Annotated in this window: 52 protein-coding genes, 1 pseudogene and 2 riboswitches (1 of these 55 only partly in view); of the genes and pseudogenes, 10 read left to right on the top strand and 43 right to left on the bottom strand. The window is 55.2% G+C overall.

Translation table 11 applies throughout. The features are described 5' to 3' along the window. Positions 1-249 precede the first annotated feature (249 nt). On the top strand, positions 250-2,010 hold the full coding sequence (locus E0E37_RS09965) for an amidohydrolase (RefSeq protein ID WP_130862909.1): 1,761 nt from the start codon (positions 250-252) through the stop codon (positions 2,008-2,010). Here E0E37_RS09965 and E0E37_RS09970 read toward each other — a convergent pair. The 19 genes from E0E37_RS09970 to E0E37_RS10055 all read right to left on the bottom strand — a co-directional run bounded on the left by E0E37_RS09970 (position 2,007) and on the right by E0E37_RS10055 (position 23,353). Then, positions 2,007-3,245 (bottom strand): patatin-like phospholipase family protein, encoded by a 1,239-nt coding sequence (locus E0E37_RS09970; RefSeq protein ID WP_165445314.1) that lies wholly within the window; start codon positions 3,243-3,245, stop codon positions 2,007-2,009. The genes E0E37_RS09965 and E0E37_RS09970 overlap by 4 nt on opposite strands. A gap of 99 nt (positions 3,246-3,344) precedes the next feature. After that, on the bottom strand, positions 3,345-3,914 hold the full coding sequence (locus tag E0E37_RS09975; protein ID WP_130862911.1) for a DUF2284 domain-containing protein: 570 nt from the start codon (positions 3,912-3,914) through the stop codon (positions 3,345-3,347). A gap of 223 nt (positions 3,915-4,137) precedes the next feature. Next, a complete protein-coding gene (locus E0E37_RS18550; protein ID WP_165445315.1) occupies positions 4,138-4,278 on the bottom strand; it encodes a hypothetical protein in 141 nt (46 codons plus the stop codon). Between the two features lie 359 nt (positions 4,279-4,637). Further along, entirely contained in the window at positions 4,638-5,297 is a 660-nt protein-coding gene (locus E0E37_RS09980) for an enhanced serine sensitivity protein SseB C-terminal domain-containing protein (protein ID WP_165445316.1), read from the bottom strand. Between the two features lie 105 nt (positions 5,298-5,402). After that, positions 5,403-6,575: a homing endonuclease associated repeat-containing protein gene (locus E0E37_RS09985; RefSeq protein WP_130862913.1), complete on the bottom strand. Its 1,173-nt coding sequence runs from the start codon at positions 6,573-6,575 to the stop codon at positions 5,403-5,405. 63 nt (positions 6,576-6,638) lie between these two features. Beyond that, positions 6,639-6,956 (bottom strand): cysteine-rich small domain-containing protein, encoded by a 318-nt coding sequence (locus E0E37_RS09990; RefSeq protein WP_130862914.1) that lies wholly within the window; start codon positions 6,954-6,956, stop codon positions 6,639-6,641. A 183-nt stretch (positions 6,957-7,139) separates the two neighbouring features. Further along, complete coding sequence (locus E0E37_RS09995; protein WP_130862915.1) at positions 7,140-7,364, bottom strand: hypothetical protein; 225 nt, start codon at positions 7,362-7,364, stop codon at positions 7,140-7,142. 125 nt (positions 7,365-7,489) lie between these two features. Further along, positions 7,490-7,734: riboswitch (cobalamin riboswitch) on the bottom strand. A 41-nt stretch (positions 7,735-7,775) separates the two neighbouring features. Beyond that, entirely contained in the window at positions 7,776-8,591 is an 816-nt protein-coding gene (locus tag E0E37_RS10000) for a MerR family transcriptional regulator (RefSeq protein ID WP_130862916.1), read from the bottom strand. Positions 8,592-8,691: 100 nt separating this feature from the next. Continuing rightward, positions 8,692-11,466 (bottom strand): energy-coupling factor transporter ATPase, encoded by a 2,775-nt coding sequence (locus E0E37_RS10005; RefSeq protein ID WP_130862917.1) that lies wholly within the window; start codon positions 11,464-11,466, stop codon positions 8,692-8,694. Continuing rightward, the gene (locus E0E37_RS10010; protein ID WP_130862918.1) at positions 11,439-12,374 is read right to left on the bottom strand and encodes an energy-coupling factor transporter transmembrane component T; all 936 of its coding nucleotides are present in this window, start codon (positions 12,372-12,374) and stop codon (positions 11,439-11,441) included. Before E0E37_RS10010 ends, E0E37_RS10005 begins: the two co-directional genes overlap by 28 nt. Next, entirely contained in the window at positions 12,355-13,173 is an 819-nt protein-coding gene (locus E0E37_RS10015; protein ID WP_330548570.1) for a DUF4430 domain-containing protein, read from the bottom strand. Before E0E37_RS10015 ends, E0E37_RS10010 begins: the two co-directional genes overlap by 20 nt. A 415-nt stretch (positions 13,174-13,588) precedes the next feature. Further along, positions 13,589-15,283: an S-layer homology domain-containing protein gene (locus tag E0E37_RS10020; RefSeq protein ID WP_246019689.1), complete on the bottom strand. Its 1,695-nt coding sequence runs from the start codon at positions 15,281-15,283 to the stop codon at positions 13,589-13,591. Between the two features lie 81 nt (positions 15,284-15,364). Then, positions 15,365-15,658, bottom strand: coding sequence for a hypothetical protein (locus E0E37_RS10025; RefSeq protein WP_130862920.1), 294 nt, complete (start codon positions 15,656-15,658; stop codon positions 15,365-15,367). 37 nt (positions 15,659-15,695) lie between these two features. After that, the gene (locus E0E37_RS10030; protein WP_130862921.1) at positions 15,696-15,869 is read right to left on the bottom strand and encodes a DUF2292 domain-containing protein; all 174 of its coding nucleotides are present in this window, start codon (positions 15,867-15,869) and stop codon (positions 15,696-15,698) included. Positions 15,870-15,899: 30 nt separating this feature from the next. Then, the gene (locus E0E37_RS10035; protein ID WP_130862922.1) at positions 15,900-16,634 is read right to left on the bottom strand and encodes a hypothetical protein; all 735 of its coding nucleotides are present in this window, start codon (positions 16,632-16,634) and stop codon (positions 15,900-15,902) included. Positions 16,635-17,192: 558 nt separating this feature from the next. Beyond that, a complete protein-coding gene (locus E0E37_RS10040) occupies positions 17,193-18,506 on the bottom strand; it encodes a hypothetical protein (protein ID WP_130862923.1) in 1,314 nt (437 codons plus the stop codon). Positions 18,507-18,555: 49 nt separating this feature from the next. Next, positions 18,556-21,285 carry a peptidoglycan DD-metalloendopeptidase family protein gene (locus E0E37_RS10045; RefSeq protein WP_130862924.1) on the bottom strand — a complete coding sequence of 910 codons (2,730 nt, stop codon included), beginning with the start codon at positions 21,283-21,285 and terminating at the stop codon, positions 18,556-18,558. A gap of 635 nt (positions 21,286-21,920) precedes the next feature. Continuing rightward, positions 21,921-22,127, bottom strand: a riboswitch (cobalamin riboswitch). 94 nt (positions 22,128-22,221) lie between these two features. Next, entirely contained in the window at positions 22,222-22,944 is a 723-nt protein-coding gene (locus E0E37_RS10050) for a hypothetical protein (RefSeq protein ID WP_130862925.1), read from the bottom strand. Further along, positions 22,937-23,353 (bottom strand): PadR family transcriptional regulator, encoded by a 417-nt coding sequence (locus tag E0E37_RS10055; RefSeq protein ID WP_330548571.1) that lies wholly within the window; start codon positions 23,351-23,353, stop codon positions 22,937-22,939. The genes E0E37_RS10050 and E0E37_RS10055 overlap by 8 nt, the downstream gene beginning before the upstream one ends. Before the next feature lie 247 nt (positions 23,354-23,600). Here E0E37_RS10055 and E0E37_RS10060 point away from each other — a divergent pair, with 247 nt between their 5' ends. From E0E37_RS10060 to E0E37_RS10100, 9 genes are all read left to right on the top strand, one after another. Continuing rightward, positions 23,601-24,116, top strand: a complete 516-nt coding sequence (locus E0E37_RS10060; protein ID WP_130862926.1) for an RNA polymerase sigma factor — start codon at positions 23,601-23,603, stop codon at positions 24,114-24,116. A 2-nt stretch (positions 24,117-24,118) separates the two neighbouring features. Next, a complete protein-coding gene (locus E0E37_RS10065; protein ID WP_130862927.1) occupies positions 24,119-25,555 on the top strand; it encodes a DUF4179 domain-containing protein in 1,437 nt (478 codons plus the stop codon). 199 nt (positions 25,556-25,754) lie between these two features. Next, positions 25,755-26,099, top strand: coding sequence for a PadR family transcriptional regulator (locus E0E37_RS10070; protein WP_130862928.1), 345 nt, complete (start codon positions 25,755-25,757; stop codon positions 26,097-26,099). Between the two features lie 62 nt (positions 26,100-26,161). After that, positions 26,162-26,965 carry a permease prefix domain 1-containing protein gene (locus E0E37_RS10075; protein ID WP_130862929.1) on the top strand — a complete coding sequence of 268 codons (804 nt, stop codon included), beginning with the start codon at positions 26,162-26,164 and terminating at the stop codon, positions 26,963-26,965. Further along, positions 26,962-27,663, top strand: a complete 702-nt coding sequence (locus E0E37_RS10080) for a hypothetical protein (protein WP_130862930.1) — start codon at positions 26,962-26,964, stop codon at positions 27,661-27,663. The genes E0E37_RS10075 and E0E37_RS10080 overlap by 4 nt, the downstream gene beginning before the upstream one ends. Positions 27,664-27,960: 297 nt before the next feature. After that, on the top strand, positions 27,961-28,515 hold the full coding sequence (locus E0E37_RS10085) for an RNA polymerase sigma factor (RefSeq protein ID WP_130862931.1): 555 nt from the start codon (positions 27,961-27,963) through the stop codon (positions 28,513-28,515). After that, a complete protein-coding gene (locus E0E37_RS10090; RefSeq protein WP_130862932.1) occupies positions 28,512-29,813 on the top strand; it encodes a DUF4179 domain-containing protein in 1,302 nt (433 codons plus the stop codon). Before E0E37_RS10085 ends, E0E37_RS10090 begins: the two co-directional genes overlap by 4 nt. A 379-nt stretch (positions 29,814-30,192) precedes the next feature. Further along, positions 30,193-30,765, top strand: a complete 573-nt coding sequence (locus E0E37_RS10095; protein WP_130862933.1) for an ECF transporter S component — start codon at positions 30,193-30,195, stop codon at positions 30,763-30,765. 21 nt (positions 30,766-30,786) lie between these two features. Further along, complete coding sequence (locus tag E0E37_RS10100; RefSeq protein WP_246019690.1) at positions 30,787-31,539, top strand: amidohydrolase family protein; 753 nt, start codon at positions 30,787-30,789, stop codon at positions 31,537-31,539. 69 nt (positions 31,540-31,608) lie between these two features. Here E0E37_RS10100 and E0E37_RS10105 read toward each other — a convergent pair whose 3' ends face one another. From E0E37_RS10105 to E0E37_RS10225, 24 genes and pseudogenes are all read right to left on the bottom strand, one after another. Then, complete coding sequence (locus E0E37_RS10105) at positions 31,609-32,859, bottom strand: carbohydrate-binding domain-containing protein (protein WP_130862934.1); 1,251 nt, start codon at positions 32,857-32,859, stop codon at positions 31,609-31,611. A gap of 12 nt (positions 32,860-32,871) precedes the next feature. Beyond that, a complete protein-coding gene (locus E0E37_RS10110) occupies positions 32,872-33,732 on the bottom strand; it encodes a carbohydrate-binding domain-containing protein (RefSeq protein WP_130862935.1) in 861 nt (286 codons plus the stop codon). A 2-nt stretch (positions 33,733-33,734) separates the two neighbouring features. Beyond that, positions 33,735-34,379, bottom strand: a complete 645-nt coding sequence (locus tag E0E37_RS10115) for a DUF4956 domain-containing protein (protein ID WP_246019691.1) — start codon at positions 34,377-34,379, stop codon at positions 33,735-33,737. Further along, the gene (locus tag E0E37_RS10125) at positions 34,372-35,286 is read right to left on the bottom strand and encodes a polyphosphate polymerase domain-containing protein (RefSeq protein ID WP_246019692.1); all 915 of its coding nucleotides are present in this window, start codon (positions 35,284-35,286) and stop codon (positions 34,372-34,374) included. The genes E0E37_RS10115 and E0E37_RS10125 overlap by 8 nt, the downstream gene beginning before the upstream one ends. Before the next feature lie 304 nt (positions 35,287-35,590). Next, complete coding sequence (locus E0E37_RS10130) at positions 35,591-37,012, bottom strand: sensor histidine kinase (protein ID WP_130862937.1); 1,422 nt, start codon at positions 37,010-37,012, stop codon at positions 35,591-35,593. Continuing rightward, entirely contained in the window at positions 37,005-37,712 is a 708-nt protein-coding gene (locus tag E0E37_RS10135; RefSeq protein WP_130862938.1) for a response regulator transcription factor, read from the bottom strand. The genes E0E37_RS10130 and E0E37_RS10135 overlap by 8 nt, the downstream gene beginning before the upstream one ends. A 268-nt stretch (positions 37,713-37,980) precedes the next feature. Then, positions 37,981-39,093: a copper amine oxidase N-terminal domain-containing protein gene (locus E0E37_RS10140; protein WP_130862939.1), complete on the bottom strand. Its 1,113-nt coding sequence runs from the start codon at positions 39,091-39,093 to the stop codon at positions 37,981-37,983. 338 nt (positions 39,094-39,431) lie between these two features. Further along, positions 39,432-40,313 carry an S-layer homology domain-containing protein gene (locus tag E0E37_RS10145; RefSeq protein ID WP_130862940.1) on the bottom strand — a complete coding sequence of 294 codons (882 nt, stop codon included), beginning with the start codon at positions 40,311-40,313 and terminating at the stop codon, positions 39,432-39,434. Positions 40,314-40,623: 310 nt separating this feature from the next. Next, positions 40,624-41,328: a V-type ATP synthase subunit D gene (locus E0E37_RS10150; protein WP_130862941.1), complete on the bottom strand. Its 705-nt coding sequence runs from the start codon at positions 41,326-41,328 to the stop codon at positions 40,624-40,626. Between the two features lie 108 nt (positions 41,329-41,436). Further along, positions 41,437-42,801 (bottom strand): annotated as a pseudogene (locus tag E0E37_RS10155) (V-type ATP synthase subunit B); the annotation flags it as partial. Further along, complete coding sequence (locus tag E0E37_RS10160; protein WP_130862943.1) at positions 42,794-44,572, bottom strand: V-type ATP synthase subunit A; 1,779 nt, start codon at positions 44,570-44,572, stop codon at positions 42,794-42,796. The pseudogene E0E37_RS10155 and the gene E0E37_RS10160, both read right to left, overlap by 8 nt. 23 nt (positions 44,573-44,595) lie before the next feature. Next, the gene (locus E0E37_RS10165) at positions 44,596-44,919 is read right to left on the bottom strand and encodes a V-type ATP synthase subunit F (RefSeq protein ID WP_130862944.1); all 324 of its coding nucleotides are present in this window, start codon (positions 44,917-44,919) and stop codon (positions 44,596-44,598) included. After that, positions 44,912-45,922, bottom strand: coding sequence for a V-type ATP synthase subunit C (locus E0E37_RS10170; protein WP_165445317.1), 1,011 nt, complete (start codon positions 45,920-45,922; stop codon positions 44,912-44,914). Before E0E37_RS10170 ends, E0E37_RS10165 begins: the two co-directional genes overlap by 8 nt. Before the next feature lie 15 nt (positions 45,923-45,937). Further along, the gene (locus E0E37_RS10175; RefSeq protein WP_130862946.1) at positions 45,938-46,528 is read right to left on the bottom strand and encodes a V-type ATP synthase subunit E; all 591 of its coding nucleotides are present in this window, start codon (positions 46,526-46,528) and stop codon (positions 45,938-45,940) included. Between the two features lie 44 nt (positions 46,529-46,572). Then, positions 46,573-47,067, bottom strand: a complete 495-nt coding sequence (locus E0E37_RS10180; protein ID WP_130862947.1) for a V-type ATP synthase subunit K — start codon at positions 47,065-47,067, stop codon at positions 46,573-46,575. Between the two features lies 1 nt (position 47,068). Then, on the bottom strand, positions 47,069-49,057 hold the full coding sequence (locus tag E0E37_RS10185) for a V-type ATP synthase subunit I (protein ID WP_130862948.1): 1,989 nt from the start codon (positions 49,055-49,057) through the stop codon (positions 47,069-47,071). Continuing rightward, positions 49,058-49,369, bottom strand: coding sequence for a hypothetical protein (locus tag E0E37_RS10190; RefSeq protein WP_130862949.1), 312 nt, complete (start codon positions 49,367-49,369; stop codon positions 49,058-49,060). An 89-nt stretch (positions 49,370-49,458) separates the two neighbouring features. Beyond that, positions 49,459-49,731: an ATP synthase subunit I gene (locus E0E37_RS10195; RefSeq protein WP_130862950.1), complete on the bottom strand. Its 273-nt coding sequence runs from the start codon at positions 49,729-49,731 to the stop codon at positions 49,459-49,461. A gap of 1,143 nt (positions 49,732-50,874) precedes the next feature. Then, positions 50,875-52,242 (bottom strand): MATE family efflux transporter, encoded by a 1,368-nt coding sequence (locus E0E37_RS10200; RefSeq protein WP_130862951.1) that lies wholly within the window; start codon positions 52,240-52,242, stop codon positions 50,875-50,877. Then, positions 52,239-53,351 carry a non-hydrolyzing UDP-N-acetylglucosamine 2-epimerase gene (gene wecB, locus E0E37_RS10205; RefSeq protein WP_130862952.1) on the bottom strand — a complete coding sequence of 371 codons (1,113 nt, stop codon included), beginning with the start codon at positions 53,349-53,351 and terminating at the stop codon, positions 52,239-52,241. The genes E0E37_RS10200 and wecB overlap by 4 nt, the downstream gene beginning before the upstream one ends. Next, positions 53,348-54,514 (bottom strand): glycosyltransferase family 4 protein, encoded by a 1,167-nt coding sequence (locus E0E37_RS10210; protein WP_130862953.1) that lies wholly within the window; start codon positions 54,512-54,514, stop codon positions 53,348-53,350. Before E0E37_RS10210 ends, wecB begins: the two co-directional genes overlap by 4 nt. 28 nt (positions 54,515-54,542) lie before the next feature. Further along, a complete protein-coding gene (locus E0E37_RS10215; protein ID WP_130862954.1) occupies positions 54,543-54,995 on the bottom strand; it encodes a deoxycytidylate deaminase in 453 nt (150 codons plus the stop codon). Positions 54,996-55,062: 67 nt separating this feature from the next. Beyond that, on the bottom strand, positions 55,063-57,591 hold the full coding sequence (locus tag E0E37_RS10220; RefSeq protein ID WP_130862955.1) for a homocysteine S-methyltransferase family protein: 2,529 nt from the start codon (positions 57,589-57,591) through the stop codon (positions 55,063-55,065). 60 nt (positions 57,592-57,651) lie between these two features. Continuing rightward, positions 57,652-57,671: the final stretch of a putative NPN-dependent ornithine cyclodeaminase gene (locus tag E0E37_RS10225; protein WP_130862956.1), read on the bottom strand. 1,075 nt of this gene lie beyond the right edge of the window; only the last 20 of its 1,095 coding nucleotides appear in the window; its start codon lies off the right edge, out of view — the gene reads right to left on this strand; it ends in the stop codon at positions 57,652-57,654.

Raw genomic sequence — 57,671 nt, forward strand, 5'->3', positions numbered from 1 at the left:
TAAGTGTCAATTATTTTTTACATACGTAAAAATCAGTTCACATCCGGCGGAGACCAAAAGGGGCCGTCAGGAGTCGAAAGCGTCAATTTGGGCGCAAAATCACCTGATTTTCCTGCTTATTTGTCAGTTCTTGTAATGGCATAAATTTTGCTATATATTATAAATTAGCTGTGTGGTCCCCTGGGGCCCGCAGGATCATTAAAGTATAGATAGCCGGCGGCTGTCCCTGCCGCCAGGAGGAGGTTTATCATGAGCACGAAATACGACAGGATCTTTATAAATGGCAAAATCTTTACGGCGGACGAACAGCGCCCCTCCGCCGACGCCTTTGCGGTAAAGGATGGACGCGTAGCCTGGATCGGAGATGCGCGGGATCTGGATACCGCCGGTGAGACCACGGTGGATCTTGAAGGGCGCCGCGTGCTCCCCGGTTTTGTCGACAGTCATATGCACCCCATCATGCTCGCCGACACATACAAGCAGATCTCCTGCCTGCCTCCGGTGATCCACTCCATCGCAGAGCTCACAGACGAGATCGCCAAAGTGCGGGCGTCCCAGGGGCCGGACCGCTGGATCGAAGGCTGGGGCTACGACGAGGGAAAGCTGGCGGAGCACAGGGCCCCCAACCGCTACGATCTTGACAAGGGCGCCGCGGACGTTCCCGTATCCATCATCCGCACCTGCGGCCACGTTCGCTGTGTCAACAGCAAGGCCCTCGAACTGGCGGGCATCGACAGAAACACACCGGATCCCGCAGGCGGAAAGATCGACCGGGACGAGTCCGGCGAGCCCACAGGCGTTCTGCGGGAAAATGCCAGAAATCTGGTCACCGCCGTCATGCCTGAGATCACCATCGAGCAGACAGTCCGCAACCTGGCGGACATGAACGAGATGCTTTTATCTCAGGGCGTGACCACCATCGCCGACATGGGAAATCTCACCATGGACGGCACCGATTATTATGCGGTGTACGAGGCGGCAAGAGAGAAGGGCTTCCTTCCCCGGGTAGGAATGTACTATATGTGGGACGCATACAAAAACATAGACGGATTTTCGATCCCTGCCGAAAAAGCCGATCCGCAGAACCGCACCCGCGCCGCGGGGATCAAGCTCATCGGCGACGGCAGCGTGTCGGGCCGCACAGCCTGGTGCGACCGCCCCTATCTGGGAAGCGACAGCGACTGCGGAATGCCTGTATGTACGCCGGAGGATATTCAGGAAGCCATCGCCTTCTGCAAGAAAAACAAGTGTCAGCTTTCCATTCACGCCATGGGCGCCAGGACCATCGACCGCGCGGTGGACGCCGCATGGCAGGAAGAGAGCTGGACGAGGGAGGGCACGCCCTATGTGCGGATCGAACACGTAGCCATGCCCACGGCTCAGGCCATTGAACGGGCCGCTTCCTCCGGCATCGCTTTCGTGACCCAGCCCATTTTCCTCTACGCCGAGATCGAGAGCTACCTGACCAATCTGGGACCGCAGTGGACGAAGGAAAACTACCCCATCCGGGACATGATCAAAGCCGGGATCAATCTCAGCTTTTCCACCGACGCTCCGGCCACAGCCTGGGCTACGCCCTCCGATCCCTTCCCCTGCCTGAAAGGCGCTGTGACGCGCGTCGCATACGACGGAACGGACTGCGGCCAGGAGCACAGAGTGGACATAGAGACCGCCCTCCGTCTCTATACCGCCAAGGCCGCTCCCATGCTGGGCTTTGAAGACGTGGGCATGCTGAAGGAAGGCTACCGGGCTGATTTTATCATCCTCGACAGAGACATACTGGCCATCCCCGCGGAGGAGATCGACCAGGTGAAGGTCAACAAAACTTTTATCGACGGCTTTCCCGTCTCCCGCCGGGCAAAAAAAAACAAAAACAAAACCGCCTGTCTGCGGCCCTTTTCCAGGCCGCAGACAGGCGGTTCTTCTTTTTTTATACAATTTTCTGGACCGCGCCGGCAGTCGTCCGTTCTAGCCAGGAAGGCGGTCCAGCAGCCGTCCATCCAGCGCTAAACCAGCCCGGAGCGCACCAGATAATAGGCGCCGCCGATCTCTTTGGAAAACAGCGCCAGCGCCGGGCGCGACATGAGGAGACTGCGTTTGACGTCGGCCCCCTTCAGATGTCGGGCCAACAGGATCAGCAGCGTCTTTGAGTTGACCGGCGGCAGTTTCGCCAGATTGGTGAGGAAGCCGTTCAGTGCATTCTTGGCCAGAGAGCTCTTCCCCAGCACCGCCCCCAGCGGTCCGTTGTCCAATCCCTTCTCAACCGCCTCGATCTCCTTTTTCTCACTGTCCGCGTAGGCTGCCAGCGCCTCTGCCAACGCTCTGTGAAACACTTCAGCGCCGTAGATCAGGCCGGGATCCAGCTCAAAGATGGCGGCGGCCTGTTCCGCGCCCCGCAGATGCCGTTTATCCATCTGACCTTTGATAAAGCAGTATAATTCGCCGTCGTACGCGCCGCAGGCCTTCATGGCGTCCAGATAACCCAGCCGCAGGATCCGGCGGGAGTTGGCCCGGTCGAAGCGCAGCCAGTTTCCCAGATCCCAATGGGACTGGATCATCAGACTTTGTTTTGCATCTTCCAGTTTCTCTTTCTTTGTCACGCCCACCGCGTCCAGATTTACGGCGATCACGTGGGACGCGCCCCGGTCCAAAGCCATTCCCACGGGCATGTTATCCGAGTAACCGCCGTCGATGAACCGGCTGTCGCCGATCTCATAGCTCTGTATCGCCGGAAAACAGGAAGCGCTGGCCAGCACATAGTCGATGAGCCTGCCCTCCGGAATGTCCTCGATCCAAAGATATCGGGGTTCCATGGAAGGAAATTCCACCGTAACGATCCCCAGCTGTATTTCTGACCGGCGTATTTTTTCCTCGTCCAGCAGTTCCTCCAACAGCTTTTTAAAATCTGTATAACAGCCCCCGCCGTTTTTCAGCACATCTGAAAAATCGAAGACCTTGTCCGTCTCCAGCTCCCGCCAGACGCTGCAGGCGTCCTCCAGCAGTTCGCCCCGTCCCCCGTCCTGCGCGATTACTGCGCCGTTGATAGCCCCTGTGGAGGTCCCCGCCACCAGGTCGATGGGAATGCCCATCTCCAGAAGCGCCTGCCAGACTCCGATCTGGTAAGCTCCCCGCGAGCCGCCTCCGGAAAGCACCAGGGCCGATCGTTCCCCCCGTTCTTCCTTTTTTATCTCCCTGCCTCCTTCTCTGCTTTTCGTTTTTTCTTCCTTTTTCTCTCTGTATCCCACCGCGTTTTCCCCCTGCCTTTCAAGGCTGCCGCCTGTTCGCCTCAGCCATAGGTGCCCTTTGACTGAAGCTACATTATTATACTGCACGATCCCCGCGGATTATTCACTCCTGTGCTGGATCAACATACCGTTTACAAGGACCAGATACTCCGGCAGCCTGTCCTTCGCCCACAAAAGCTCGATCCCCAGCTTGTCCTTCACCAGCCGCGTCACGTCGCAGCCCAGGGATTCCAGAGAATAGCGCATTTTGCCCCTCTGCCTGCAGGGCATGCCCGCTTCTCTTGCGCATCTGGTGCAGAGGCGGCATCCGCCGGAAGACAACATACGCCGTCCCGCCTGCTCTCTTTCCTCATCCAGAAGTCTCCGGTCTGTGTCCGACTTGACCTGAGCGATGATGGACTCCATCGCCTCCTCCATGCTTTCCGGCGTGATGATCTCTTCTCTCCATTCATCGCTGAGCCTGATCTTCGTGCAGAGGATCCTCAGACTGCCGTAATTTTTCAGGTATTTGCCCGGCTCGAAATCATAGGGCGGGCAGGACCACAGCCTGCCGTAATTCCGGCATTTCCTGCAGAATGTTTCAAAATATTCCGCGTCGTAATACTGTGAGAGCAGCTCCTCCACCGTCATCTCCGCTTCCATCCGCTCCAACTCATATCGTCCGTCCATAATGCCTCCCGTCTCGTACCCGCCGGACTCCCCGCCGGCGATCTCCTATGCAGTCATTGTACCCTGACCGCCGGTGGATTGCAACGTCTGCGCCGTTACTTTCCCCTTGCCCGGAGTCTTTCGCCCATCAGCGATAGCTCCGTCTCCATATGAAAAACGGGAGAGGCGCAAAAGTCCTGCTCCGCGCGTCTCCCGTTCCCTTAGCTGGCCGCCTGGTCCTTACTTATTTTTCGTAAGTCTCCAGCGCTTCCTTCACCACGTCCTCCCAGCGATAGCTGTGCTCCGGCGCCTGTGTCCAGGTCTTCATCAGTCTGGCCTGCTTCTCTCTGGATATTTCCGAAATATATTCATAAAAGTTTCTCATTTTTATTCCTCCCTGATTCTCTGTCGCTATACCTGATGGTCTTTCTATATGAGCGCTTCTTGATCAGCGCGTTTTCATTTACATCTTTTATCCAGCCTGTACAGTTAGTTCGCTCCTTCGCTCTCGGCGCTTCCGTGGGAAGCCGCCTGTGGTATGACAATTCGGTTTTTCGCAAACTCAGCCACAGCCTCCACCTCCTTTTTTGTGCATTAAAAAAACTGCAACATGTAATGTCACAGCTTCTCTGCTGTCTCTTTTTGCTTACATAATCATGATATCAGGGATCGGCGTCTAAAACAACCCCTTCGCCGGGGATTTTTCCGAGCAAATCCGACAAACGTCGACATGCAAAACGCCTCTCAATTCAGCGGAGGGACCTTTCCAATTTTCTCCGCGTACAGCGGCACGCCTTTTTTCCTGGCGTGCTCCCCCAGCTCCCCCGCCGCCTCCATCAGCTCAAATTTCTCTCCCGGCTTCATAAAAGGCTTCATCATCCTGGCCACGCCGGGGAAGATCACTTTCCTGTCGCCTGTGAAATCCAGCAGCATGACCCAGTGCGGCTTTTCTTCACCCTCGCCCTGCAGATAAAACATCCAGGCCGCGCGGACCGCCGCAAGCCGGCTGAAATACGCTTCCGCAGTCTCCTGCATGCCTGCCGGATAAGCCTTCGGCTGCCAGACCCGGACCGTACCCTTGTGGGCGGTGCGGCGCACCGACATTCCCTGGCTCAATTTGTCTATCTTTTCAATGGATTCCTGATTTAAAATGATCCGTTTTCCCAGAGGGTCGACGACGATGCCGCTGAGATGTTCCCCGTCGTCTATCACGATCCCCTTCAATCGTTCATAGGAAAAAAGCTCGGGGCGGGCGTCTTTTAACCCCAGTTTTTCAAATTCTTCCTGGCAGGTGCAGGCGATGAGAAACTGTTTTCCGTCCCCTGTGTTCATCAGCGCCAGTCTGTTCTGTCCCGAGACCGGCACCAGATAGTTCCGATTCGTAAGTTTGACTTTATACTCCATCCGGTGGTTCCTCCCTTTTGCCGGCTTTCCGGCCATGAAAAATTCACAAAAGCCGGTCCGCACTGGCGTTCTGGTCCTTTTCCTATACTCTATCCCATACCGGTCTCAACTTTTTTGATCCTGCGGCCTGGTTTTGCCCGCAGGGTTTCCCCTGCCCTTATTCTGCTCTCTCAGCTTGACCTGGACCTGTACGGCCTGGCTTTTCGACAGTGGCTCCAGGTCTACCTGATGCAGCAGATTGCGGTATGTACTGCATTTCTTGATCAGAACGGAGTAGGTGCGCGAAGGCAGCTCGCTCTTGAGAGGCGCCCTGCCCAGCCGCCGGGCGATCTCCCGGACCTCCGCCAGCATGGCCTGCGTTTCCTCGTCCGGATCCACCAGCTTGTAAATGCTGTTTTCCAGCACGTCCTTATGCTTTTTCTGCTGTTCCTTTCCACGATTCAGATAGGTATTTCCAAAGGGGGAGAGTTTTGAAACAGGTTCCAGTCCGATCTGGTACAGCGTGTTTCTCCAGGTACCGAACCGCCGGGTGAGTGTTTTTCGCATTTCGTCGGGCACTTCGCTGCGAAGGGGAGCCCGGTTGAGCCTGCGGGCCATCTTCTCCAGACGGTCCAGCAGCTGCCGTTCATTCTCGTTCAGGTCCCTGACTTTGTACAGCGTCTCTTTTCTCTGCCACGTCCGGTCGATGCCCGCCGCGTCCAGAACTTCGGCCCAGGTGGTAAACCACCCCTTCAGTTCTCCCTGGATCTCTGCCAGTTCAAACATATGTGGAGGTCGGCCCAGTTCCTTCGCCCTGGTACGTACGATATCCATCAATTCATCGTATCTGCGGCTGCGCTCCTGCATCTTCTCCACAGTCATGCCGCCCTTTCCGGCTTTCGTGGAAAGCCCGGCTTTTTTCAGAGCGTAAGGCCACTTGTCAAACCGCAGCCGCAGATAATTTCGATAGACCCAGAACACCTCTTTCTGCGCCGGCACATGGCCCAGTTCACCGGTGCGCGCCCGCAGCAGATCCAACAGCTCCTCGTTGGAAAAGCTGCCGTACAGCAGCTTTCCCGCCGTCTCCCCCGTACTGAATATCTTTGCCCAGTCGGAATCCGGGCCGCTTCCCAGATCCATATTTCCCGCCGCCTCCGCCTGCTTTGCAGCTTCCTTCAGCATCGTTCTGTATCTTTCCACTGCCGCCCCGTCGTTTCCCCGGTCTCCGGAGGCCGCTGTCTGACGCTTTCCACGTCCTCTCTGATCCTGGCTGGTTTTTTTCTGTTTCTCTTTATCCAAATTATTCTGTCCCCTGTATCTTTGCCCTGGGGAGCGGCCGCCGGTTGCGCCGGTTGCGCCGCTTCAGTCCTGTTCGTCCTGCTCCCCGTCCAGTTTGGTCACCTCGATGATCTCGCCGTATTTGCTCATGATATATCCATAATTGTCTTTTTTGTGGGGGACCATGCAGTTGCTGCAGTCCTTGATCCCTTTCTCCGTGTATTTGAAGTTCCCTCCGCACTTATCCTTGAGCGCATACAGCGGACAATAGCAAAACAGACAATTGAACTCATCCGGGTGATCTGTCTTATGACATGGGAAAAACTCGCATTCTTTATGGTTGTAAAAGGAATAGTGTTTCCCTCTCCAGCTTTCCGATCCCTCATTTTTTTCTCTGCCCATTTTATATCCTCCTTATTTTATTGCTTCGTTTTCAATACCGCCGCGTCCGCCGCGCACAGAATCTATATAATAACCACATTGTGGTTATTATATCGTGATCGGCCGCAGGCCGTCATGATATAATCCGCGCATGGCGTCCGCCGCGCACAGAATCTGTATAATAACCACATTGTGGTTATTATATCACAGATCACCCACGATCTCACGGATAAAATCCGCGCCGAAGCCCCTGGCCTGCAGCTTCTGTCTCACCATGCCCGCTTTGGCCTCCGCTCCCTTTTCCAGCCCCTTCTCAATGCCGCGCATCAGCCCGATATCGATCCCTTCCTGCAGCCCGCGCACATACTGTTCATCGTCGTCCATCCGCGGACGGCTTCCATCTCTGTAATACTTGTGATTCAGACACATTTTCCTTGACCTCCATTCCCTGAAAGCCCGGTGGAAACAAAAAACTGCGGCATCGTCAGATACCGCAGTCCGTATTCCTGCATCATAAAAGATTTCATCTCTTACCTGCGCCTTTTCCCCGTGGCAATAAAGATGACGACAGCGCAGGTCTCCTGACTCGTGGCTCACAGTCTTCCTCTCGCCTTCCCGAACGCAGCCGGACTGAGACCGGTGGTTTTTTGTTCAGTGGCTTACCGCAGTTTTCACCGCTGTTTTGAAAGGAAGACTCCCCACTTACAGTGGCGGGTCCGCTCCGGATTCTCACCGGATTCCCTCTTAGCCCCAGAAACTGATGCCAGTCTCAGGGGAACGCCTGTCGTTTATTATTTTCATCTTTTATCTTACCAGCCTGCAGGGGGACAGTCAAGGCCTTTACCCCCGGCTTTTTCGGATGGGGAAAAAGATCTTAGTTTCCCACTGGTCTGCCGGAAGATCGTCAAACTGTGTCTTCAGATAGATCTCATAGGGACTGTCCGCCGTTTCATATCCGTTCTCGTTGATCCACTGCACCAGAGCGCCGTAGGCGTCCGGCAGTCCCGAATACCCTCCATAGTGCATCGTCACGGCGCAGAGACCCCCCTTAAGAATTCTCGTGGCGCAGTCCTTCGATGTTTCCGCCAGCCCCAGCGCCGTCTCTGTGTCGTTGCACTCCTGACTGAATTCTTCGTCGTGATAGATAGCCATCACCGCTCTGTCCGTCACGATCTGTTCCCTGGCCACCTGTTCAAATAATTTTCCGTAGTACTTTCCGAAATCCTCCACGCTCATCTTCTGACGGCTGGAAAGGATCGGCCGATCCGTTGTCTCCTCCAACGCAACCGCATAATTGTTCTGATAACTCATGATATCACCTGTCCTCTCAAAATCCCGCAGATGCTGCTGCAGCTCCGCCAATATCAGCGACGTCTCTGATATGTGTCTGCCCAGCTCCCGCTCCTGATCCTTTAATTTTGAAAAGAGCGCTCTTTCTCTGCCCTCAGAGAGCAGTCCGCGGATCTCCGCAAGTGAAAAACCGTACCGCTTCAGTCTGCCGATCAAAAGCATCCGTGGTATCTGCGACTCGTCGTAATACCTGTAACCGGAATATCTGTCCACCTCCCAGGGATGGATCAGTCCGATCCTGTCGTAGTGATGCAGCGTTTTGACGCTGACCATGCAAACTTTTGAAAACTGTCCGATACTTAACATATCTGCCCTCCGTATGGTAATTGTCTATCTGATCCGGATCTGTCTTCAGTATAAAGCCTGACCCTGGGGCAGAGTCAACAGGTGATTTCAATTTTTTTATTTACTCAACCAGCCCGTATTTCACTTTGATCCGATCCAGCTTTTCGATGATGGGTCCGGAGATGAACCACAGGAAAAAGACCGTGGCGATCCCATGAATAATGTTGAAGGGGAGTCCCTGGGCATAGTAGATCAGGAAAACGGGCCAGGTGGGCTTTGACTGCCACATCAGAGCGCTGGCGGAATCCATGATGATCCCGTAGATAAAAAACGCGCTCAGCAGACCGAATATGCACAGAGAACTCCTGCGTTTCCGCAAAAAACCCTTGCGAAACAGTATGCCTGCCAGAAACCCGATGATCCCGGCGCTGAACATCTGCCAGGGCGTCCACGGTCCTTGTGAAAACATCATGTTCGAGACGAACATGGTCACCGCTCCCACCAGAAATCCCGCCTCACCTCCGAAGCAGACTCCCGCCAGTATTACGACCGCCAATACCGGCTTGAATTGCGGCAGCATGAAAAAAGCCGCCCGGCCCGCCACTCCGATGGCTGCCAGCACTGAAATAACGATGAGCTCCCGCGCCTGCGGTCTCCTGTCTTCAAATACCATTGCAAAGGGCAGCATGGTCTCCAGAAGGATCAGCATGCTGATAAAATAGTATTTCCTGTCTTCCAGATAAAAGACCCCCACGTAGAGCGTCAGCGGTATGGCTAGTAAGATCATAAAAGAGCCGGCGATGGTTCGCCTGGACAATTTTCGTTTTTCACGCGGCGTCTGCACAATGTGAACAGGCGCGTCCAGTTCCTTTCCCGGAAGCAGCGATGCAAGACAGCCTCCCAGTTCCACCATCATTGTGAACTGGACCGCGTAATCCCGCCAGTCCGGCCAGCGGTCTTTGAGCAGAAGGAATGTGGCGATAAACGCGCCCGCAAAGAAAATCCCTGAAAGGATCCGCATAGGCGACAGCCGCTTTCGCTCAAAGGCAGAGACCTGCAGCCCGTCCGCCTTCTCTATTTCAGCAGGCTCCCCCTCCTCTTCTGGTGACCCGGTCCAGCTTTCTGCCTCCGGTCCTGTGTTCCGGGGCTCCTGGGTCTCCCGCGCCGGTATTTCCCATTCGAAATTCACCTCTGTATCGCCGGCCTGATAGACCTCTCCGCCGCAGGCCCCTATGATATCTTCGGCCAGAACCGCCTCAGGAAGCAATGTGCGGGCCATGCGGTTAGCCGACGTAGTATAGAAGCTTTTTCCCGAAAAAAAGCGGCGTGGACAGTCTTCACCGGTGATCGACCCGTCGAAAAACATGGCGCACCGATCAGCGTACCGCGCGCAGAATTCGATGTCGTGGCTTACCATGACCACGGTGACGCCCTTTTGACGCAGCCGGTCCAGAATATGCGCCAGCTTCTGTTTAAAGTGGGCGTCCAGCCCTTTGGTCGGCTCGTCGAGAACCAGGATCTCCGGCTCCAGAAGCAGTACCTTTGCCAGCGCCGCTCTCTGCTGTTCCCCCCCGGACAGATCATAGGGGTGCATGGACAGCAGTTCTTCCAGTTCGCAGAGCGCCGTGACGTCTTCGATCCTGCGGCGCCGTTCTTCCCTGGAGTACATATGTCCCGAAAGCATTTCCGCCAGATCCGCCTCCACTGTTTTTTTCACAAACAGCGCCTGTGGATTCTGCGGCAGGATACCCAATATCCCTCCGTACAGTCCGTTTTTCCCGTCCGCGTCCGAAAATATTTCCTTTCCTTTTATCCTGACCTTACCTCTCCAGGGGCGCAGCAGCCCGGTCATTACAGAGATGCTTGTGGTCTTGCCGGTACCGTTCCCCCCCACGATGGCATAAAGCTCTCCCCGGCCTACGTTCATGGACAGCCCCTTGAGCACGTCGGGCAGACCCTCTTCGTACCGGAACCAGACCTCGGAAAGCTGGATGACCGGCGTTTCTCCGCATAGGTCCGCCCTCCCGGTATCCGCCGGCGGTATTGCTTTTCTGTCCAGCGTCTTCTCCGCGGCTACCTTCGTCAGCCACTGCCGGCCGTCCCTCACCGTGACCGGGCAGGGCAGGCTGCTCTCTACTCCCGCGTATACCCGCATAGGCGTGGGCATGGCCAGAAACATGTGGTGTTTCTTTTCCTTCAGCAGGCGCCCGGCCTCCTGAGGGCTGCCGTCAGTCAATATTGCCCCCCGGTCCATGACTACAGCGCGGTCCGACAGGGGCAGGGCGTCCTCCAGGCGATGCTCCGTCAGAAGGATCGTGGTTCCCAGCTCCCGATTTATTTTGGCGATCGTCTCCAGAAAGTCTGCCGCCGCAATGGGGTCAAGCTGACTGGTAGGCTCGTCCAAGATCAGTACAGAAGGCTGCATGACCATAACGGAAGCCAGATTTAAAAGCTGCTTCTGGCCGCCGGAAAGCTCCGCCACATTCTTGTGGAACCACGTCTGTATTCCGAAAAAGCTGGCCATTTCCGCTACCCGAAGCCGTATGGCGGGGGTGTCCATACCCAGGCTTTCCAGCCCAAAGGCCAATTCGTGCCACACTTTATCCGTCACGATCTGGTTATCCGGGCTCTGCAGCACAAAGCCGATCTTCTCCGCCTGATCTCGCTCCGTAAGCTGGGTCAGCAGACGTCCTTCAAAGAAGATATCGCCGCTGCAGCGGCCGTGCGGCGTCAGGACTGGCTTCAGATGGCGCAGCAGCGTAGATTTTCCGCAGCCTGACTTTCCGCAGAGAGTGACGAATTCTCCCTGTCCTACAACGAGACAAATATCCCTCAGCGCCGGTTCTTCCTTTCCCGGATAGGCGAAATTCAAATGTTCGATCTTAAAAGTTTCCACTTCCGGGTCTCCTCCAATTCGATCACTGCGGGCGTCAGACACAGCCCGCCATAAGCTGAAAACAAACTGATGCTGTAAATTCCCGTAAACGCTCCTTTGGTCGTGGGGAAATACCTCCAATATAATCCGCCCATCGCAGCTCCGGCAAATACATAAAGCCCCAGCCCTCCGATCACCGCCAGCGCGATCTTATCCCGCCGGTCAAAACGAAAGATCGAAAATGCCGTGCGTCCCGGCAGCCCATATCCTCTGCTCCGCATGGAATCCGCCGTCTCAATGGCGTTTTCCAGCGCCCATGTGATCATGATAGACAGGATCGTCAGCCCGTGCCTTGCCCTCTGCAATATGCTCCCGTTTGACACATCCCTGCCCACACAGCGCTGAGCGTTTGAAATGACTTTGATCTGGGCTTTGAAACGGGGCACAAAGCGCAGGGCCATAGAGAGGATCAGGGAAAGGGCCGGGATCACCCGGCCAAACAGATAGATGAACTTGTCCGAAGTCATCACCGCATTGTAGCAGGAAAACCAGCAAATGACGCTGATCATCATGACAGCCGCCGCAAAGCCGTATAAAATAGACTCCAGCGTCAGAGGATTTCCCGACCGCAGGTACGTCAGGATCGTAGCCCCCTCGTGATTAAAAGCAGGATTGACCAGCGCCGCCACCAGCATCATGGGGATCATATAAATAAAATTGAACCGGACCGCGCGTTTTCCGGAAAGCAGAATGGAATAGAGAAACGCGCAGCACAGGGAAATGCCCAGGCACACAGGATGCATAAAAAACATAGAGGCGATCAGCACGAAGGCGAAGTACAGGAAATTGACCGCAGGGTGGTAACCGGCAAAGGCTCCGCCCTCCCTGGCCGCGCCGCCCCATCCTGTTTTACTCGCCTCCCGTGGCATAGTACCCTCCTACATCTCTTCCCAGGTCGCAGGTATAGACCCACTCCACCACGTCGCCTTCCTTCAATTGATACCGGCTGCATCCATAGTTGGGGAACCAGCCGTTGACTTTGTACATCCACCCGGACAGCTCGCCGCAGTCAAACTCGTACAGGTTATTGATCCCTTCGATATAAGCGCTGTTGTAGATGGGCGTGTTCACAAACTCCATATGTATCTTGTTGTTTTTCATCTCCCTCTGCAGCAGGTTGAACACGCTTTCCCCCTCGTAGAAGGTCACCTTCTGCGATGCAAAAATTACGCCGTCAGCCGGGACCAGTTCGACTTTCTCAGGGTCCAGCCAGTCCATATTGTTCAGTATGGAATCGCACCGGACAGATAGCGTACATGTCATCTTTTTATCGCTGACCGCTGCATTTTGCGGTTCCACCGGCACCGGCTTTCCTTCCGGCACCGGATCTGTAAGATATTGATCCTTCCCTGTGCTGGCATTGATCTCCATACCCTGTTCTGCCGAATAGGACTCCGATCCTTTTTCCACGTTGGGCGAAGAACCTCCCATGGAGGCGGCCAGCTTCAGCTTTTCCTCCGCCGTCAGACCGCCCTCGACGCCGCCGGGACGGCTCTCAATACCCGCGGGCGTCGGTTTTACCACGCTCTCGGAAGTCGTCGCTGCCGGTCCGGAGGCCACTGCCGGCCCCGTGACGCCGTCTGCACCGTCGCCGTCCTCATCTCCCAGCGCCCCCAGCGCCCCCGGCGTCACAGAAGCCCCCGCCGTCAGCCCACGCCCTTCCCCCATCCCTCCACATCCTTTTTGGAAAACACCACAGCCCCTGCCCCCGCCAGAATACCTGAACAGCCCGTAAGTGTGAGCACTGTCTCTTATACACACTTGGTTGTGTATAAGGGACAGAACAAAGGAAACCACCAGAACCAGAACGATGATCACAGCCGCCGTTATCTTTCCTTTCGTTACTTTAAATTTCATATCAAATTGACTCCTTTATTTTATCCACAGTGCTCCTTCGGGATAGACCGCGCCCTCCTCACCGTTATATTTCACGGCGCATCCCGCAGTCTCGAAACAACAGACGCTCCATATCTGTCCGTGAGCGTCAGTCCTGCATATGACAGAACGGCGCGGAAAAACGGATCTTCCGCGCCGATTTTATTTCAATACCGCCTTTTGAAGTCAGCTTTCCGTCCTCCCAGTCTTACAGCAGCCGCGCCGTTCCCAGCATCCGATACAACATTTCAGCGATCTCGCATCGTTTAATCGCTTTTAACGGTTCGATCGTCAGATCCGACTGGGAGAGGATATCTTCTTTATAGCAGAAACCCAGAGCGGGCCTCGCCCATTCCTCGCTTTTTACGTAGTCCGAAAACTGAGATATAATGTCCCGCGCCTCCGACTCTGTCATCGCCGTATCCATGCCGCAGAGCTTCGCTGCGTTGGCCGTCATGCAGGCGGCCTCCTGCCTGGTGATCGCGCCCTCCGGGTCAAAGGTGGCAGCGGACGTGCCGCTGACGACGCCGTAATCTGCAGCAGTCCCGATATAGGGCGCATACCATTCGGACTGCGCCACATCTGAGAATTTACCGTTGGCCTTCGGAGTCAATCCCAGGGCGTTTACCACGATGGCCGCAAATTCCGCCCGCGTCATCGTCGCTTCAGGCCGAAACGTTCCGTCGTCGTATCCGCTGATGATCCCCCTGGACGCCAGCGCCTCCACCGCCGGCTGATTGACGTGAGCAGAAATGTCTTCGTAGGTTTTTCCCGGCGCCGTAATATCTCGGGCCTTCACGTCGGCATTTTTACCCTCCAGACCTTTCCCCGCGGCGGCGCTTCCTCCGGCTGCGGATGCCAGATCTGCCGCATCGCCCATGCGGTAGAGACTGTTCTTGCCCTCAGTAGCCCGCCGTATGGCCGCCAGACCGTAAAACGCCTGCTCCGTAGCCATGAGATTGCTGCCGTCTCCGTCCTGCGCATGCAGAAATCCGGATCCTTTCACATAAAAAGTAAGCAAATTGTCGACCATGGTCTTTCCGTTCTTCACAAAGCGGCTGTCATCCAGCGGAATGCCAAGCTCCGTCAGTGCGACGATCACCTGCACCACGCTCTCCGAATTGGCGCTGCCCCAGCTGGAGAATCCGCCGTTCTTATCCTGCAGCCTGGAAAGGCAGGCCAGAGCTTCCCGCGTCACTTTTTTTACGTCTTCTCTTTCCTGATACTTGGCGAGAGCCTGCAGCGCCATACCCGTTATATCAGGGTCCGCGACCTCTCTGTCCCCCGCCGATGCGCTGCCTCCGAAGAGAGAAAACCCGCCGTCCGGAAGCTGCCTGCGCAGGATCTCATCCACATACATTTCCCGGGTGGCCTGTACGGTGGCCTGCCTGTTCTCCGGCATGGGATAATCTCTGGAATCCAGAGCGATCAGCGCCCAGATGGGGCCGTTGATCCCCTGCCAGATGGTCTTTTCAAAATCCCCCAGAGGCGTCAGCAGGTCGTAGCCAGCCACATTTCGCGGGTCTTTTCCTATCGACGTCAAAGCTACGATAAGCCTGCTGTATTCCGTGTATTTTTTTTCGTGGAGAACGCCGGCGCAGGCCCTGACATACGCTTCCACCGTCGAATAATAATTGCTGTAGTACTGCGGCGTCACCTTATCGTATCCGCTTCTGGCCAATCCCAGCACGGCCCACTCTCCGCCGATCGAACCCACCTGCGGAGTTTTGACTGTTTTGTACAGATAATCCGCCGTGTCCAGCAGCGCTGCTTCTGCCGCAGCGTCCACTTCTGCTCCCAGCCCCGCGGCGGTACCGTCTGCAAAGGCGGCTGCCGGTACGGCGCAAACCACCAGCACCGCTGTCAGAAAGACAGCCAATAACCGTTTCATTCTTTTGTTCATCGCACTTCTCCTTCACTTTTCCCCGCTGGGCCGCCGTGTGCATCGCCGCGGAGACCTGCTGCCCGCTTTTCTGCCGCCAGGCTATTCATCCCGATTTTCATATAAGCAGTAACATGGATAATTCTCACCCAGATACATCCACACATTTTCGCCCATATCCAGATGTTCGTCGAAAACAAGATCGGGGATGAAGAGTTTCACGCTGGTCCGGCGTTTTCCGGTCAGCGTCGCCCCGCCCGCCGAGGGCTCCCTGCGGAAGCTGTCTATCTTTTCTGCAAGATCCGCAATGCCTGTCTCTTTCGCAAAATTGGGGATAAAATCACTGACCTCCGCATAGACGATGTTGTCCGGATCTTTAAACCACTTAACATTCATATTTGACTCCTTTCCGCGGCGCAGCAGCCGCCGCCTTCTACAGCTTGATGCTTTTTTTCATCTCTTCGATACGCACGGGTCTCCCGTCGTTAATGATCACCTTCAGCTCTCCAAAACCTACGTCCCGGATAATTTCCAGCAGCTTCTGCTCCCGTTCATCCAGCCCTCCGGCTTTTTTTATTCCGGCCGCTCTCGCCGTCGTGTTCTCCATTAAAACCCTTCCCTTCCCTGTGATCTTCTGTTATATCCCGGTTCCCGTCTCAGCCCTCCACTCGTCCGCGTTCACCTTGTGCAGCACCTTGATCTTCCACTCGTCCTCATACCTGCTTCTGTTTTCCAAGGTCAGTGTCTCGCCGTCCGGGCTGATCCGGTATCGAAATGCATAGTCTGGTCTGCCTGCCCATCTTGACGTCGGATAGGTGTTTTGCGGATCTATCTGGATCTCCTTCGGATTCTCCGGATCATATCGATAGCCAAACAGCATGCGGTAAGCATAGGGACAGAAAACATAAGTCCCCCATCCCTCCTCTGTACAGCCATAGTAGTCCGGTTTCCCCTCACTCTTCTCGTAGAAGTGCATGTCTCCGTTCTCCGATACCCAGACCACATTTTCCCGCAGTCCCAGCGGCGGCCCCAGAAGCGATATCCCCTCTCCCTTCTCCCATTCCTCCACGTTCTTTTTGCGGAACACCACAGGCTCCTCTCCCGCCAGAATACCCGAACAGCTCGTCAGCGTGAGGACGTCGACGTTTTCGCCGCCGATCCGGTATATGGCCGTGAACAGCGGATCGGTATCATCCCTTTCTTTACCCGAATATGCCATAAACATCCGATTTGAAGTCCTAAAATAAAACTCTTCCTGTTCCCCGTTTCGTCTGATCTCCCCATCCAAACGCGGCGTTTCAGTCAGCATATAGAAATACATGCTGTCATCCTCCGCGACCCATACGGTGCTCTTGGCTTCTTTGTACTGCAAATCAATCTCCGGTCCGATATCTGGTTCCGGTCCGCCCCAGCGGGGGTCTGCTTCCATCTCTCTTTTCCATTCATCTGCGGCGCGGCGGTGCATCTTTATTTCTACCTTTGTCTGACCGTTCGGCGTATCAAAGTTATTGCATTTAAATGTAAGCGTATCTTTGTCAAATATATGAAAACGACATCTTCCATTAAATAGATTGTCCTCTGTTCCTGTAAATGCTTCATCAGAATCATATCTTTCAACCCAAAATGGTCCAAGTCTATTGCCATGCCCAAATCGAATTTCGATTACTTCCCCATTATAAATGATTCTTCCATACGTACATCTGCGATCCGCATCGCTTTCATAAAAATAAAAATCTTCATCTTCTGAAACCCATACTGCATTTTTATCCAGCCGCATCAGCCCTTCCCTAAAGAGTAGTAAGGTCAGCCCATTTGGTCCGGGGCTGAGTCCCGCATACAGATATATGAGCAATACTACCAGAAACACTGGAATAAAAATAATCAAACACTTTTTCATCAATCGTTGTTTTTTCATGCCCATTCCCGTCCTCTAATCCGTTCCCGTCTCAGCCCTCCACTCGTCGGCGTTCACCTTGTGCAGCACCTTGATCTTCCACTCGTCCTCATACCTGCTTCTGTTTTCCAAGGTCAGTGTCTCGCCGTCCGGGCTGATCCGGTACCTGAATACATAATTGGGCCTTCCGGGCTCGCTTGAAGTTGGCCTGATGTTTTGGGGATCCACCCGGACCTCCTTCGGATTCTCCGGGTCATATCGATAGCTAAACAACATGCGATAGGTGTAAGGACAGAAGACATTGCGTTCCGCCATCTCAAACGTATCATATATGTCATTCGTATCCGCTGCGTTATATTTTATCTTTCCGAAATAGTCTGGTTTTCCTTCACTTTTTTCATAAAAGAACATATTCTCGTCCTCCGATACCCAGGCCACATTTTCCCGCAACCCCAGCGGCGGACCCAGAAGCGATATCCCCTCTCCCTTCTCCCATTCCTCCACATTCTTTTTGTGAAATACCACAGGCTCTGCTCCCGCCAGAATACCTGAACAGCTCGTCAGTGTGAGGACGTCATCGTTTTCTCCGCTGATCCGGTAGATGGCTGTGAAGAACGTGTCGTGACTATAATTCCCCCCTTCCGCATAGGAAAAAAATATCCGATTTACAGTATCAAAATCGAACTCCGCCACCATCCCGGCTCGCTTAATCTCTCCGTCAGGCCGCGGCATTCCAGTTCGTTCATAAAAATACATGGTATCATCCTCCGAAACCCACACCGCATCCTCGTCTCTATCATACGTGGGTAAACCTGGCCCAATGTCCGGCTCCGGCCCTCCCCAGCGGGGGTCTGCTTCCATCTCTCTTTTCCATTCTTCTGCGTCGCGGCGGTGCATCTTTATTTCTACCTTTGTCTGACCGTTCGGCGTATCAAAGTTATTGCATTTAAATGTAAGCGTATCTTTGTCAAATATATGAAAACGACATCTTCCATTAAATAGAATGTCCTCTGTTCCTGTGAATGCTTCATCAGAATCATATCTTTCAACCCAAAACGGTCCAAGTCTGCTGCGGTCATGCCGAAATTGAATTTCAATCACTTCCCCATTATAAAAGATTCTTCCATATGAACATTCGCGATCCGCATCGCTTTCATAAAAATAAAAATCTTCATCTTCTGAAACCCATACCGCGTTTCCATCCTGTCGCATCAGCCCTTCCCTAAAGAGCAATAAGGTCAGTCCATTTGGTCCGGGGCTGAGTCCCGCATACAGATATATGAGCAACACCACTAGCAACACTGGAATAAAAATAATCAAACACTTTTTCAACAATCGTTGTTTTTTCATGTTCCTCCCCCTAGCGATTAATTGTCAGCAACATCTCAAATCGTATATCTCAGCCCGCTTCTTCTCGAATCTCATCTACCATGGCCTGAATAGAAGCATAGTCCTTTGATGATCGCGATCTTGTATCTCGATTATACGCAGTAAACCCTCCTTCCGCATTCTTCACCACAGCTATTGAATGAAGGCCATCAAAGGGATTGACAACAGGTCCAATGGTGTTATTCCAATAGGAAATGATCGCCACATCGCAGGCCTGTATCTTTGCGTCCCATTGGCTCAATGTAGACGCCTTGTACTCAACTGCATTATATTTCAATTTTTTGAAAAAGTCGTCCGCCTTCCACCAGCACGTTCCCAGCTCGCCCTGAGCAAACAGCGCGTTTAATTGACCCCAATTGGCTATGGTATTCATTTTATGTTTGTTTTCCAAAGCAATCAGTGCATTGTACATTGCAATGATCTCACACCCGTTATAATTCATCTCCCGCGAACCATAGTGCATATAATAAATCGCAGATCGAGTGGATTGCTGTCCGTTTACATAGCCACCTACCTTCCCATCGCCTGGAATACTGATATTCGCTTCATTATACAAATAATTCGCTCTGGCGCTGGCCAGTCTGGCGCTGGCTCCCACTTCCTTCGCTGCGGGCACCACAGGGGAATAGATTCCGTGCTGGCCTATATACAGATCCCGATAGACTGCCGCCTTGTCCACGATCATTCGGCTGTTCTGAATGCGGGCGTTGCCCTTGGCAATGCTGTATTCTCGTTTCCTTCCCATAATGTTCACCTCCGCGGCTCCTTTGGTCACATTGTAAACGAGGTACTTTTTCTCCTCCAGATTCTCATTGGTGGCGCCGTTGTCCAGCTGCTTGGCTACGTCCAGAACCACCTTCCGCAGATACCCTTCCCCCCGCTGCAGATCCTTGTTGCGGCGGAAACGTCTGTCCTTTTCCAGCTCCGATATCGTACCCCTCGTAGCCGGGGAGAACGCCGCATCTTCAGATATGTTGTAATCCAGTCCGCTGGTATCCCGCACTGTCGCCATTGGTTTTGTCAAATATTCTGTATTTTCTTCCTGCCGGCTCTCCAGATAGGGAATCGGACCCGCCCAGGCTATATTGCTTCCGCTCGCCTGACAGGGCCGTTCATTGTTCGACATCCCAATATCCAGCGCCATTGCTCCCTTTCCCGATTGGCTCATGGCCTGCTCCGGGTCCGGAGCCATTTTCCCGATCACCTGACCCCTGCTGACCGCTTCTCCCACACGCATTGAAGAAGGTCCCTGCAAGTTGCCGTAGCGCGCCTGCATGTAATTTCCATTATATTTAAAGTCTATGTACAGTACATATCCGTACGCCTTTGAGTATCCTTTATACGCCACCACTCCGTCGCAGACCGAGTATACGCTGCTGTTTAACGGGCCCTGTATGCTGATTCCCTGATTAAATACGGCGCACTGGTCGTCCAGCTCTCCATACCAAAGTGTCACCTCCTGGGAATCGGCGGGCCATTTCAACTCGTCTGAGTTGTCTGGTATCTCTGCGGAAGGTACAACAATGCGGCCTTCGTCACTGATTATATAGAGCTGATCATAGTCGTTTCCAAATACGATATAGCCATTGCTGGCGGCCATGCCCTGCAGAGCATAGGTGCCGCTGGAAGTGGCCCATTTCTGTGCGCCCGAGGCATCGTAGCAGTAACCTGCGCCGGTTGCTGAATTAGTATTTACATACAAATAATCTGCATCATCTGCTTGATACACCAGCACAGAACCCTGTATCGGTCCCGGAGTCGCCACAGTAGTCACAGCGTGCGTTGACCTGTTTATCTTCTGGATGCCTCCCGTGTCAAACCCGCTGTAGTAGCCTACATAGATGTCGGTAGACGTAACGGTGGGGGTAGATGTTGATGTGGCCGCCAGACTTGCCTTCCAATTAAACACCGGATTCCCGTTGTTATGATCAAAACACCACAGATAACCGCCCTGACTGGTAAAATACAGTGAATCGTCTACCAGTGAAATGGTACTGCGGACATTTCCGGCACTGAGATTCCCATCCACTGTATTCAGATTGACAGGATCAGCAGACGAGCCGAAGCCGCTGCCTACTGGCTGAGCATACAGGTACCCACCGTCGCCGCCGAAATAGACATAATCGCCGCTCACCACAGCGCCTGCCCAGTAGAAACCGCCGTTGTCCGGATTGTATGGCAGAAGTTCATCGATTTCTCCAGTCTGGCTGTCGAGATGTGCCTGATAGTATGTTCCCGAATTAGCAGACCAGGTCCCGAAATACAAATATTCACCGATCTTTACGATAGGTGTGTTGATCTGATTGTTGTCGGGCAGGCTGTAGGTCCACTGGGTCGTGGGCGTATCGTCGAGCCCTGTTACCTTTGTAATGGAACCGACCACGCCGCGTAAATTGCCGTTATCCGTCATCCGATTGTACTCGGTAGTCCCTACATAAATAGCCCCGGCTGTCGTGTCCAGATACGGCGTGGACAGCTGGAACCCACTGGTCTGGCTAAGCTGTATGTTCCAGACCAACTCACCCGTCATACAATTCACTTTAGCTAGACGACCGCCGCCGGCATCGCCGCTGACCGTATATCCGTCATACAGTACATAAGCGAACGTTCCGTCAGCAGTAGTCTCCATCACCGGCGCCGCATTGATGCCGTCCCATCCGGATCCATTGTTAGGAAGCGTCAGCTTCAACTCATCAAGACTCCCCGTCGGCGTGGCATCTGTCACCAGCCCGTTGTGCATCTCATTCCCCTAGTAGGTGTGCCAATTCGTAGAAGCGAAGGCTGCTCCGCTCATACTGAGTACCATGGAAAGTGACAGCGCTGCCGCCAAAATCTTTCTCATATGCTTTTTCAACATTCTCTCAGTTCTCCTTTACTGCTATACATCAACCTATTTTCATCTCTCTGCTGCTCAGAGCTGCAACAACCATTTGTCCTGCGTATTTTATCGGCACTAACTTTCACAGGGTAAAAACTTTTGAAACACATGGAATATCAGAACCATAATTTTCGACACAAAAAAAGCTGTGGAGCATTCCACAGCAAGATCATTCTCTCAGAAAACACAATACCACATCCTCTTTCAAATCCCTTCCGCTGTGAAATAGGAACGCCTTTCCCTTTGTTTTGAAGGAGCAGGGACTTTTCGGACACAGCGCAATTTCTGCGCCGAAAAGCCCCTGCGGATGAAAAGGCAATTTCAGCCAACATACTGGGATCGTACTGTCTGATCCCGGGATCAGTCCGCGATACGTGACCGCGGCAGCCGAAAGCTCGCTTTCAGCTGCAGAGATGAGAAACAAAAAACTGTGGCCAAAGGCCACAGTCCGTATTTACTGTTATTCTGTTTCCGTTACATCACCAAAAATCCCCGTTGGTGTAACATGGCATTATGCAGGTCTTCTGGCTCGTGTATCCTCATTTTCTGTTCGCCTTCCCGAAATAGATTCAGTGGCTGACGGGTTGTTCCCTATCTTGAACGAAAACTCCACACTTACAGCGGCGGGACCGCGCAGGACTTGAACCTGCTTCCCTCTTAGCTGCCGGGGATCTCCCGACAGAACATAAACCGATCATATTCAATTGGCCGGCGGTCGGTCCGCAAAAGACGACTGCCGCCTGACAGCTTTTATATTATCAGCATCCTGTGCCGCCGTCAACCCCCGAAAGCAAATTTCTAATTTTCTTTGACTTCCCTCATATTCAATATCTTGTGGACTGCAAACATCAGCGCCACTATACACAGAAAACCCAGCATGTTGACCGAGACGATCGTATAGTGGTCCAGCCTGGCGGAGACGAGTAACACCAGCGCCATCAGAAGGGCAGCGCCGCAGCCGATCCCAAACCGTCTCAAAATTTTTTTCCTGCTTTTCTCCTTCCCGTCCATTCTGCCGCCCGGCAGGCTGAAGGCGTTTTTGGCAATGTACAACACAATGCCGCAGGCCGCAGCCGTCACCGCCGCGTACTGCAGCAGATCCCCCAGTGTGATGACGATGCTGAGTTCCGGCCTACTGCCTGTGACCAGCGCTCTGATCAGGTAATAGGTCTCCGGGGAGAGCGCCAGCTTTACCGCCCCCAGTACCGCCGTACACAGCACCAGCGTATCCAGCGCTTCAAGAACGCGCTCCCCGACGCCGGCCGGCGGCAGACTGGCGATGATCTGGTCACAAAAGCCCTGCAGATCGCCCCCGGCGATCTCCCGCAGGCTTTCCCCTCTCTCCTGCGCGTCCAGCGTCATGGAAAGAAGATCGTTCCGCACCTCTTCCTGCCGGTTTTCCGAGATGCCCGCGACCCGGATATAGCAGACCATATCTGTCATAGCCGTCCTGTTTTCCTCATTCAGCTTTCCATCCATCTCATTGTTCAAACGGTTCAGTTCCTTCACTCTTTTATTCATCCCTGTTTCCTCCTCTGATCTCTTCGGTCCGGCTTCCCGGCGCCGGCGGCGAGGGACGGTCGCTGTTCATGACCTGATTCACGGCATTTTCCAGTTCCATCCAGCTTTTGGAAAAGCACCGCAGTTCCTCGATTCCCTTATCCGTGAGTGAAAAATATTTTCGTTTGGGCCCCAGCGCCGACTGCCGGTACTGAGCCGAGATCAGACCGTTCTTCTCCAGCCGCAGCAGCAGCGGATAGATCGTTCCCTCTGCGATCTCTGAGAATCCATATTGCCGCAGCTGTTGGGTTATCTCATATCCATAAGTCTCAGACCTGCCAATGACTTTCAGAATGCAGCCTTCTAACGTTCCCTTCAGCATCTGTGACGGTATCATCCCATTCTTCCCCCTCAGCTTTTCCCATCCCATTTTGTCCTTCCGGAAGTTTCAACGGATCTTTGACTGCCGCGTCTATAAGTCTCAGCCGTACGCATGTTCTGCACGGCACCGCCTATCTACATTGCAATGCAAAGTACCTTGACTATATGGTATTGCAAAGTAGTAGAAATGTCAAGAAAAAACATGCTGGTTTTTCTTGATTTTCGGGAACCTTTTTCCCTGTTCTGTTATCTTATATATGTCCGGACAAAATCAAACGAATGGAAATGGATAGCAAATGACGAAAACGCAGTTTTGCACCCTCATAAATGAATATCAGCTCAGTCTGTTCCGCCTGGCGAAAAGCATTCTGAAAAATGACGCCGACGCAGAAGACGCTGTTGGAGAGACCATATTGAAAAGCTATGCAAAGCTCCATACACTGAAGGATGAAAGCAGCTTCAGACCCTGGATCTTCCGCATACTGATCAACGAGGCCTACGCGGCGGCAAAGCGCCGGAGCAAGGTCATCTGTATGGAAGATGCGGCCCAGGCCGAACAAGCAGGCTTTTCCGCAGGCGGTCTGCCCGGTTCGGCATCATACGCCGACGGCGGACCTTCCGCAGCCGATCTGCGGGAAGCCGTCGATCAACTGGAGGAAGAATTCCGCATCGTCACCCTTCTGTTCTATTATGAAGATCTCAGCCTGAAAGATATCGCCTCCGCTCTCCGCCTGCCGGAAGGAACCGTAAAATCCCGGCTTTCCAGAGCGCGCAGACAGCTCAGAGCGATGTTGGACGACAAAGGAGAATAAAAATGGAAAGAGAAAAATTTAAGAATATGACGGATGATGAATTTGACAGCCGCCTGCGCCTTCTGGCGCAGAGGGAGACCGCCCCGCCTCCCCCGGGCTTCGAAGCGCGGATCCAGGCCCGGCTCCAGAGCCTTCCGGAGCAGACCCGCAGACCGTCCCGCAGGATCCGGCGGCTGCTGACAGCCGCCGCGGCTGTGGCTGTGATCGGCACTATAACCGCCGCGGCGGCTCCCACGCTGTTTCCCATGGCGCGAAACGCGGTTTCCTACTTCGCCGCGCCCAGCGAATTCCGCTACCTGTCCCAGCAGGCGGCCTTTGAACGGTTCAGCGCCGCCGTGGGCGCCTCCACAGAGGATCAGGGCATTAAACTGACTCTGGACGATATTGCTGTCAGCGACAATTACATCAATGTTTTTTATACCGTTCAAAGCGACGCCCCCATCGTTCTCCGCGGAGACGACGGTACGCCGGAGAGCTGGCGGGCAGCCTGGACCGCGCCTGCCTTCTGGTTTAAAGCGGACGGGACCTACATCGATCCTGCTGCCCAGATCGAGACAGAGGGCCGGCTGGAAGACGCTTACACGCTGAAAGGGATGCAGCGCTTCGCCGTGATGAACGCCCTTCCCGACACCTTCCAGCTGGAGCTTTATACCTCCGAAATGCTGGACAAAACCGGAGATTGGCACATTGCCGTGGGGATCGACAAGAGCGCTGTGGCCGCGGAAACGCTCACAGTGGAACCGGACAGAAAGATGACCGTCAACGCGGGCGGCACATCCCATCGTTTTACTGTCAGCCGCGTCAGCGTCTCGCCTTTCGGCGGGCAGCTGGTCCTGAGAGAACGGACCGGAAGCGTTCCATTCTGCAGTTTTGTACTGCGGGATGATCAGGGAAACTATCTGCCGGTACTCAACGATTCGCTGCAGAGCAACTTCCTGTTTGCGATCTCCAACAGCTTTGAATTCCTTGGCGGCAGCACAGACATGAAAAGTCTCACGCTGGTACCCTACGAGGCCGCTCCTCCAAAGGACGAGAGGACCGGAGACGTGGATACCAGCGGAGATTCCGCCGCAGGCAGCCGTATTATCCCTGTGCAGGAGGCCGTGGGCGCCCTCATGGAAACCACGAATCTGGGCGGAGTGCACATCGACTCTCTGGATATCCGGGACGGCGTCGTCACCGTAGTCGGCACGCCCTACGGCGCCGCGGATCTGACATTCCAATTTGAACTGACCGACAAAAACGGTGAAGCGCTGGGCTGCTCTTCCTACGCCGAATACCATTACGACCGGACGAAGGGCACCGTGACCTGCGTCATCCGGCTGGATGCAGAGGCCGGCGAACTCGAACGTATTCAGCAGCGCATCGGCGGACTGAGCTATTACTGCCAGGAGATCCGGCTGCTGGAAGACCAGGCTGCAACGATTGAGATGAAATAGCCGCAGCGGTAAATTTTCAAAGGGGTATCGATCTAACCGCCGGCGGGGGAAGAAGCGCGAGACCGTTTCTTCCCCCGCCGGCTTTTCATTTGTTCGCAACAAAGCGATGGCTACAACAGCACTTGACATACCTAGGTTATCTTAGTAAAATAAAAGAAGCAACATACTTAGACCATCTAAGCAAAGGAGGCGAATACGCATGCAGCTCGACAAAGGATTGATCGGTGGGAGCACCGTGCTCATGGTTCTGTCACTTCTGAAAGAAAAAGACTGTTATGGCTATGAGATCATCCGCCTGCTGGAACAGCGCTCCGACAGCACCTTTGAATTCAAGGAAGGATCCCTGTATCCGGTGCTGCATCGGATGGAAAACAGCGGATATGTCACATCCTACATGCACACCGCTGATTCGGGGAAGCAGCGCAGATATTACCGCATTACCGGAAAGGGCCAGGAACAGCTGGCTGAGGAAAGAAGACAGTGGGATATCTTTTCCCGATCTGTCAATAAGGTCATCCGCGGCGAAGCCTGCGGACTCGTGTGATCCTCGGCGCATTTCGCCGCTTCCATCCCCAAAACGATACCAAGGAAGGCAGGTCTGATGCAATGAACCCTACTGAAAAAAACAGCGCCTCTTCATCTCCCTCCGATCAGTTTTTGTCGCAGGTCCTTTCCTGCGTCAGATTCCGTTACGACCACGCGGTCATCCGCCAGGAGCTTTTGGACCATATTGAGGACCGCAAAGACAATTATATGGAAGAGGGCGTGAAAGATGGGGAAGCGGAGATCCTGGCCGTATCCTGCATGGGCGACGCCAGGGAGCTGGGCGAAGCGCTGAACAGAGAACACAGCCCTCTGCTGGGCTGGATCTGGCGGATCAGCGGATGGGCCGCTTCCATTTGTGTTTTTCTGGCGGTGGTCCTGACCATACTTCCTCTGGGGCATATGATGCTGTCTCCCTTTATAAACAGCGCCGATAACATTCCACGGGATCAGATCGTCTACTCACAAAAAATGGAGGAACGCGTGCAGATCGACGACAGGGTCATCATCCTCCGCAAAGTCGTCTTTACACAGACCGACCGAAACGCCGATACGGGTACGCTGCACATTCTCTGGGACAACTATGAAAAGCGTCTCCATTTCAGCGGATGGGGCTTTACCCTGTCAGACTGCCGCTTTACCGACCAGTCAGGCCGGGAATACCTGTTTTCCGGAGGTTACTCGTCCGCCGGGCCACTCAGTCGCTGCAGCACAGAACTGGACGGCTTTCCCAAAGGGGCGGAAACGCTGTATATCGACTACGACCGCTACCATCGGCAATTTCACATAGAGATTCCCCTGCTTCCGCCCGGATCGGGCACAGGTCCGATCTCAGGGACAAACTTACCGGGAGGTGACGCCTCATGAACAGAAAAAAGGCCCTGATCCGAAACCTGGCGCTGACCGCCGGATGCACTCTGCTGATCTACACAGTCTCCGGCTTCTTTTTCGTCCCCGAATCTGCCTTTCGCGTGTCAGAACGCAGCAGCCATTACGGTCCCTCAGAGATCGTCTGTGTGGGCGACGCTGGCAGCGCGCAATATTTCTTCGGCTCCTTTGAAAACTATATCTCCCTCACGGAGATCAAACGGTATTATCTCCCTGTGCTGTGGACCATCGGCAACCAATACCTGGGCCATCGGCGGGATCTCTCACAGGCTCTGGATCCCCAGTACTCGTCCCATGTACTTTCCGATGGGCTGTCAAGTGCCGGGGCCGGACGCCGGGTCATCGTTTACGGCTATGTGAACGATCCCTCCGTCACGCTCCTGGAACTAAATTACGGCGACGGCCATGTCCTGCGGCTGGATCTCCCGGATCCGGATGGCGGATCATCTGCACAGTCTTTGCAGCGCCGGGTTTTGCTTCCCGGCGACGCGGCGGCCGCAGCGGCCCTGCCTTCTGACAACGGCGTTTTCTTTCTTTTCTGTTTCATTCAGCCGCCGGACTCCTCCGCAGTGATGTATTACCGATGGCTCCGCGGTCTCAGTTCCGACCAAACCCTTCTCTATGAATACAGTCCCCAGACCGGCGTCACCATCCCGCCGCCGGATTCCTCCTCATAGTATAGATCTCTCTGACTTCCGGGCGCGCCTGCAAAACGGCGCGCTTTTCTTTTCTGTGCTATACTGATAACGGCAGCTGCAATATTTCCTGCACAAAAATATTGCAAAAAACTGAGTGAAACGGCTTTCTGCTGCGAATGTATAAGTGTAAAGGCCTTACAAGCCGATGAACCGCAGCCCGGCACAGAGCAATACGGAGGACGGGATCCCATCCTTCCCTCCCGTTCCGCACAGAGAGAAAACCGGCAAGGCGGTCCGGCCACTTTAGAAAAACGCATCAGTAAAAGAGGTAGACCTATGAATGATAAGCAATTAATACTGCTTTTGAGAAACGCCCCCTCCGAGGGGCTCTCCAAAGCAATCGACCTGTACGGCGGCCAGGTCAAATGGATCGCCGCAAAAATCATCGGCGGAGGTCGGGAACAGGATGTGGAAGAGTGCGTCTCCGACGCCTTCGTCCGCCTGTGGCAGAATATCGACCGCTACGACGGGGAGAGCGGAACGCCCCTGAAGAGCTATCTATTTGGTATTGCCCGGCACACGGCGCTGGATTACAGGAGAAAAAACGAGAAGGCGGGAGATCTGCTTCCCATCGAGGAAAACGATCTGGAGGTGAATATCGACTTTGCGGATCAGATGGCCGGCGACGCGAACCGCAGGATCCTTCAGGAAAGCATCGACGGGCTAGGCGAACCGGACCGCCAGATCTTCATCCTGCGGTATTACCTGGGAGAACGGGTCTCCGCCATCGCGGAACGTCTCTCGCTCCAGCCCAAAACCGTTGAAAACAAACTTTACAGGGGAAAAAAGACACTGAAGAACGCCTTGATCGAAAGGGGAATCATCATATGAAGAAACTGGAAGATATAATGGATCACTATGAGTGGAAAGACAGCGGGACCATGATACCCGACAACCCCCTCAGCGCGGAGGAAAAGACGCGCATTCTGGAAAAAACTCTGGCGAAAGCCGGCCTGGCGGACGCGGCCTCCCACGGCGTCCAAACCGCCCGGACCCATACCGGCTCGCCGGCGGCAGACGCTTCATCCAAAACGGCGGGCAGGTCCGGCAGAGAGGGCGGCCCAGGAAGCGCAGGATCCCATCGGCGCAAAATGTGGACCTTGGCCGCAGCCTGCGTACTCGTCCTGGCCATGGCCACCGTCTCTTTCGCAGCCATCGCCCTGGACAAAAACTTCTTTGACTTCTTTGGCGCCAAAAATCAGGAACAGCAGGAAATGCTGGGCAATCTGAGCGCAGTGATCGACAGACAGACAACAGACAACGGCTGGACGCTGGACGTCCGGGAGGCCGTGGGCGACGGCAATACCGTCAACGTCCTCTTCGATCTGATCGCTCCGGAAGGGACCACATTAGATCAGGATTATTACAGCTTTTCCACCGCCTTTGTGGACCTGCCGGACAATCCGCGAGGAGGCGCAGGCTATTACTTTGAGCTCCTTCCGGACGATGATCCGGCGGACAATAAACTGACCATGATGCTGTGTTATGATACGGAGCGAAATCTCTCCGGTTCTACCATGCGTTTCCGCTTCTCTGACCTGATGGTGCCAAAAAACCAGGAAGAAATGGCGCTCATAGACGCGCTGCCGCCCAGAACAGAGCCGGGAACTCCGGGAGACGAATACGACGTCAACAAACTGGTCGCCAGCGGAAACTGGGAGATCGACTTTCCTCTGAATTACAGGGATGTATCGGCCGCCATCAAACCTGACGCGAACATCAGTCTCTACGGCGGCGACTGCAAGATCACCCAGGTGCGTTATTCCCCCATCTCCGTATCCATGACCATCAAGGGGAAATCCATCGCGGTGTACGACAGCCAGCCCCCTGAGATCTACGGCACAGACAACAGCGGCGATGGATCCGCCGCGCTGCAGCCGGCGGATGACGCCATGATCTCTTTAGAACCGGCAGGGGGAGAAAGCCAGGGTGCAGAAAACGGCGTATACGGGACCACCGATCAGGAGCTCAGGGTAACGCTGAAAGACGGTACCGTTGTCGCCACGGGAGGCACCGGCACCAGCATCACAGGAAATACGCTCACCGTCAACAGCCGTTTCCAGGAGATCATCGACCCGGCGGACATCGCTTCCATCTCCTACGGCGGAGTGGAGATCCCTGTCAACTGATTCGACAGCGAGTCAATTACAGTCCAACATTTCAATAACTGACCTTCCTCAAATCTACAGGATACAGATCCGGATCTTTCGCACAGGCTGCGGGAACCGGATCTGTTTTTCTTTTCACAGCTTATTCCCTTTCCCCCCTTTTTTCAGTGTCTTCTGATTTACGTTTCAAACTGTACTGGTCCCTTCTAAAATTCTCACTGTAACCATAAAATAATCCACAATATTTTTAAACTGTTATTTTAAAAATAAATATTTCCGTATATTTTTACAAGTACATACTCGTGCTATGATAAGAACATGAGAATCAGCCGGAACGAAGTTCAGCTGCTGCGGCAGCGCCCTCAGCTGCAGGCCGGCTGCGAATGGAGGTACATAGATCATGAGACAGAACAAAATCGCGGAGCTCTGTGAGACCGCACTTTTCACCGCCCTGGTGTTTCTCGGCGTTTCCATTTTTAAATTTCCCTCGGCTTTCGGATACTCGCATCTGGGAGATTGTATGATCTTTCTGGCCGTGCTCATGCTGGGGGGCCGCCGGGGCGCTCTGGCCGGCGGCGTCGGGGCCGCTCTGGCCGATCTGATCGGCGGATACGCTATCTGGGTGCTGCCCACCCTGATCTCCAAGTCGGTCATGGCGCTGGTCATGGGCGCTATGATCCGCAATCATATATTCGGTCTGAAAGGCCGTCCCCTCTGGGCGCTGGCGGCGGTCAGCGGCGGCATCTGCCAGGCCGCCGGCTACACTGCAGCCCGCATCATCTTCTATGGCACCGCCGCGGGATTGGCGTCGCTGCCGGGTCTGACTTTTCAGACTGCCACGGGAATCGTCCTGGCCTTTGTCCTCTCAGAGGCCCTGCAGAAGACCTCCCTTCGCAGCCGTTTCCGCTATACCACCGACAGAAACAATACGGCATCGGAGGCGGAAGCCTGCGGGCAGGCGGCCGCGCGTTAATGAAAGAAAGGAATTACCACTATGTCTGACACAATGCTGGAACGAATGAAAAAATTTAAAAAGATCGACGCCCACAGTCATATCGGAAATTTTGGAGGATGGGCCGGCGTCCGCATGACTGCAGAGGAACTGATCGCACAGATGGACGAATACAATTTTGAAAAAGCTGTTATTTCCACCTTCCCGGCAGACGAGAGCATCGCCGCCGTGGACAAATATCCGCAGCGGTTTGTGGGCGCCGTCTGGGTCAACCCCTGGGACGGCGCAAAAGCGCTGGATCAGATCCGCAGCGCCGTGGAAGATCACGGCTTCAGGGCGGTGAAGCTGCATCCGCTGTCCCAGGCCTACCTGCCTAATGACGAATGCGTTTTCCCAGTGGCCAGGCTGGCTCGTGAACTGGATATTCCGCTGATGATCCACACCGGTCATCCTCCCTTCTCTCTCCCCTGGAGCGTGGCTCAGCTGGCAGAAATGTACCCTGACGTGCGGATGGTCATGATCCACATGGGACACGGAAACGGCATGTACATTCAATCCGCCATCGACATGGCGAAAAAATATCCCAATCTCTATCTGGAAACTTCCGGAATGCCCATGCACAATAAAATAAAAGAAGGCTACGATACCGTAGGACCGGACCGTATTATGTTCGGGATCGACGCCCCCTTCCATCATCCCACAGTCGAACTGCAGCGAACTCTGGTCAGCGGACTGACAGACGGGCAGCTGGAAGATGTGTTCTACAATAATGTAAAAAAACTGCTGAAGCTGTGATCGTTGAAAAAGCATGCCCTCCTTCCGGGAGCGGGCATGCTTTTTCTTTTTCTGCATCTATGCCTTTTTTCAATTTTCTCCGGCAGTCCGGTCATCTGTCTGACTGCCTCTCCCGCCGCGGCCGCCGCCCTGGCCGCCGAAGTCTCCGCCGGGCTGACCCATTCCACCCATTCCGCCCCTGCCGCCCGCAGGGGCGTTAGACGCAGCTGCGGAATCCAGCGTGATCTCTTCCGTGGCGCCGTTCACCGTCAGTTGATAAGTCTTTCCCGCTGTCAGATCCGACGAGCTGAACTGTACACAGTCAAACTGTTTCTCCGCTGTCCAGCCTGCGATCTTCGCGCCGCTTTCATCCGACAGCAGGATCTCGGTTCCGGCTTCCGCTTTCTCGGAGAGGACCCAGAGTATGGAGCACTGAGCTGAACTGTCGGAAAAGCCCTGGGCCATACCGCTGCTGCCCGCTCCCATAAACACGCCTCCGGATATGACGGCGGTCCCGTTATAATCCAGCGTCCCGTCGCCGTTTCCCGCCGGTCCGTTGACTGTGACCGTACCGCCGGTGATGGTCAGATCCCCGTTGGAGTCGATTCCGTCGCCGGATGCGTCAACCGACACAGTGCCGCCGCTGATCAGAATATAGACCCCATCCTGAGCCTGATCGCCGCCTCCAGGGCCCGGTCTTCCGCCCGCAGAAGATCCGCCGCTTCCATCGGTGGCGTTGAGACCGTCGTCACTGGAAGTCACGTCCACCACGCCGCCGCTGATCACGATCGTTTTTCCCTCAAGGCCCTCATAGCTTTTCGATATGGTCAGCGTTCCTCCGCTTACAGTCAGATCGCCGTCGGCGTGAGCGCCGTCGTCTCCGGTAGCAGCTGTGATCTCTCCTCCTGAGACGGCCAGCCCCCCGTTGCTGTGGAGGGCGTCATCAAGGGTGTCAAGGGAAAATGTGCCGCCGTAGATCAGGAGCTGACTTCCCGCCTTCAGACCTTTGGTGCTGGCTGTATCTTCCTGTGTCTGCAGAGCCCCGCCGCTGATATTCTGCGGCAGCGGTACGCCGCCGGCGCCCTCTGCCGGTCCGTCCGGCAAGTTCCGCGCCGGCGGATTTCCTATCCCCTGTCCCGAGGTCGACTCCAGCGATCCTCCATCCGGCGCTGCGCCTCTCTGGCCCGGCGCGTTTCCGGCCATACCTACAGCCGCGCCGGAAAGCGCCGGAGTCCCACGGAATGCTGCCGCCGAACTGCCGCCGGGCCGGCCGCCCTCAAAGCCCACGCCGCTGACGCGGTCCTGCGCTAGCCACCAGATAGCTTTCTTTTTTTTATACACCTCTAGTTGTGTTCAAGAGCCGGGTCTCGTCTTTCCCCCGCCGCCGCCCCGCAGTACGGTCTCCGCCTGAACGCCGTCTCCTTCCTCCGCGGTGATCTGAAAGGTGCCGCCGTACAGATAGACGAAGCCCCGAAGCTCATCCTCTGAATTATCGGACTGGATCCCATCCCCGCCGGTATTGAGTACGAAAACGCCGTCTCTGATCTTTACGCAGTCTTTTCCGTAAAGTCCCTGTCCCTTTGCGGTCACTGTGATCTCGCCGCCTGTGACCGTCAGATCGTCCTTGGAGACCACGCCGTGCTTATAGCTGCCCGTGACAGTCAGCCCGCCGCTGCCGTTGATCGTAAGATCCGCTTTGCTGAATATGACCCCGTCTACCTTGTTATCCTCATCCTCTGCAAAAGCGCGGGTCTCTCCGTCGGACAGCGAATTCTCGCTGTCCGGCGCCAGTGTGAGAAATACCTTATCCGCTTTCTTAATGTAGAGCGCCGCGTTTGACTCACAGTGAACAGACGCGCCGTTCAGTACGATCTGCAGCTTTGTTTCCCCGTCCGCGTCCACTATGATCTGTCCGTCGCTGAGACTTCCGGAGACCAGATAGGTCCCTTCCTCAGAGATCGTCACTGTGTTCCCACTGACGGCAGCCCCCGCTCCCGATATCTCCGTACCGCCGTCGGACAACAGGATCTTCGTGGCGGTCTCTCCGTCATAAGACGGGTCCTGATCTCTGTCGCTGAAACTGAAGTCGATTTCCGCCGCAGACGCCTGCGTTCCGCATCCTGCCGCCAGTACGCACGCCACCGCCAGCAGGACGGCGGTCCACAGACAGATCAGCTGTCTCTGCTTTTTTCTGCTTAATCTTTCACCTATCATCTCTATAATTCTTCCTTTCCGGCTGCCATACGGCCGCACACGATCTCCAGATTGCCGTTTCTGCAGCGCAGCTCGTCTATCATGGCTTTTTCCCTGCTGCAGTCCTTCAGCACCACCTGATACTCCAATTTAAACAGACTTCCCATATTTGTGGTTTTGACTTTCAGCAGTTCCCACTTGCGCAGATATCGGGAAAACAGGTCGTCAAAAACATCAGTGTAATCCAGTCCCTCCGGTATGGTGATGAGCAGATGCCTGACAGTCTGTTTCGGCTCCCCGAACTTCGACAGATTCAAAAGTACAGTCGCAAGACCCATGACTGCCGTAAACACCGCCGCCACCGCCAGACACCCCATCCCTGTGGCCAGCCCCACTGCCATGGCCAGAAAAATACTGCTGATCTCTTTGGCCGACCCGGCCACTGAGCGAAAACGCACCAGGCTGAACGCTCCCATGACCGCCACGCCGGCGCCCAGGTTTCCGTTGACCATCATAATGACCGTCTGCACCATCGCGGGCAGCAGCGCCAGCGTAATGACAAAACTTTTATTGTACGTATTCCGATGCATGTAGATCAACGCCCCCGCCGCGCCCAGAACCAGAGACGCGCCGGTATTGATCAGATAGCTGCTGATTTCGCTAAGCACAGATCCTTCCTCCTCCTGTTTTTCTTTCTCCGTTCTGCAGACCGCCGGCCGCCCCGTTTTCGCCGGACACTTGTTTTTTGCCAGCTGTTCGTCTTTCATCGGTGGTCTGCTCTTCAACTGCCGTTCGTTTTTCCACGGCAGTCTTCTCTTCTGGGCCCGTTCGCTTTTCATCAGCGGTCTGCCTTTCGCCGTCTGTGACGTTTCGGCGTTCCAGTTCTTTCAAATACGCTTTCCCATACTTGGAAAAAGACGCCGGGTAGATCGACAGACCGGCCAGGGCTTCCGAAAGCCATAAGGGCATGGCCCCTTCCAGCTTGACTTCCATGAGACGCTGTCCCGGTTCTAAAAGATCCTTGCCCCACACTCCGGCTGTGAGATCCAGCGCTTCCGTCCGGTAGCGTATGCGGCTGTCAAAGGTGAGCCGCAGCTCTGCGTTCTCCTTTCCGCAGAATGCGCTGCGGTCATAGGCCAAAAACATAGCCGGCCGTATATTGCCGTAAAACTGCATAAACCAGTCGATCTCCCGCAGGATCTGTTCCTTTCCGCCGGCTCCTTCCGGACGGCCGGTTCCCCGCAGATAATTCCGTGCCTCCCACAGGGGCAGATCCGCCCGGCGTTTATACACCACTCCGTCAAACTTTTTCTTCAGCTCGATAAAGACCACGCTCTTCTGATCCGGCGTCCCATAACTGCGCATTCTCAGTTTCTCTTTATACACCGGCTTCTCCAGAGATGCGCGGATCAGCCGTCCGTCCGGCGTGTCATAGTAAATATTGCAGATCGTATTGTTGGCGTACCGATCCGCTTTCATATGATCTTCCAGGAGCTGCCGCAAGGCCATGTACTGCGCCTCGCTAAGCAGATATTTCTTCTCCACCCGCTTGAAAACGCTCTGATATTCCTTCACAGTTCTCCCCTCCTTCGCTGTAGTTTTACCGCTTCGCCGCGTCCCGCGGCGCCCGATGTTTTCATTATAGCCAGTCAACCTAAAACACACTTAAAAGGAAGCTTAAAGTTTACTTAAAAAGCCTTCTGCTCAAATAAAAAAGTTTCCTTTGGAAACATGATTCGCTCTGCGGGCTCACCTTCACAAGGTGAACTTTTTTGAAACATACGGAAATATCTGCAGACGATATTTCCTATGGTATAAAAACCGGCGGAGCTGTACCGCTCCGCCGGCCTGCCGCCTTTATTCAGGTCATGACCCTGTTTTACAATTCCACTGCAAAACAGATGCGTTCCCCTTCTCTCCTTGCGGCGCTGATCCTGCCGCCGTGGGCGCGGGCTACAGCCTGAGCCACCGAAAGACCGATGCCGTAACCGCCGCTGTCCCGCGAACGCGATTCATCTGCCCGGTAGAACCGGTCAAAGAGCCTGGACAGATCCCCGGGTATATGGCCGCATGTATTTGTGACCTCCAGGCAGCATCCTTTTCCCCGCTTTGACAGCGTGATCAGGATGCTTCCTCCCGGGCTGCAGTATTTCACCGCGTTGTCTGTCAGGATCGTGACCAGATGGGAAAGTCCGGTCTCGTCGCCCCGCACGGTAATATCCGGCTGTATGTTTATCTCAAGTTCCACGCCCCTTTGCTCAGCCAGAGGCAGGAAGGCCCAGGCGTTTTCCTGTACCAGATCGCTGAGATCCACATCGGAAAAGGTCAGTCCCGGCTGGTCTTCCTCCATACGGGACAGCGTGAGGAGATATTTTACCAGTTCGCTGAGACGCTCCACCTGATTGTGAATGCTGGCGGTCCATTCGCTTTTCCCGCAGGTCATTTCTATCACATCGTTATTAGCCGATATGATCGCCAGCGGCGTTTTGATCTCATGACCCGCGTCGGTTATGAAGCGTTTCTGCTTCTCCATGTTTTCGATCACCGGCCGGATGGCCCGCTTTGAGAGCACCGATACCAGGATCAGGACCACTGCCAGACACGTCACCGCGATGGCGCAGGAGTTTCGGAAAAAGGTCATCGCTGTCTCGATCTGCGTACTGCAGTCTACAAAGATCAGAAGCAGGCTGTCCTTTCCCGTAGTCACCAGATAGCGATAGCTGTCCCGATAGCCCTGGGTCCGCCCGCTTTTCAGCGCTTCTCTGGCGTACTGGCGCGCCTCGGAGGCGGTGACGGCAGCGATATGGCTGATATTTACCTCCGTGACTGCCTGAGTCAGATCTGTTCTGACTGTGAAGTAACGGGTCTCAAAGGGGGTCTCCTCGTTGAACTTCAGTCCCTCCGGCTTTGACCTGCGGGGCTGTTGTCCGGACTGCGCGGCCGGCCTCGCGCCCCCGGACGCCTCTGTAGTTCCGGGCGCCGCTTTATCCCCGGATCCCGTCTCATTCCCGGATCCCGCCCCGTCTCCGGGCGCAGTCCCGCCCTCCGGCGTCACGGCGGCGCCGGGTGCAGCCGGATCTCCGGCCGCCGGCTTTTCTTCCGCCGCCGATCTGTCGCCCCGCCGCCCCTGCTGATCGGGGAATGAACCGTCGTTTTCCGCCAGCATCATCAAGAGCCCATCCGCCCGCTGATTCATGTGATAAACATTAGCCAGATTTACAGCTCCCAGAACAACGGCCATTACCAGCAAAAGAGAGACCATTGTGATCGCTATGAATTTTCTCTGAAGCTTCCTAATCATCTGCTTTCTCCAACATGTATCCGGCCCCTCGGGAAGCCCGTATGGTCACGCGGGGATCCAGCGCGGCCAGCTTCTTTCTCAGATTAGAGATATAGACCCAGACCACATTGATCTCCGCCTCTGCGTCAAAGCCCCATATCCGTTCCATAAACTGCTCGGTGGAGATCAGGCGATCGGGATTGCTCATCAGCATTTCGAGAACCTGAAACTCCTTATTTGCCAGACGAAATGTCAGGTGAGCCTGATCGGACCCGTCCGCCGCCGCGTTCACGGCGGAAAGCTCGAAGGAAGCCCGATCCAGCTGGATTTTTCCAAAGACCAGACGGTTGGGCGCAAACTCCGCCTTCCGTCTCGTCATAGCCCGCAGCCGGGCCAGCAGCTCGCCCATGGCGAAAGGCTTGGGCAGATAATCGTCGGCTCCCAGGTCCAGTCCCGAGATACGATCCTCCACCTCCGCCTTTGCCGTCAGCATGAGCACCGGCGTGCCGTTTCCCCGCGCCCGGAGCTCCTGAAGCACTTCCAGCCCATTTTTCCGGGGCATCATAATGTCCAGGATCATGCCGTCGTACTGGCCCGACAGCGCCCAGTCCAGCGCGTCCGCGCCGTTATACACCGCATCCACGGAGTAATTGTTGTGTTTCAATATGGCGGTCAGAGCATTGGACAGCTCCTTCTCATCCTCTGCAAGCAATAGTCTCATTGTCTCCTCCGTCCTCCCAGACCCAAGCCGTCTCACATTGCGCCGTTCCCTGATCTGTATTATATCTATTTTACCTTAATTCTACCTAAAAATCACGGATCAGTGTCAGCGGCAAAAACAACAGAGCCGGACTGTGGGATGCATTCACACAGTCCGGCTCTGCCTCGGGGCAATTTAATTCGGGCACTTCAAAATGAGCAGATCTCAAATTCATCGTACATTGACGATCGGCAATTTTTCGCATCTATCCACTGAACAGTATTATCGATCACAGATAAAGCGTGTCCCCGATCAGCCGTACGCTTCCGTCGGTCAGCAAAAGATTGAACAGTTCGGCAGGAGCCCAGCTCACGCCGTTCACCTCGTAGGCCGCAGCGCCCAGAGCGGTGGGCTTGGACATGCCGATGGCCTTGGCGCTGGACATATAATAGCTGTCCTCGCCCAGCTTTACAGTAGTCTGCACTTCATTGTTGGTCAGTTTCACGGATTCGGTGGCTCCGTCCCAGGTAACCGTGAATCCCAGTTTCTCGGCAGTCAGCCGCAGAGGTACCATGACCACTCCGTTTTCCACTTTGCCGCTCCCAACAGCGATGTCGCCCTCGCTGACGATAGTCACGTCGCGGTCTTCACTGGGGAGGACCACTACCTTCTGCGCGTTGGCCTGACCCGGCATGGAGAGAGCTACGATATCGTACCACGCGAAGATCCTGGTTCCCATATGGATATCCGTGTTCCTGACAATGTTCTTTGTGTAGAGCGGGGAGACCGGCGTGTCTGCGGCCACTCTCACGATGATCGTGCCGTTTTCCGCCAGCAGGCTTACGGTGCCGTCCAGCTCGCTGCTTTTTTCCACGGTGAGCAGATGTGCCGGCAGGCTCTTTTCGTCCAGATTTACAAGGATCGCCTCAGCGTGGGACTGAGGGGGCAGGCTCCGCGTCATCGCCGCGCTGTAGTAAGCGTATATCTCCTGACCCACCTTCAGCTCTGATCTGTTCACGGGAAGTCCCGTCTGCGTATCCATGACGACGGTGCTGTCGCTCAGATTCAGGCGGATGGCCTGGGGAGTAGCTTCCACAGTCTCGATCAGGATATGGGAAGACTCGGCCGCTCCGATCTCCGCAGCGCCTTCTCCGGCGTCCGCGCCGTCCGTCTCTTTTCCGTCGCTGAGGTTGATCTCCTTTATGACCGCTTTCGAACTTACGTTATACAGGTAGTACCCCGGATCCGGCATGACAGCCGTATCCCCCGCCGGGGTCTCCGTCCCGGAAACCGGCCCAGCCTCTGGGCCGCCGGCCGGTGTGTCCGCCGCCATCGCCGTGATGCTCCCTGTCAAAATCATGACGGCGGAAAGGCCCGCCGCTGCCACTTTTTTCAATTTCATAGTGATCCTCCTTAACGTTCTATACTATCTGCTTTTTTAAAGCCTATTCTCTTCTTCCGAAAAGCTCGACTAATGATTAGACGGCCCCAAACAAAAAAGGTTCCGCAATTACCGGAAAAAAATTAACTTAAACGCCTTCCTGTCTACCTCCCGCTCCGGTCCGGGTCCCACTGTTGTTTCCGGGGGCCTGATGACAGAGGAATAAGCGCATCCCAAAAGACGGAAAAACCCTGAGAAACAGGATGCCTGCTTCTCAGGGCCTTCACTTTATGATGGGTCTGTTTTTCAGTTCATTTGAACCTTCCTCAATGGGAGGTCAGGTCCATGTACCTTGATCCTTATTTCTCGATGGCCTTCGGAGTCGCTCTCAGAGTCTTATCCAGAACGCGGCTCACGATCACTGCAGCCTCTGCGCGGGTAGCGTTGTCCTGAGCATTGAACTCAGCGCTGTTGTTTCCGGTTACGAAGCCCTTCATGTAAGCCTGCGCTACATACTCCTGCAGATCTGCGGGAATCGCAGCGTAGTCGGCGATATAATCTTCCGGCTTCTCAACGGTGACTTTCTCTTCCTTCAGCAGAACTTCGGATACGCGGACCAGCAGCAGGCTCATGTTTCCTCTGCTCACAGCCTTGTCTCCCTCAGCCTTTGCCAGCTCTTCTTCCGTTACCAGCTTCAGGTCATAAGCCTTCTGCACGACCTGCTCGCCCCAGGTGCCTGTGGCGTTTTCCGGAGTTACGGAAGTCTCGCCCGCAGCCTTCAGCAGCAGAGACAGCAGCTCAGCGGTGGTCACCTGATTGTCAGGCTTGTAAGTTCCGTCCTCATATCCTCTGATGATGTCCTTCTTGATCAGAGTGTCGATGAAAGTAGCCATCGGGTTGTCCTTGGCGTCTTCAAACTGGCTTACGCCCTTGGCAGCGTCAAACACAAATCCCGGTGTCGTGGTGCCAGCGGCCGGAGTGGTGGTAGCGGCCGGCGTCGTGGTGGCCGCGGGTGTGGTGGTGCCAGCGGGAGTAGTGGTACCTCCAGGAGTGGTAACAGCTCCGCCGGTCACAGCGCTTCCGCTGGTGGTGATGGCGCCTTCCGTAGTCGTGGTATCTGCCGCACCCGCAGGGGTCTTATCCTCGTCAGCAGCGAACACTGAGGTGAACATTCCCATACTCAGAACCATAACGCAGACCAGCACAAATGCGATGCTTTTCTGTAAACTTTTCTGTTTCATTTTCAGATTGCCTCCTTGCAACTCCTATAAAAATATTACTGGTGTTAAGTATAAACTAATTTAAGGATCGATTCAATAATTTTGTCTGAAATAAACAAAACTACGCGAAAAATATCCGGTATAATCCCATAAATTTAAATATGCAGGGCATATTCCCATAATAATTGCGGCTTAATTCCCTGTATTTAACTATTGCAAACTCCGTCGCAGGAGATATGCTTATTTCCTGCATAAAAAAACATACCCGGCGTGCCTGACGGCTGCCGGGTATATCGTATCGCTCTTCGGCTTTTACAGCCTGCGGTTTCCTCTAGCCCGCAGGGTGCTGTCTCTCGTACTCTTCCATGGCGGCCTCGTCGGCGGCCTGTTTTTCCAGGATCGCCTCGGCCAGCATCATATCCTTCACCTTCATGAGACGCGTCTGATTTCCACGCTCGTTCTCATCCAGCTTCATGCGGATATATTTGATGGTCTCCTCCAGCTGGGGGATCATGATGTACTCCAGCGCGTTTACACGGCGCCGTGTCTTCTCGATCTCCTGGGCCAGCAGACTGGCTTCTTTTTCCATAGCCGCCAGTTCCAGCATGACGGGGAAGACCTCCGACAGTCTGGCGATCGCTTTATCCAGCTCCCCGGAGGTACCGGCAAAGCCATAAGGATAGATGTTGTCCGCGCCCTCCTGGGCGGAGGAAAATTCAAATTCCGGAACGTCAACGCTCATGACATTTTTGGTGCTCACGCTGAGGTCGACGCTCTGGGTGGGATACATCAGGGCCTCCTCCATCAGCTGCGGCGACATGACGGCGCTGGCGATAGTGAAATTGCTGTAGACCTCGCCCAGCCGCCGTTCCACCTCTTCCCGAAGGACCTTGTTCTTCTTCGCCAGTTCCAGGAACTGCTTCATCAGCTCATCCCGCTTATCCTTCATGAGCTTGTGGCCCCGCGAAGCCGTAGCCAGCTTTTTTTTCAGCGAGGTCATTACCATTCTGGTGGGGTTAACATTCATTCTTGCCATTCCGGCTCACCCCTTCCGCTAACCGCGTCCAACCGCGGCGCCTCCCGGGACAGCTCCCGGCGAAACTCCGGCGTTGGATTTATCAGCGCCGTCGTCCTCCGTGCCGGCCGGCAGATATTTATCAAGATACTCGTCTCTGATACGTTTCAGCTCGCTTCTGGGCATGATGGACAGCAGCTTCCAGCCGATGGTCAGCGTCTCCTCGATGCTGCGGTTCGTCTCATATCCCTGAGAAACGTACTCGTTCTCAAAGGCGTCGGCAAATTTGGCATAGAGCAGGTCGATATCCGTCAGAGCAGCTTCTCCCAGGATCGCCATCAGTTCCTTGCACTGTTTACCTCTGGAATAGCAGGCGAACAGCTGGTTCATGGTATCCGCGTGGTCCTCTCTCGTCTTGCCCTTGCCGATCCCCTTATCCTTAAGACGGGACAGGGACGGCAGCACGTCGATGGGCGGCGCCACGTTCTTTCTGTAGAGTTCTCTTGAGAGAATGATCTGCCCTTCCGTAATGTATCCTGTCAGGTCGGGGATGGGATGGGTCTTGTCATCCTCCGGCATGGTCAGAATGGGGATCATGGTGATGGACCCGTCGAAGCCCTTCTTTCTGCCCGCTCTCTCATAGAGGGTGGCCAGGTCGGTATACAGGTAGCCCGGATAGCCTCTTCTCCCCGGAACCTCTTTGCGGGCGGCGGAAACCTCCCGCAGCGCCTCCGCGTAGTTGGTAATATCGGTCAGGATGACCAGCACGTGCATGCCTTTTTCAAAGGCCAGGTATTCGGCGGCCGTCAAGGCGATACGCGGTGTGGAAATACGCTCGATGGCCGGATCGTTGGCCAGATTGGTGAACAGCACCGTCCTGTCGATGGCTCCCGTCCGCTTAAAGTCTGAAATGAAGTAATCCGCTTCCTCATAGGTGATACCGATGGCGGCGAATACTACGGCGAAATTGCTGTCGCTTCCCAGCACCTTGGCCTGTCTTGCGATCTGCGCCGCCAGATTGGCGTGGGGCAGACCGGAACCGGAGAAGATCGGGAGCTTCTGGCCTCTTACCAGCGTATTCAGTCCGTCGATGGCGGAAACGCCCGTCTGTATGAACTCCGCCGGGTAGTCTCTGGCCGCCGGATTCATGGGCAGGCCGTTGACGTCCATATATTTATCCGCGATGATGGCCGGTCCGCCGTCCTTGGGTCGGCCCAGTCCGTCAAATACGCGGCCCAGCATGTCTTCCGACACGCCCAGCTCGATGCCCTTTCCAAGAAAGCGCACCTTGCTCTCCGCCAGGTTGATGCCCGCAGCGCTCTCAAAGAGCTGTACCAGCGCGTTGCTTCCGTTGATCTCAAGAACTTTGCACTGCCGCACCTCGCCGCTGGGCAGCTCGATCTCGCCCAGCTCGTCGTAGGTGACGTTATCCACGTTCTTAACAAGCATCAGGGGGCCTGCGACTTCAGATATGCTCTTATATTCCTTAATCATCCTCTTCTCCCCCCTTGCTGATGATCTCCTGAATGCCATGGGTCAGCTCATCCAGGATCTCTTGATAATAAACTTCGATCTCTTTTTCCTCCACATACTTGAAACGTCCGATAGACTCGCGGACCGGCATGGAGATCAAAGCGCCGTAATCCCCGCCCTTCTCGATGGCGTCCTTGCTCTGGTAATAAAAATCCATGATCAGATTCAGCAGCATATACTGCTTGCTCAGAGAGGTGTAGGTGTCCACCTCGTGGAAGGCGTTCTGATGCAGATAGTCCTCCCTGATGGATTTACATGCCTCCAGTTTCAGCTGATCCAGGGGAGACAGCGCGTCTACGCCGACCAGCTGTACGATCTCCTGCAGCTCCGCTTCTTCCTGCAGCAGCTTCATGGCCTCGCTGCGCAGTCTGGGGAACTCTTTGTTCACGTTCTCCGCAAACCACTTGGACAGACGGTCCACATAGAGGGAGTAGCTGTTCAGCCAGTTGATGGCCGGGAAATGTCTTGCATAGGCCAGATTGGCGTCCAGACTCCAGAATACCTTAACGATACGCAGCGTAGCCTGCGAAACAGGTTCGGAGATGTCGCCTCCCGGAGGAGACACGGCGCCGATGGCGGAAAGAGCCCCTTCTCTGCCCTCTTTGCCCAGGCTGATCACGCGGCCCGCCCTCTCGTAGAACTGAGCCAGACGGGAAGCCAGGTAAGCCGGATAGCCTTCCTCGCCGGGCATTTCCTCCAGACGTCCGGACATCTCACGCAGCGCTTCCGCCCACCGGGAAGTGGAGTCGGCCATCAGAGCTACGGAATAACCCATATCCCTGAAATACTCTGCGATGGTGATCCCTGTATAGATGGACGCCTCACGGGCGGCCACCGGCATATCTGAGGTATTGGCGATGAGCACGGTCCGCTTCATCAGCGGCTCGCCTGTCTTGGGGTCCGCCAGCTCCGGGAACTCCATCAGTACGTCCGTCATCTCGTTTCCGCGCTCGCCGCAGCCGATGTAGACTACGATATCCGCGTCCGCCCACTTGGCCAGCTGATGCTGGACCACGGTCTTGCCGGAGCCGAAAGGTCCCGGAACGGCGGCCACGCCGCCCTTGGCGATGGGGAACATGGTGTCGATGACCCGCTGTCCTGTGATCAGCGGCATTTCAGGCACCAGCTTTTCTCTGTAGGGACGGCCGCGTCTTACAGGCCACTTCTGGGACATGGTGATCTCTTTTTTGCTGCCGTCGTCAGTTTTGATGATGCACACGGGCTCGTCGACGGTAAACTCTCCGGACTTGATCTCCATGACGATACCCTTCATGCCGTAGGGAACCATGATCTTGTGCAGTACGCTGACGGTCTCCTGGACCGTTCCGATAATATCGCCCGCCTCGATCTCGTCGCCCTTGGCGGCCACGGGCACAAAGTCCCATTTCTTATCCCGGGTCAGCGGTTCTACGTTGATTCCCCGGGTAATGTTCGGGCCGGCCTTTTTCAGCATCTCTTCCAGCGGACGCTGAATGCCGTCGTAAATATTCTCGATCATTCCGGGGCCCAGTTCCACTGAAAGAGGCGCTCCTGTGGAGACGACCTTCGCTCCCGGTCCCAGACCTGCGGTCTCCTCATATACCTGGATCGAAGCGCGGTCGCCGCGCATCTCGATGATCTCGCCGATCAGGCCGTGCTCGCCCACGCGGACCACGTCGAACATATCCGCATCCTGCATGCCTTCCGCAACGACCAGAGGCCCGGATACCTTTACTACTTTCCCTTCGTTCACTAATATGTCACCTGCCTTCTTTACTAGTCATTGCCAAACAAAATGTCCGCGCCCACGGCGCGTTCCACGGATTTCTTGACGCCGGTCATGCCGATGCCGTAGCTTCCATCCATACCTGGAATGGGTATGATGGCCGGGAGCATCTTGTCTCTGTGTTTATCCAGCTCGTCGGCTATGTCCCTGCACAGCCCCTCCGTAATGTATATGATCGCGTAATCCTCTTCCTTCGTCAGCCGGGAGAGAGTCTTGCGCGCCTCCGCGCTGTCCGCGCAGGGAAAGACGGAGAGCCCCACGGCTTTGAAGCCCGACACGCTGGCCTTATCGCCTATAACGCCTATCTTATACATATGTCTTCCTCATTCTTTCTCCGATCGCTTCCCTGGAGAGCCCCTGAGTGAGTCCCGCCAGAATGATGCGCGCCAGGCGGATCTCCCCTTCTTTTGCGATGAGGTATGCCGCCAGCGGCTCGATGCCGAATGATACGAATTTCGCCGAACCGGCAAATTCCATAATGCGATCGTCGCAGAGCTTCTCCAGCGTAGTGAACCGACCGGTCTCCCGGATCGCCGCGCCGCCCAGGGCGGCCGTCTCCATCAATCCATAAGGCAGGAGTTTTTCCGCAAACTGCTCATAGCTCTCATCGAAGGCTCCGATGAAAAGTTTTTCCGGGACGCCGCCCCCCGGCAGAAACACCTTCTGGAAAAAATCCCAGGAGCGTTTCATCTCCCTCAGCCTGGCAAAAGTCTTCAGGTTGATGGTATCGATCGTCAATCTGACGTAGTCGTTTATAAATTTGCTTCCTGTACGCCCGGCGGCCAGCAGCATCTCCGCGTAACACGCCCGATCCAGGATAAAGTCGATCATCTGCGGATCTTTGGTCCGTGAGAACGTATCGATGGCCTCAAGCACCGCATCCTTCATCAATGTGCTGACGGAGATGAAATTCCTTTCACGCACCATCTGCACCAGAACCGCGCTGTCCACCGTACCGATATCCATCAGATACGGCGCGCCGTCGATCTCCGCAAACTCCGCCTTCAGCAGGACCTTTAGATTATGGTAATCATACGGATAGAGGAAAGCGCTGAAATCGTCCCGATCCGGCGCGATGCTCAGAATAAAATCGTAGGCCTTGTGAAGCTCCTGGGACAGAAGCTCGTCGATCTGACCTTCCCCGAATCCGTCCTTATTCTCCGATGTTCCGTAATCCAGATCCAGCAATATCTTCAGCGCGCCGTCAGTCGTCTTGCTGTCCGCCATCTTTTCCGCTTTCTCACGGGTCAGCAGATTTTTTTCCGCGCCGCGCACACGAGAGGAAGCAAATACATAGTCTTTATTGCTGTCTGCCAAAATAATGCCTCCTCGCTATCCTCTTTCGCCGAAAAGCGTCGCCACAACCTTGGGCGTCACTTCCCCGCGCACAGCCTCCACCATGACCTCCAGAGTCGAATTCAGTTCCACCGCGCCCTTTTTCAGTACGAATCCTCCCGAGGCGCTGATGGTTTTTTCGGAGAGAGTCACCTTCCCCGCTTTTCCGCCTTCGTTGACCCGGCTCACCAGTTTTTCGCCGATCTTCGCCCGATCTGCTGCGGTGAGAAGCAGTTCGCCTCCGTCGGCGCCGGAAGCCTCGATGGTCCGCGCCAGCAGGTCGATGTAGGCGTCCTCCGGCAGCTTTGCCAGCCGCAGAAGCGCCTCGTCAAAACACTTGGAGATCGCCTCCTGCTTGGCCCCCAGCCGCATCTTCCGCGCTTCCAGCTCCGCCACGGAAGCTTTTCTCTTTTTTACCGTCTCCACATCGTCGGCGATCTTCTTCTCCAGATCCACCTGCTGCTGCTTGATGAGACGCTCCGTGCGGTAGATCGTGCCCCGTCCGTCGTACCTTCCTTTTTCAAAGATACGTCTGGCGTCGTCGTTGGCCTCCGCCAGAATTTTCTCCATTATATTTTCTATTCCCATAGGTTCACATCCTCAACTTCTCAGAGTCCGGCGCACCGGTCTTACTACACCGCCACGCTCATCCACATCAGGAAGGAAATCAGCAGCGCCAGTACCGCGTACGTTTCTACCATAGCCGTGTAGACCATGCCCTTGGCGATCTCTTCCGGTCTCTTCGAGATCAGCATGATTCCGGAAGCGGCGGTCTTTCCCTGGGCGATACCGGAAAAGATACCTACCAGGCCGATGGGGATGCCCGCCATCATAAGGGCTGCGCCCTGCATGATCGTCAGATCCTTGGGGTCTCCTCCCAGAGCGCCGATCTTTACCATGATCAGGAACGCGATCAGCAATCCGTAGATGCCCTGGGTGCCCGGCAGCGCCTGCAGCAGCAGCGCCTGACCGAATTTACCCGGGTCTTCTGCGACCACGCCGTTGGCCGCCTGGCCGGCGATGCCCACGCCGTAAGCGGAGCCGATGCCCGCGATGGCCGCGATGGCGATGCCCAGATAGGCCAGCGTATTTCCGTTAAAAATCAGGTTAGCAACTTCAGTAGTCATATCATTTTTCCTCCCTTAATATCTGGATATATTTTGTATTCTCACTAAATGGGTCGAAGGCTTCTCCGCCGCTTTCATAAAACTTTCCGAAAAACTCCACGTACTGCAGTCTGCAGGAATGTACGAAAGAGCCCAGCGAATTGATCGCCAGATTGTACGTGTGTCCGACGACGAAGGCGATCAGCATGGCGAACATGCCCAGAACGCCCCCTCCCGCAAGGGAGCCCAGCGTGTTGAACACGGTGGATATCACGCCCGTTGCCAGCCCCAGGGCCAGCAGTCTGGAATAGGAGAGCACGTCGGACAGATAACTGGTGATGTTGTACAGGCTTCCCAGTCCGCCGGTGATCCTGCCGAATCCCTTTTTATCCCGGCCTCCCGTGAGCAGAATGCCCACAGCGCCGATGACTGCCATCCACATGCCGATGTTCGTCGGCACCGGTCCCAGAAGTCCGGCCATCTTCCCGCAGAGGAACATGACCAGCCCTACCAGCAGCAGATACCAGAATCCTACGTCAAACAACGCGTCCAGCGGTCTGCCGTCCTTGACGGACATGTATGCCGACAGTCCCATACCCAGAAAGAGATGGATCGTTCCGAGAATAAAGGAGAAGATCAGCAGCGTCATGGGGTCTTCCAGAGGATTGAACCAGAGCGGTTGAATGACCACTTCTTTTCCGAAGAAGGTGTCCGCCACCACCGTGATCAGGTCCCCGAAATATCCGCCGAACATAACGCCCCAGAACATGGTGGCGATCCCGCAGTAGAAGAACATGCTGATCATCTTTTTCATCATGCCTTCCAGCCGGAATTTCTTCTTTATGATCAGCGTGGCTATGGTGATGATCAGGCCGTAAGCCGCGTCCGACAGCATCATTCCAAAGAACAGCGCATAGAAGAACGAAAAGAACGGAGTTGGATCCAGTCCTCTGGAATCGGGAAGCGCGTAAAGTCTGGTGACAGACTCAAAAGGCGAATTGAAGGCGTTGTTCAGCAGAAGCACCGGCGTCTCTTCGCCTTTCCTGGCTTCCACCGCCTCATACCAGCATTCCTTAACGCGCAGGAGCATCTCCACCCTGTCCACGGCCATACGCGGCACCCAGCCCTCCAGATAAAAGACGCTGTCTGTTTTCAGAAGGCGGCTTCTGATCTTCTGGCGGTCCCGCTTCATGATCAGACCGTCGTGGAGGAACTCCAGATCAGGTTCATACTGTTCCTCTGTCTTGATGAGCTTAATGAGCTCGCTCTCCTGCTGCAAAAGCTCTTCCGTCTCTTTTTCGCAGCTTTCGATACATTGGGAGACCATGCCCTCAAACTCGGGAAAGGCGATCCGGCTGAAGGAGAAATCACGAAGGACTTCGTTGGCCTTCTCCTCCTCGGCCTTCAGCAGGAACAGCGCGAAATAATGCTGATCCTTATCGCTTCCCACAAGCTCCGACTCCGTGTCCGGCGCTTTCTCCTCCAGTTCACTGCGAAAAACTTCCGGGTCTGACGCTGCGGGGATCGCTCCCAGCACCACCCGAACGGTCTTCGTCTCCGTGAGAGACAGAGGCAGGTCGTAATCTTTCCAGGGCAGCAGCGACAGCTTCTGCGTCTCCGCCCTGTTTATTCTGTTCTTGACTTCGGTGAGCTGATCGGAGAGTGAGAGAACGTGATCCGCTTTTTTCCGGATCTCAACTTCCCGATCCATCACCCGGTCAAAGTCTCTCTGACGAACGGCCAGCCTGGTCCGGATCAGCGGTTTTTTCATATCGCTGTACTTCTGCAGCGTTTCGATGGCCTGCGCCACCCGGGAGATCTGACCTTCCCATTTCGCCACAGCCTCCTCGTTTCCGTCGGCGGCCACCAGTTCGCGCCATTCGTCATCCGTCAGCTTGGCGTCCTGTGCGGTGATCTGGACCACCCCCAGGCGCATGAGCTCTTCCATAAGACTGTCCCGGTCCTTCGACAGCCCTATGACGGTGAGCTTTTCCATTCTGGCTATTGACACTTAACTCACTACCCTTTCTACAATGATCGATATTGCTTCCTCGCTGGTCTTTTTCGCCCTGGCAAGTATCTCGTTACAATCTTTCTCAGCCTGGTGAATGATAATATCGTAGGCCAGCTGGGCGTCTTTCTCCGCTTTCGCGATCTCTCTGCGGTATGCCGCGTCCGCTTCTTTCCCCGCCTTATCCAGCAGGACGGCCGCCTCCTTCTCCGCGTCGGTCCTCATTTTTTTCGCTTCGACTGTGCTTTTCCTGCGGATCTCATCCGCCTGAGCTTCTGTTTCTCTTATTTTTTTGATCTGCTCGATTGCCACTGCGTCGCCTCCTTTTATCGAGATTTTCTAAACCGGTCCAGGGCGGCTGCGCCCCGGACCGGCAGGTGACGCGCGTCCTGTGACGCGCCCTATTCTATCATTTTATTCCTGTCGCGCAGGTTCAGGAAACTGGCTGCCAGCAGTCCCCCGGCCGCGCCGAAGACATTGATCTGCTTCAGATAGATCGCCGCCAGAATCAGACCGATATAGAGTGCTGTTCTCAAAAAATATCCCGCCATGATATAGGTTCCCGCGCGGCCGGCGTCCATATGAGCCAACTTTCCTGCCATCCGCAGGAGCAATTTGAAATTGAGAACTCCAACGGCAAGACCTAAAACGATTCCTGTGATCACTGGTACCATGAAAACACTCTCCTTCTTCGCCGTCGGATCCGGTCTGGCGCCGCCCCGACGGCCATCGGCTTGTCAAAACGACAGTTTCATATTTTATACCCCGACAGGGGGGAAAATAAACCGATTAGGGTCCATTATACTGAATTGACCAAATATTTCAACTAAGTGCCGCATGAAATCCCCGCAGGAAATCCGCACCAAATTTTTTTGATTATCTCCGGTCATATTCCTTATTCTTTTTTGTTAAAATAAATCATTTTAATTTTTTATGATAATTTCGATTAAACAAAGCCGGTTTGGCAAGAATAAATTTGCCAATTTAATTTCTGAAAAACAGCCCCTTTTTCTCGTCACTTTCGTATTTTCCCCGGATTCCCCCAGCAAATCCGCCGGCCGCCGTAATTCCTCCTTTTTCTGCCGGCTTTTTTCCCGGATCCCTCTGTCCTGCGGGAAAAAGGCCGTTGGATCCCTGTCCAAAAAGGGGATTGATACGTATTCTTTCCTATCTATATATAATACCCCAAGACGCCATTCTGATACCCATAGAAAAATTTCAATTTTACCAGATCTCATCCCCTGTGCCGGGGCTGCCTGAAAACAAAAAAATGATAAGGCCGATCGTCACTACATCCGACGACCGGCCTTATCTACTCTCGATTAACACTTCCGGTGGACTCACCTCTTTCTCTTCTAGTCCAATGATTCTTTTACAATTCACCGACTATTATTAACAAGTAACCAGATTTCCTCTCTATGACATTTTGTTCTTTCATGACGGCCTTTTCACCTTCTGGCCTCTTTCACCTTCCGACGTCCCACCTTCTAGTCTCCCGACTTTCGTGAGCGTTTCATCATTGGCTCTTCCGGCCTTCTTCAGCTTACTGCCTCCGGTCCGTTGTCTTTGAGGGCTCCTCTGTTACTTTGTACCTTTATTATAACATCGAAAAATATAATTGCAAGTATTTTCAGTTAATTTTTTGCTTAAATTATTAGACATTTTTATCCGTTGTCAGAATAAAGCGTCATATCTTTTCCGCGCGGCTCTCCGCTGTCAGAACGGGTAAGGCGCACGGAGAAAACACCCGCAGGCCAAAATGGCTGCGGGTGCTGAAATACTTTGATACTCACCGGGCGAGTCTTGATCCGCCCGTCTCACTGTGAACTCAGATCGTGGATCACGTTGTTCATCCACTTTTTCGAGATCAGCCGCCTGGAAAGGATGATCCCCTTCGTTATCTCTTCTACCTGCACCATCATGACTACAAAGTAGACAGGCAGTTTCAGCAGCAGAGCTCCCGTAAAGACCAGGGGCATACCGATGAGCCACATGGTGCTCACCTCGGATACCATGGCGTATCTGGTGTCTCCCCCCGCCCGCAGACTTCCCGTCACCGTCAGCCCGTTGAAGAGTTTGAGTCCCATAAAAATACCATAGATCGTCAGGATGCGCACGGCGTACATTTTTCCATCCGGCGTAAAATCGAAAAAGCCCACGATCACCGGCGCGAGCACGATCAGGAGAATTCCCCCGGCCACGCCCACGGTAACGCCGATGCGGTACAGCCGTTTGGTAAGGGCAAGAGCCTCGTCCATTTCCCTCTGGCCCAGCTTCTGACCCACCAGAATCAGCATAGCGTCGCCCAAGCTGAAAAAGGCCATGGTAAACATGTTCAGGATCGTGCTGCTGGCCTGAATAGCCGCGAAGGCAGTGATCCCGATCCGCCCGTAAGCCGCGTTGTAAGCCGCCGTTCCCATTCCCCACATGGTCTCGTTGACAGTAGTGGGCAGGGCGTTTCCCACGATCCGTTTGGCAAAGCTCCGGTTCCAGCCGAAGAAGTCCCTGGCCTTCCCCTTCAGGATATTGCCGCGTCCGAATACCACAAAAAGCGCCAGGGAGGTCTCAAGCAGCCGGGCGAGAACCGTAGCCAGGGCCGCTCCCACGATGCCCATGGCCGGCGCGCCGAACTTGCCGAATATGAAGACGTAGTTTAAAAAAGTATTGGTCACAAAAGCGGTACTGCTGATCATCAGCGGTTTCGTTGTCTGCTGAGTAGCCCGCAGCGCAGTGGTAAAGGGCACGGTGATACTGGTGCAGAGAAAAATAGGCGCTCCCATGCGCACATATCCCGTTCCCATCTCAATGGCGCCGGGGATGTCCGTAAAGATCGACAGGATCCGCTCCGGAAAGAAAATGGCCGCGACGAAGAAGAGCAGGCTGAAGGACACGCATACGGTCAGCGCAAAGCCGATGACCTTCCGAATGCTGGCCACATCCTTCGTTCCCCAGAACTGGGACACAAAAGTAGCGCATCCGCTGCAGAAGCCGAACAGCATCATCCACTGAATAAAATAGATCTGCGTAGCCAGTCCCACCGCCGCCAGTTCCGCCTCTCCCAGACTGCCTACCATGAGATTGTCGATGAGGCTCAGGGAAGACGTGATGAGGTTCTGCAGCGCGATGGGCAGCGCCACCATGGCCAGCGTTCTGTAAAAACTGCGAGAGTCGGCCTTTTGCATCATGAGCCGAACCTCTTTTTCAGAGCTTCCACAATGCGGCGGCACGCCTGTCCGTCCCCGTATGGATTTTCCGCATGGGCCATCTTGCGGTAGACCTGTTCATCGGTGAGCAGTTCGCGCATCATGGAATAGATCGTATCCCTCTCCACGCCGGCCAGCCGCACGGTACCCGCCTCGATGGCCTCCGGCCGCTCCGTCTCTCTGCGGACCACGAGGACCGGCTTGCCCAGAGAAGGCGCTTCCTCCTGCACGCCGCCGGAATCGGTGACGATAAAGTAAGACTTCGCCATCAGATTGGAAAAAGGCTGATACTGAAGAGGCTCAATAAGGTGAACATTCTGCATTCCGCCCAGGATCTCCGACGCTGTCTCCCGGACCCTGGGGTTCATGTGCACCGGGTACACGATCTCTACGTCGTCAAACTCCGCCGCGATATCTCGGATAGCGCTGAAGATGTGCACCATGTTTTCTCCCAGATTCTCACGGCGATGGCAGGTCACGGCGATGACGCGCTTATTGTCAAAATCGATGGCAGAAAGCGTCTCATCCTCAAACTCATAGGGTTTTTCCGTCACCCAGAGCAAGGCGTCGATCACCGTATTGCCGGTGATCACGATATTTTCATCCGCTATGGACTCCCTCAGAAGGTTGTCCCTGTTGCGCCCGGTGGGCGCGAAGTGCAGATCCGCTATATGGCCGGTCATGACCCGGTTCATCTCCTCGGGAAAAGGCGAGTATTTATCGAAAGTGCGCAGACCGGCCTCCACGTGACCCACGGGTATCTGCTGGTAAAAAGCCGCCAGCGCCGTGACGAAAGTGGTGGAGGTGTCGCCGTGGACCAGCACCATATCCGGTTTTTCCTTCTGCAGAACCGGCTCCATGCCGGTGAGCACATTGGCCGTTATCATGCTGATGGTCTGATTGGGCTTCATGATATTCAGATCGTAATCCGGATGCAGCTCGAACAGAGAAAGCACCTGATCCAGCATCTCTCTGTGCTGCGCCGTGACGCAGAGCACCGATTGGATCTCCGGGTCCTCGGTGAGCTTCTTTACCAGGGGCGCCATCTTGATGGCCTCCGGCCTGGTTCCAAACACTGTCATTATCTTCATCTCGTCTCCCTCTCTTCCGGCTCGGCTTCCGCCCCTTCTTTTTCCTCTTTCTCTTCCGCCTGACGTTCCAGCTCCTCTATGGCCTGATTGATGGCCTCCTGCTGCCTGGCCATGATCTTGTGATTGTCCAGGAACACAAAGATCAGCGTCGCCGCGATGACTACCAGGGCGGCCGCCTCTACCATGAGGTTGACCCGGCTGCTGTGCATGATCTCCTCCGCGTCGATGCTCATGAGCACCGCCGCTACGCCCATGATGCCGCTGATGCTGTACAGCATCAGCACCGTCCGCTTCTGTCCCAGTCCCACGGCCATGATCCTGTGATGCAGATGGCCCTTGTCCGCTTCCATGATGGGACGCCGGTTCACCATGCGTCTCAAAATGGCAAAAGCGGTGTCAAAGATGGGCAGAGCCAGCACGAACATGGGCACGATGGTGGCGATCACCGTGGTGCTCTTCAGCGGCGTGTCGCCGATAATGGAGACTCCCGCCAGCATAAACCCCAGGAAAAGGGATCCTCCGTCCCCCATGAACGTCTTCGCCGGATTGAAATTGTACGGCAGAAATCCCAGCGCCGAACCGGCCAGCGCCAACATGACATAGCACGTCTCGTACCGGTCGTGCAAAAACGCCGTGTACGCGATCGACAGGCAGGCGATGGCGGAAATTCCCGCCGCCAGTCCGTCCAGCCCGTCGATCAGGTTGATGGTATTCGTGATCCCCACCACCCACAGGACCGTGACAAACAGGCTCAGGATCAGTGGGAATTCTATAAAATAACTTCCGATGGGAAATGGATTGGTCAGCCCGGCTATGCGGACGCTGAACACAAACAGAATGCAGGCGCACACCATCTGCGCCGCAAATTTAACTTTTGCCGGCATGCCCTTGATATCATCGTAGACGCCCACCAGATACATGAGCGTACCGCTGATGACCACTCCCCAGAGCTGCTCGTTCAGCGGCATATAAAGGATGACCGACGCCATCGTACCCAGATAGATGGCCAGACCGCCAAATCGCGGTATGGGCCGGGTGTGCATTCTGCGCTCATCCTTTGGAATGTCCACAGCGCCCACCATCGGCGCCAGTTTGATGGCCAGCGGCGTAAAAATCAGCGCCCCGGCCAGAGCCGTGCCGAAAACTAACAAAAACTTATTCATTGCAGTATGCCTCTCTAATGCATGTCCCCTATTTTTCTTCCCCTAATATTTCGACTTTCAGGCCCGCTTCCGCCAGCATCTCCACGGCCAGTTCGTCCGGGTACCCGTCTCTGATGACGATGCGACGGATCCCCGCGTTGATGATCATCTTCGCGCAGATAACGCAGGGCTGATTGGTGCAGTACAGCGTCCCTCCGGCGATGCTCTGGCCCAGATGGGCGGCCTGGATAATCGCATTCTGCTCCGCGTGCAGACCGCGGCACAGTTCGTGGCGCTGTCCCGAGGGCACGTTCATCTGTTCCCGCAGACAGCCCCGGGTGCCGCAGTGCTCGATCCCCGTGGGCACGCCGTTGTAGCCGGTGGCCATGATCCGGTTGTCCTTCACAATGACGGCGCCCACGCTCCTGCGCGTGCATGTGGAGCGCTTCTGCGCCACCTCGGCCATCTCCATAAAATACTCGTCCCAAGTCGGTCGGTTCATATTCTGTACCTCCTGCAAGTTCCCGCAAAACATCCGCGCGCCTGCCCCAGGCCGCGGCGCCTTTGCCTTATCCTTTGAACAGTGCGTTTGCGGCTCTCACCGTATCCATGGCCTCTCTGCAATAGTAATCGGCGCCGATCTTCTCCGCGTAATCCCCGGTGAGCACCGCTCCGCCCACGGCGATCCTGCAGGACAGACCCGCGTCACGCAGCGCTCTGATGGTTTTTTCCATATTGACCACTGTGGTGGTCATCAGCGCGGAGAGACCCACCATGCGGATATTCTCTCTCTCAGCCGCTTCCACCACGGCCTCCGCGGGCACATCTTTGCCCAGATCCAGTATCTCATAGCCGTAGTTTTCCAGAAGCACCTTCACAATATTCTTGCCGATATCGTGGATATCGCCCTCCACCGTGGCCAGTATGATGCGGCCGTAGCAGATCTCCTCTCCGCCGGCGGCCATGGCCCTTTTCAGTACTTCAAAGGCCGCGCTCACTGTATCCGCGGAGCGGATCAGCTGAGGCAGGAAACTGGCTCCCGTCTCATAATCCTTTCCCACCTGCTCCAGCGCGGGAATGATGATCTCCTCCACGATGGCCAGCGGCTGTCTTTCCAAAAGCAATTCTTCCGTGACAGCGGCGGCCCGGTCCTGCCAGCCTCTGACGATGATCTCCGCCAGCCGCCGTTCCGCAGTATTCTCCGCATCACCCGCGCCCGGCGCGGACTTGGCCGCCTTCCCGCCTGCGGCAGGACCCGCGGTCTGTCCCCTTGCCCCTTTCTCCGGTGCAGAACCTCCCCGAGGGGACGCCGCCTGCGCTCCCGCGGCCGGTACGTCCTTGTACTTTTCAATGTAATCGGCCGCTCCCGGATCTTTTCCAAACAGCGCCGAGTAGGCGGACACCGCGTCCATGTACTCCGGGATCAGCGGATCGGTGATGGGCGCGTCCAGACCGGCGTACAGCGCCGCAGTTAAAAATGCGGCGTTCAGCAGCCGCCGGTTGGGCAGGCCGAAGGAAACGTTGCTGGCTCCCAGCGTGGTCTTCACCGGATATCGTTCTTTCAGCGCGCGGATGGCCGCCAGAGTATCCCGGGCGGCCAAAGGCTCCGCAGACACTGTCAGCGTCAGGCAGTCTACCAGGATCCGCTCCGGCCCGATACCGTACTCCGCCGCCCGGCGGATGATGCGCTCCGCTATGGCAATGCGCTTTTCCGCGCTGTCCGGTATCCCCCCTTCGTCCAGAGTCAGCGCAATGACATTGGCGCCGTATTTCTTCGCGATGGGAAACACCGCTTCCATGACGGATTCCTTCCCGTTCACCGAGTTGATGATCGCCTTTCCGCAGTAGACCCTGACCGCGGCTTCCAGCACTTCGGGATCAGCGCTGTCGATCTGCAGCGGCGCGTCGGTCATCAGCGCCACCCGTTTCACAGCGGTAAGCATCGCCGCCTTTTCGTCGATCTCCGGCAGGCCCACGTTCACGTCCAGGATATGAGCGCCCGCCTGGGTCTGGCGCAGCGCTTCGTTTTCCACATATTCAAAATCGCCGGATCGCAGCGCTTCCTTCAGCGCTTTCTTTCCGGTAGGATTGATCCTCTCCCCGATCACCACCACCTGTCCGCCGAACCGCACGGTCCTGACGGCGGAGCAGGCGGTCATTTCCCGCTCTCTTTTTCCACGGATCTCCTCCGGGGTCAAGGGCTTTTTTCCCTCCAGCGCCGCGGAGAGAGCCCTTATGTACTCCGGGCTTGTCCCGCAGCATCCCCCGGCCACGGCGATCCCCGCGTCCGCCAGCTCCGCCATGGCCTGCGTGTATTCCTCAGTGGTCACGTCGAACACAGTCTTTCCGTCCACCATCTTGGGCAGCCCTGCATTGGGCTGTACCAGGACCGGCAGCCGGGACTCCGCCAGGATCTCCTTCACGATGGGGATCATCTGCTTCGGTCCCAGAGAACAATTTACGCCCAGGGCGTCGATCCCCATATCCTGCAGGATATTCACCATGGTGACGGGATCCGTGCCCATGAGCATCCTGCCGTCCTCCTGAAAGGTGACGGAGCAGAAAACAGGCAGCTCGCAGCACTCCTTCGCCGCGATCACAGCCGCCCTCAGCTCGCTGATATCCGTATAAGTCTCAAAAAGAACAAAATCCACCCCGGCTCTGACCCCCGCCAGAATCTGCTCCGTGTAGATCGCATGCGCTTCGTCAAATGTCAGATCGCCTGCGGGTTCCATCATCCTCCCGATTGGCGACACGTCCAGCGCCACATAGCGCTTTCGCTCCGTTCCGGCAGACCGGTCCGCCTCCTCCGCGCGGTCCGCCGCCCGTCTGGCGGCCGCCGCTCCGGCGGCTATGACCTCCTCCACGCTGTGCCCGCTGCCCTCCAGCTTATACCGGTTGGCCCCGAAGGTGTTGGTGGACACAAAATCACTGCCCGCAGCAAAATACTGGGCGTAGATCGTTTCCAGGATTTCCGGATGGGTGATATTTAAAAGTTCGGGATGTTTTCCCATCGGAGCGGAGAGCTTTTGCAGCATCGTTCCCATCGCTCCGTCGCAGATTATTATTTTTTCTCTCAGCAGTTCTCTGATTCCCATAGTGTTCCTTTGCATTTATCTGATCCTGTCCGCCGTCGGTCCGGTCCTGCGGCAGGGCCCTTACTCCCCTTCTTCCAGCA

Origin of the sequence: Bacilliculturomica massiliensis, assembly GCF_900605495.1 — a bacterium.
In the GTDB taxonomy this organism is placed as follows: Bacteria; Bacillota; Clostridia; order Peptostreptococcales; family Anaerovoracaceae; genus Bacilliculturomica; species Bacilliculturomica massiliensis.

Excerpts from the sequence above, each read along its gene's own strand:
- E0E37_RS09965 (WP_130862909.1), top strand. The coding sequence starts at position 250 with ATGAGCACGAAATACGACAGGATCTTTATAAATGGCAAAATCTTTACG.
- E0E37_RS09975 (WP_130862911.1), bottom strand. The coding sequence starts at position 3,914 with ATGGACGGACGATATGAGTTGGAGCGGATGGAAGCGGAGATGACGGTG.
- E0E37_RS18550 (WP_165445315.1), bottom strand. The coding sequence starts at position 4,278 with ATGAGAAACTTTTATGAATATATTTCGGAAATATCCAGAGAGAAGCAG.
- E0E37_RS09980 (WP_165445316.1), bottom strand. The coding sequence starts at position 5,297 with ATGGAGTATAAAGTCAAACTTACGAATCGGAACTATCTGGTGCCGGTC.
- E0E37_RS09990 (WP_130862914.1), bottom strand. The coding sequence starts at position 6,956 with ATGGGCAGAGAAAAAAATGAGGGATCGGAAAGCTGGAGAGGGAAACAC.
- E0E37_RS09995 (WP_130862915.1), bottom strand. The coding sequence starts at position 7,364 with ATGTGTCTGAATCACAAGTATTACAGAGATGGAAGCCGTCCGCGGATG.
- E0E37_RS10000 (WP_130862916.1), bottom strand. The coding sequence starts at position 8,591 with ATGTTAAGTATCGGACAGTTTTCAAAAGTTTGCATGGTCAGCGTCAAA.
- E0E37_RS10010 (WP_130862918.1), bottom strand. The coding sequence starts at position 12,374 with ATGCCACGGGAGGCGAGTAAAACAGGATGGGGCGGCGCGGCCAGGGAG.
- E0E37_RS10015 (WP_330548570.1), bottom strand. The coding sequence starts at position 13,173 with ATGGGGGAAGGGCGTGGGCTGACGGCGGGGGCTTCTGTGACGCCGGGG.
- E0E37_RS10020 (WP_246019689.1), bottom strand. The coding sequence starts at position 15,283 with ATGAACAAAAGAATGAAACGGTTATTGGCTGTCTTTCTGACAGCGGTG.
- E0E37_RS10025 (WP_130862920.1), bottom strand. The coding sequence starts at position 15,658 with ATGAATGTTAAGTGGTTTAAAGATCCGGACAACATCGTCTATGCGGAG.
- E0E37_RS10030 (WP_130862921.1), bottom strand. The coding sequence starts at position 15,869 with ATGGAGAACACGACGGCGAGAGCGGCCGGAATAAAAAAAGCCGGAGGG.
- E0E37_RS10040 (WP_130862923.1), bottom strand. The coding sequence starts at position 18,506 with ATGAAAAAACAACGATTGTTGAAAAAGTGTTTGATTATTTTTATTCCA.
- E0E37_RS10045 (WP_130862924.1), bottom strand. The coding sequence starts at position 21,285 with ATGCACAACGGGCTGGTGACAGATGCCACGCCGACGGGGAGTCTTGAT.
- E0E37_RS10050 (WP_130862925.1), bottom strand. The coding sequence starts at position 22,944 with ATGAATAAAAGAGTGAAGGAACTGAACCGTTTGAACAATGAGATGGAT.
- E0E37_RS10055 (WP_330548571.1), bottom strand. The coding sequence starts at position 23,353 with ATGGGATGGGAAAAGCTGAGGGGGAAGAATGGGATGATACCGTCACAG.
- E0E37_RS10060 (WP_130862926.1), top strand. The coding sequence starts at position 23,601 with ATGACGAAAACGCAGTTTTGCACCCTCATAAATGAATATCAGCTCAGT.
- E0E37_RS10065 (WP_130862927.1), top strand. The coding sequence starts at position 24,119 with ATGGAAAGAGAAAAATTTAAGAATATGACGGATGATGAATTTGACAGC.
- E0E37_RS10070 (WP_130862928.1), top strand. The coding sequence starts at position 25,755 with ATGCAGCTCGACAAAGGATTGATCGGTGGGAGCACCGTGCTCATGGTT.
- E0E37_RS10075 (WP_130862929.1), top strand. The coding sequence starts at position 26,162 with ATGAACCCTACTGAAAAAAACAGCGCCTCTTCATCTCCCTCCGATCAG.
- E0E37_RS10080 (WP_130862930.1), top strand. The coding sequence starts at position 26,962 with ATGAACAGAAAAAAGGCCCTGATCCGAAACCTGGCGCTGACCGCCGGA.
- E0E37_RS10085 (WP_130862931.1), top strand. The coding sequence starts at position 27,961 with ATGAATGATAAGCAATTAATACTGCTTTTGAGAAACGCCCCCTCCGAG.
- E0E37_RS10090 (WP_130862932.1), top strand. The coding sequence starts at position 28,512 with ATGAAGAAACTGGAAGATATAATGGATCACTATGAGTGGAAAGACAGC.
- E0E37_RS10095 (WP_130862933.1), top strand. The coding sequence starts at position 30,193 with ATGAGACAGAACAAAATCGCGGAGCTCTGTGAGACCGCACTTTTCACC.
- E0E37_RS10100 (WP_246019690.1), top strand. The coding sequence starts at position 30,787 with ATGTCTGACACAATGCTGGAACGAATGAAAAAATTTAAAAAGATCGAC.
- E0E37_RS10110 (WP_130862935.1), bottom strand. The coding sequence starts at position 33,732 with ATGATAGGTGAAAGATTAAGCAGAAAAAAGCAGAGACAGCTGATCTGT.
- E0E37_RS10130 (WP_130862937.1), bottom strand. The coding sequence starts at position 37,012 with ATGATTAGGAAGCTTCAGAGAAAATTCATAGCGATCACAATGGTCTCT.
- E0E37_RS10135 (WP_130862938.1), bottom strand. The coding sequence starts at position 37,712 with ATGAGACTATTGCTTGCAGAGGATGAGAAGGAGCTGTCCAATGCTCTG.
- E0E37_RS10140 (WP_130862939.1), bottom strand. The coding sequence starts at position 39,093 with ATGAAATTGAAAAAAGTGGCAGCGGCGGGCCTTTCCGCCGTCATGATT.
- E0E37_RS10145 (WP_130862940.1), bottom strand. The coding sequence starts at position 40,313 with ATGAAACAGAAAAGTTTACAGAAAAGCATCGCATTTGTGCTGGTCTGC.
- E0E37_RS10150 (WP_130862941.1), bottom strand. The coding sequence starts at position 41,328 with ATGGCAAGAATGAATGTTAACCCCACCAGAATGGTAATGACCTCGCTG.
- E0E37_RS10165 (WP_130862944.1), bottom strand. The coding sequence starts at position 44,919 with ATGTATAAGATAGGCGTTATAGGCGATAAGGCCAGCGTGTCGGGCTTC.
- E0E37_RS10175 (WP_130862946.1), bottom strand. The coding sequence starts at position 46,528 with ATGGGAATAGAAAATATAATGGAGAAAATTCTGGCGGAGGCCAACGAC.
- E0E37_RS10180 (WP_130862947.1), bottom strand. The coding sequence starts at position 47,067 with ATGACTACTGAAGTTGCTAACCTGATTTTTAACGGAAATACGCTGGCC.
- E0E37_RS10195 (WP_130862950.1), bottom strand. The coding sequence starts at position 49,731 with ATGGTACCAGTGATCACAGGAATCGTTTTAGGTCTTGCCGTTGGAGTT.
- E0E37_RS10200 (WP_130862951.1), bottom strand. The coding sequence starts at position 52,242 with ATGATGCAAAAGGCCGACTCTCGCAGTTTTTACAGAACGCTGGCCATG.
- wecB (WP_130862952.1), bottom strand. The coding sequence starts at position 53,351 with ATGAAGATAATGACAGTGTTTGGAACCAGGCCGGAGGCCATCAAGATG.
- E0E37_RS10210 (WP_130862953.1), bottom strand. The coding sequence starts at position 54,514 with ATGAATAAGTTTTTGTTAGTTTTCGGCACGGCTCTGGCCGGGGCGCTG.
- E0E37_RS10215 (WP_130862954.1), bottom strand. The coding sequence starts at position 54,995 with ATGAACCGACCGACTTGGGACGAGTATTTTATGGAGATGGCCGAGGTG.
- E0E37_RS10220 (WP_130862955.1), bottom strand. The coding sequence starts at position 57,591 with ATGGGAATCAGAGAACTGCTGAGAGAAAAAATAATAATCTGCGACGGA.